Source organism: Streptomyces sp. NPDC058086 (assembly GCF_042885015.1).
Taxonomy (GTDB): Bacteria; Actinomycetota; Actinomycetes; order Streptomycetales; family Streptomycetaceae; genus Streptomyces.
This window is the reverse complement of record NZ_JBHVST010000015.1, coordinates 1-57,671: the sequence shown is the minus strand read 5'-3', so window position 1 is coordinate 57,671 and position 57,671 is coordinate 1. Positions and strand designations below refer to the sequence as shown.

At 68.0% G+C, this 57,671-nt stretch carries 52 protein-coding genes and 3 tRNA genes; 26 read left to right on the top strand and 29 right to left on the bottom strand.

Annotated features, from left to right (window positions below):
- Positions 1-309: 309 nt before the first annotated feature.
- The 8 genes from ACFVWD_RS14545 to rpmH all read right to left on the bottom strand — a co-directional run bounded on the left by ACFVWD_RS14545 (position 310) and on the right by rpmH (position 6,390).
- Positions 310-1,404 (bottom strand): ParB/RepB/Spo0J family partition protein, encoded by a 1,095-nt coding sequence (locus ACFVWD_RS14545; protein ID WP_389596182.1) that lies wholly within the window; start codon positions 1,402-1,404, stop codon positions 310-312.
- Positions 1,401-2,474 (bottom strand): ParA family protein, encoded by a 1,074-nt coding sequence (locus ACFVWD_RS14540; RefSeq protein WP_389596304.1) that lies wholly within the window; start codon positions 2,472-2,474, stop codon positions 1,401-1,403. Before ACFVWD_RS14540 ends, ACFVWD_RS14545 begins: the two co-directional genes overlap by 4 nt.
- A gap of 339 nt (positions 2,475-2,813) precedes the next feature.
- Positions 2,814-3,530, bottom strand: coding sequence for a 16S rRNA (guanine(527)-N(7))-methyltransferase RsmG (gene rsmG, locus ACFVWD_RS14535; RefSeq protein WP_168493562.1), 717 nt, complete (start codon positions 3,528-3,530; stop codon positions 2,814-2,816).
- Between the two features lie 147 nt (positions 3,531-3,677).
- Positions 3,678-4,187: a R3H domain-containing nucleic acid-binding protein gene (locus tag ACFVWD_RS14530; protein ID WP_060901646.1), complete on the bottom strand. Its 510-nt coding sequence runs from the start codon at positions 4,185-4,187 to the stop codon at positions 3,678-3,680.
- A gap of 15 nt (positions 4,188-4,202) precedes the next feature.
- Entirely contained in the window at positions 4,203-5,495 is a 1,293-nt protein-coding gene (yidC, locus tag ACFVWD_RS14525) for a membrane protein insertase YidC (RefSeq protein ID WP_389596181.1), read from the bottom strand.
- A gap of 3 nt (positions 5,496-5,498) precedes the next feature.
- Positions 5,499-5,864: a membrane protein insertion efficiency factor YidD gene (gene yidD, locus ACFVWD_RS14520; protein WP_054236429.1), complete on the bottom strand. Its 366-nt coding sequence runs from the start codon at positions 5,862-5,864 to the stop codon at positions 5,499-5,501.
- Entirely contained in the window at positions 5,861-6,232 is a 372-nt protein-coding gene (rnpA, locus tag ACFVWD_RS14515; protein WP_075031495.1) for a ribonuclease P protein component, read from the bottom strand. The genes yidD and rnpA overlap by 4 nt, the downstream gene beginning before the upstream one ends.
- Positions 6,233-6,252: 20 nt before the next feature.
- A complete protein-coding gene (gene rpmH / locus ACFVWD_RS14510) occupies positions 6,253-6,390 on the bottom strand; it encodes a 50S ribosomal protein L34 (RefSeq protein ID WP_006381191.1) in 138 nt (45 codons plus the stop codon).
- A 399-nt stretch (positions 6,391-6,789) separates the two neighbouring features.
- Here rpmH and dnaA point away from each other — a divergent pair, with 399 nt between their 5' ends.
- From dnaA to ACFVWD_RS14465, 9 genes are all read left to right on the top strand, one after another.
- Positions 6,790-8,916, top strand: coding sequence for a chromosomal replication initiator protein DnaA (dnaA, locus tag ACFVWD_RS14505; protein WP_389596179.1), 2,127 nt, complete (start codon positions 6,790-6,792; stop codon positions 8,914-8,916).
- A gap of 1,090 nt (positions 8,917-10,006) precedes the next feature.
- The gene (dnaN, locus tag ACFVWD_RS14500) at positions 10,007-11,137 is read left to right on the top strand and encodes a DNA polymerase III subunit beta (RefSeq protein WP_389596177.1); all 1,131 of its coding nucleotides are present in this window, start codon (positions 10,007-10,009) and stop codon (positions 11,135-11,137) included.
- 188 nt (positions 11,138-11,325) lie between these two features.
- A complete protein-coding gene (gnd, locus tag ACFVWD_RS14495) occupies positions 11,326-12,201 on the top strand; it encodes a phosphogluconate dehydrogenase (NAD(+)-dependent, decarboxylating) (RefSeq protein ID WP_389596175.1) in 876 nt (291 codons plus the stop codon).
- 63 nt (positions 12,202-12,264) lie between these two features.
- A complete protein-coding gene (gene recF / locus ACFVWD_RS14490; protein WP_389596173.1) occupies positions 12,265-13,386 on the top strand; it encodes a DNA replication/repair protein RecF in 1,122 nt (373 codons plus the stop codon).
- On the top strand, positions 13,383-13,970 hold the full coding sequence (locus ACFVWD_RS14485) for a DUF721 domain-containing protein (protein ID WP_389596171.1): 588 nt from the start codon (positions 13,383-13,385) through the stop codon (positions 13,968-13,970). The genes recF and ACFVWD_RS14485 overlap by 4 nt, the downstream gene beginning before the upstream one ends.
- Positions 13,971-14,335: 365 nt before the next feature.
- Entirely contained in the window at positions 14,336-16,396 is a 2,061-nt protein-coding gene (gene gyrB, locus ACFVWD_RS14480; protein WP_389596169.1) for a DNA topoisomerase (ATP-hydrolyzing) subunit B, read from the top strand.
- Positions 16,397-16,438: 42 nt separating this feature from the next.
- On the top strand, positions 16,439-19,033 hold the full coding sequence (gene gyrA / locus ACFVWD_RS14475; protein WP_389596168.1) for a DNA gyrase subunit A: 2,595 nt from the start codon (positions 16,439-16,441) through the stop codon (positions 19,031-19,033).
- 18 nt (positions 19,034-19,051) lie between these two features.
- A complete protein-coding gene (locus tag ACFVWD_RS14470) occupies positions 19,052-19,834 on the top strand; it encodes a DUF3566 domain-containing protein (protein ID WP_389596166.1) in 783 nt (260 codons plus the stop codon).
- Between the two features lie 112 nt (positions 19,835-19,946).
- Positions 19,947-20,023, top strand: a tRNA-Ile gene (locus ACFVWD_RS14465).
- 350 nt (positions 20,024-20,373) lie between these two features.
- Here the strand turns inward: ACFVWD_RS14465 and ACFVWD_RS14460 are convergent.
- Positions 20,374-20,727 (bottom strand): DUF6344 domain-containing protein, encoded by a 354-nt coding sequence (locus ACFVWD_RS14460; protein WP_389596164.1) that lies wholly within the window; start codon positions 20,725-20,727, stop codon positions 20,374-20,376.
- 348 nt (positions 20,728-21,075) lie between these two features.
- Here ACFVWD_RS14460 and ACFVWD_RS14455 point away from each other — a divergent pair, with 348 nt between their 5' ends.
- Together ACFVWD_RS14455 and ACFVWD_RS14450 are read left to right on the top strand one after the other, a co-directional pair.
- Positions 21,076-21,204, top strand: a complete 129-nt coding sequence (locus ACFVWD_RS14455) for a DLW-39 family protein (protein WP_003999697.1) — start codon at positions 21,076-21,078, stop codon at positions 21,202-21,204.
- Positions 21,205-21,374: 170 nt separating this feature from the next.
- Positions 21,375-22,775 carry a hypothetical protein gene (locus ACFVWD_RS14450; protein WP_389596162.1) on the top strand — a complete coding sequence of 467 codons (1,401 nt, stop codon included), beginning with the start codon at positions 21,375-21,377 and terminating at the stop codon, positions 22,773-22,775.
- Positions 22,776-22,813: 38 nt separating this feature from the next.
- Here ACFVWD_RS14450 and ACFVWD_RS14445 read toward each other — a convergent pair whose 3' ends face one another.
- A complete protein-coding gene (locus ACFVWD_RS14445) occupies positions 22,814-24,364 on the bottom strand; it encodes a protein kinase (RefSeq protein ID WP_389596161.1) in 1,551 nt (516 codons plus the stop codon).
- Between the two features lie 109 nt (positions 24,365-24,473).
- Positions 24,474-25,022 (bottom strand): DNA-binding protein, encoded by a 549-nt coding sequence (locus tag ACFVWD_RS14440; RefSeq protein ID WP_067376635.1) that lies wholly within the window; start codon positions 25,020-25,022, stop codon positions 24,474-24,476.
- 182 nt (positions 25,023-25,204) lie between these two features.
- On the opposite strand from ACFVWD_RS14440, the gene ACFVWD_RS14435 reads away from it, so the two are divergent.
- Positions 25,205-25,277 (top strand) — tRNA-Ala (locus ACFVWD_RS14435).
- Positions 25,278-25,730: 453 nt separating this feature from the next.
- Here the strand turns inward: ACFVWD_RS14435 and ACFVWD_RS14430 are convergent.
- Positions 25,731-26,417 (bottom strand): DUF5324 family protein, encoded by a 687-nt coding sequence (locus tag ACFVWD_RS14430; protein WP_389596159.1) that lies wholly within the window; start codon positions 26,415-26,417, stop codon positions 25,731-25,733.
- Between the two features lie 311 nt (positions 26,418-26,728).
- Here ACFVWD_RS14430 and ACFVWD_RS14425 point away from each other — a divergent pair, with 311 nt between their 5' ends.
- Both ACFVWD_RS14425 and ACFVWD_RS14420 read left to right on the top strand, forming a co-directional pair.
- Positions 26,729-27,262, top strand: coding sequence for a peptidylprolyl isomerase (locus tag ACFVWD_RS14425; protein ID WP_168509662.1), 534 nt, complete (start codon positions 26,729-26,731; stop codon positions 27,260-27,262).
- Between the two features lie 158 nt (positions 27,263-27,420).
- A complete protein-coding gene (locus ACFVWD_RS14420) occupies positions 27,421-28,332 on the top strand; it encodes a rhomboid family intramembrane serine protease (RefSeq protein WP_389596157.1) in 912 nt (303 codons plus the stop codon).
- A 265-nt stretch (positions 28,333-28,597) separates the two neighbouring features.
- On the opposite strand, the gene crgA is transcribed toward ACFVWD_RS14420, so the two are convergent.
- A complete protein-coding gene (gene crgA / locus ACFVWD_RS14415) occupies positions 28,598-28,852 on the bottom strand; it encodes a cell division protein CrgA (protein ID WP_054236413.1) in 255 nt (84 codons plus the stop codon).
- 143 nt (positions 28,853-28,995) lie between these two features.
- Here crgA and ACFVWD_RS14410 point away from each other — a divergent pair, with 143 nt between their 5' ends.
- The 6 genes from ACFVWD_RS14410 to ACFVWD_RS14385 all read left to right on the top strand — a co-directional run bounded on the left by ACFVWD_RS14410 (position 28,996) and on the right by ACFVWD_RS14385 (position 33,576).
- Complete coding sequence (locus ACFVWD_RS14410) at positions 28,996-29,775, top strand: DUF881 domain-containing protein (protein ID WP_101399120.1); 780 nt, start codon at positions 28,996-28,998, stop codon at positions 29,773-29,775.
- Positions 29,776-29,810: 35 nt separating this feature from the next.
- Positions 29,811-30,533 (top strand): class E sortase, encoded by a 723-nt coding sequence (locus ACFVWD_RS14405; RefSeq protein WP_389596302.1) that lies wholly within the window; start codon positions 29,811-29,813, stop codon positions 30,531-30,533.
- Positions 30,534-30,606: 73 nt separating this feature from the next.
- Complete coding sequence (locus ACFVWD_RS14400; protein ID WP_165854063.1) at positions 30,607-30,768, top strand: hypothetical protein; 162 nt, start codon at positions 30,607-30,609, stop codon at positions 30,766-30,768.
- Positions 30,765-31,403 (top strand): aminodeoxychorismate/anthranilate synthase component II, encoded by a 639-nt coding sequence (locus tag ACFVWD_RS14395; RefSeq protein ID WP_389596155.1) that lies wholly within the window; start codon positions 30,765-30,767, stop codon positions 31,401-31,403. Before ACFVWD_RS14400 ends, ACFVWD_RS14395 begins: the two co-directional genes overlap by 4 nt.
- Positions 31,400-32,761 carry a class E sortase gene (locus tag ACFVWD_RS14390; protein ID WP_389596154.1) on the top strand — a complete coding sequence of 454 codons (1,362 nt, stop codon included), beginning with the start codon at positions 31,400-31,402 and terminating at the stop codon, positions 32,759-32,761. The genes ACFVWD_RS14395 and ACFVWD_RS14390 overlap by 4 nt, the downstream gene beginning before the upstream one ends.
- A 62-nt stretch (positions 32,762-32,823) precedes the next feature.
- Positions 32,824-33,576 carry a class E sortase gene (locus tag ACFVWD_RS14385; protein WP_389596152.1) on the top strand — a complete coding sequence of 251 codons (753 nt, stop codon included), beginning with the start codon at positions 32,824-32,826 and terminating at the stop codon, positions 33,574-33,576.
- Positions 33,577-34,263: 687 nt separating this feature from the next.
- Here the strand turns inward: ACFVWD_RS14385 and pknB are convergent.
- From pknB to ACFVWD_RS14350, 7 genes are all read right to left on the bottom strand, one after another.
- A complete protein-coding gene (pknB, locus tag ACFVWD_RS14380) occupies positions 34,264-36,264 on the bottom strand; it encodes a Stk1 family PASTA domain-containing Ser/Thr kinase (protein ID WP_389596150.1) in 2,001 nt (666 codons plus the stop codon).
- Positions 36,265-36,434: 170 nt separating this feature from the next.
- On the bottom strand, positions 36,435-37,916 hold the full coding sequence (locus tag ACFVWD_RS14375) for a peptidoglycan D,D-transpeptidase FtsI family protein (RefSeq protein WP_389596148.1): 1,482 nt from the start codon (positions 37,914-37,916) through the stop codon (positions 36,435-36,437).
- A complete protein-coding gene (locus ACFVWD_RS14370; RefSeq protein ID WP_389596146.1) occupies positions 37,913-39,361 on the bottom strand; it encodes an FtsW/RodA/SpoVE family cell cycle protein in 1,449 nt (482 codons plus the stop codon). Before ACFVWD_RS14370 ends, ACFVWD_RS14375 begins: the two co-directional genes overlap by 4 nt.
- A gap of 26 nt (positions 39,362-39,387) precedes the next feature.
- Positions 39,388-40,971 (bottom strand): Stp1/IreP family PP2C-type Ser/Thr phosphatase, encoded by a 1,584-nt coding sequence (locus ACFVWD_RS14365; RefSeq protein ID WP_389596300.1) that lies wholly within the window; start codon positions 40,969-40,971, stop codon positions 39,388-39,390.
- 90 nt (positions 40,972-41,061) lie between these two features.
- Complete coding sequence (locus tag ACFVWD_RS14360) at positions 41,062-41,592, bottom strand: FHA domain-containing protein (protein WP_385387565.1); 531 nt, start codon at positions 41,590-41,592, stop codon at positions 41,062-41,064.
- 10 nt (positions 41,593-41,602) lie between these two features.
- Positions 41,603-42,463, bottom strand: coding sequence for an FhaA domain-containing protein (locus ACFVWD_RS14355; RefSeq protein WP_389596144.1), 861 nt, complete (start codon positions 42,461-42,463; stop codon positions 41,603-41,605).
- Entirely contained in the window at positions 42,451-42,594 is a 144-nt protein-coding gene (locus ACFVWD_RS14350) for a hypothetical protein (protein ID WP_389596142.1), read from the bottom strand. The genes ACFVWD_RS14355 and ACFVWD_RS14350 overlap by 13 nt, the downstream gene beginning before the upstream one ends.
- Positions 42,595-42,961: 367 nt before the next feature.
- Between ACFVWD_RS14350 and ACFVWD_RS14345 the strand changes: the two genes are divergently transcribed.
- Positions 42,962-43,048: transfer RNA gene (locus ACFVWD_RS14345), tRNA-Leu, on the top strand.
- 188 nt (positions 43,049-43,236) lie between these two features.
- Here the strand turns inward: ACFVWD_RS14345 and ACFVWD_RS14340 are convergent.
- Positions 43,237-43,980: a hypothetical protein gene (locus ACFVWD_RS14340; protein ID WP_389596308.1), complete on the bottom strand. Its 744-nt coding sequence runs from the start codon at positions 43,978-43,980 to the stop codon at positions 43,237-43,239.
- On the opposite strand from ACFVWD_RS14340, the gene ACFVWD_RS14335 reads away from it, so the two are divergent.
- Positions 43,927-44,208: a GNAT family N-acetyltransferase gene (locus tag ACFVWD_RS14335; protein WP_389596299.1), complete on the top strand. Its 282-nt coding sequence runs from the start codon at positions 43,927-43,929 to the stop codon at positions 44,206-44,208. The genes ACFVWD_RS14340 and ACFVWD_RS14335 overlap by 54 nt on opposite strands.
- 70 nt (positions 44,209-44,278) lie before the next feature.
- Here the strand turns inward: ACFVWD_RS14335 and ACFVWD_RS14330 are convergent, their stop codons facing one another.
- The 6 genes from ACFVWD_RS14330 to ACFVWD_RS14305 all read right to left on the bottom strand — a co-directional run bounded on the left by ACFVWD_RS14330 (position 44,279) and on the right by ACFVWD_RS14305 (position 51,026).
- Positions 44,279-45,235, bottom strand: coding sequence for a hypothetical protein (locus ACFVWD_RS14330; RefSeq protein ID WP_389596141.1), 957 nt, complete (start codon positions 45,233-45,235; stop codon positions 44,279-44,281).
- Positions 45,232-47,070 (bottom strand): alpha/beta hydrolase, encoded by a 1,839-nt coding sequence (locus ACFVWD_RS14325; protein ID WP_389596139.1) that lies wholly within the window; start codon positions 47,068-47,070, stop codon positions 45,232-45,234. The genes ACFVWD_RS14330 and ACFVWD_RS14325 overlap by 4 nt, the downstream gene beginning before the upstream one ends.
- A gap of 9 nt (positions 47,071-47,079) precedes the next feature.
- Complete coding sequence (locus tag ACFVWD_RS14320; protein WP_389596137.1) at positions 47,080-47,532, bottom strand: hypothetical protein; 453 nt, start codon at positions 47,530-47,532, stop codon at positions 47,080-47,082.
- Positions 47,533-47,757: 225 nt separating this feature from the next.
- Positions 47,758-48,609 carry a S8 family serine peptidase gene (locus tag ACFVWD_RS14315; RefSeq protein ID WP_389596297.1) on the bottom strand — a complete coding sequence of 284 codons (852 nt, stop codon included), beginning with the start codon at positions 48,607-48,609 and terminating at the stop codon, positions 47,758-47,760.
- Positions 48,610-48,772: 163 nt separating this feature from the next.
- Positions 48,773-49,633, bottom strand: a complete 861-nt coding sequence (locus tag ACFVWD_RS14310) for an ADP-ribosylglycohydrolase family protein (protein WP_389596135.1) — start codon at positions 49,631-49,633, stop codon at positions 48,773-48,775.
- Positions 49,634-49,823: 190 nt separating this feature from the next.
- On the bottom strand, positions 49,824-51,026 hold the full coding sequence (locus tag ACFVWD_RS14305; protein WP_389596133.1) for a sensor histidine kinase: 1,203 nt from the start codon (positions 51,024-51,026) through the stop codon (positions 49,824-49,826).
- Between the two features lie 312 nt (positions 51,027-51,338).
- Here ACFVWD_RS14305 and ACFVWD_RS14300 point away from each other — a divergent pair, with 312 nt between their 5' ends.
- Positions 51,339-51,944, top strand: coding sequence for a TetR family transcriptional regulator (locus tag ACFVWD_RS14300; protein ID WP_389596131.1), 606 nt, complete (start codon positions 51,339-51,341; stop codon positions 51,942-51,944).
- Positions 51,945-52,770: 826 nt separating this feature from the next.
- Here the strand turns inward: ACFVWD_RS14300 and ACFVWD_RS14295 are convergent.
- Entirely contained in the window at positions 52,771-53,391 is a 621-nt protein-coding gene (locus tag ACFVWD_RS14295) for a ScbR family autoregulator-binding transcription factor (protein WP_389596130.1), read from the bottom strand.
- Positions 53,392-53,634: 243 nt separating this feature from the next.
- The gene (locus ACFVWD_RS14290) at positions 53,635-54,429 is read right to left on the bottom strand and encodes a response regulator transcription factor (protein ID WP_389596128.1); all 795 of its coding nucleotides are present in this window, start codon (positions 54,427-54,429) and stop codon (positions 53,635-53,637) included.
- A gap of 474 nt (positions 54,430-54,903) precedes the next feature.
- Here ACFVWD_RS14290 and ACFVWD_RS14285 point away from each other — a divergent pair, with 474 nt between their 5' ends.
- From ACFVWD_RS14285 to ACFVWD_RS14275, 3 genes are all read left to right on the top strand, one after another.
- The gene (locus ACFVWD_RS14285; protein ID WP_389596126.1) at positions 54,904-56,103 is read left to right on the top strand and encodes a ScbA/BarX family gamma-butyrolactone biosynthesis protein; all 1,200 of its coding nucleotides are present in this window, start codon (positions 54,904-54,906) and stop codon (positions 56,101-56,103) included.
- 56 nt (positions 56,104-56,159) lie between these two features.
- On the top strand, positions 56,160-57,191 hold the full coding sequence (locus tag ACFVWD_RS14280) for an NAD-dependent epimerase/dehydratase family protein (protein WP_389596124.1): 1,032 nt from the start codon (positions 56,160-56,162) through the stop codon (positions 57,189-57,191).
- 389 nt (positions 57,192-57,580) lie between these two features.
- The coding region (locus tag ACFVWD_RS14275; RefSeq protein ID WP_308427085.1) for a biotin carboxylase N-terminal domain-containing protein at positions 57,581-57,671 on the top strand (91 nt) is incomplete at its 3' end.

The window sequence follows — 57,671 nt, the reverse complement described above, 5'->3', positions numbered from 1 at the left end:
GATTCCTGCGCCCGCAGCGTCGCGAGCGGCTGTCAGAGCGCTTCGCTCCCTGAGCAGGCTGCCGATGAAGCCACCGACCGCCCCCAGTCCCAGGCCTGCGGTCACCAGTCCGGTACGGCTCACGGTTTGCATGGCCCCCGCCTCCCCAATGAAGGTGCCGCCAGGTGGATGCGCCATACCCGATCGCATCGTATCCACGATGCTGCATCGATACTGCCTGAAAGCAAAGAGCAGGCCGTGTTCCGGTACACACCGGACACGGCCCGCTCTTGTGGTCGGCCGACGGGGACCGCCCCGTCGCTGGGCGACTCAGGCCTCTGTGTCCTCGGAGTCGTCGTCCAGGAGGCTCCTCTGGAGAACTCCTCCCTCACCCGGGGCGAGAGAGCTGAGGATCCGCTCGAGGTCGTCCATCGAGGCGAACTCGACCGTGATCTTTCCCTTCTTCTGCCCCAGGTCGACCTTCACACGGGTCTCGAAGCGGTCCGAGAGGCGGGTGGCGAGGTCGCTCAGCGCCGGGGAGAGCCGGGCGCCGGCCCGCGGTCCCTTGGACCGCTGAGCGGTCTGGGGGCGCGATCCCATGAGGGTGACGATCTCCTCGACGGCCCGCACCGACAGTCCCTCGGCCACGATGCGGTGAGCCAGCCGGTCCTGCTCCTCCGAGTCCGCGACGGAGAGCAGGGCGCGGGCATGACCCGCGGAGAGCACTCCGGCTGCGACACGACGCTGAACCGACGGCGAGAGCTTCAGCAGCCGCAGGGTGTTGGAGACCTGCGGGCGCGAGCGGCCGATACGGTCCGCCAGCTGGTCGTGCGTGCAGTTGAAGTCCTGGAGCAGCTGGTCGTAGGCGGCCGCCTCTTCCAGCGGGTTCAGCTGGGCCCGATGCAGGTTCTCCAGCAGAGCGTCCAGAAGAAGCTTCTCGTCCTCCGTGGCCCGCACGATCGCAGGAATGGCCTCAAGCCCCGCCTCACGGCAGGCACGGAAGCGCCGCTCACCCATGATGAGCTCGTAGCGTGCCGGACCCACCTGCCGCACGACGACCGGCTGGAGAAGCCCGACCTCCTGGATGGAGGTAACCAGCTCGGCAAGAGCGTCCTCGTCGAACACCTCACGGGGCTGACGTGGGTTGGGGGTGATGTAGTCGAGGGGCAGTTCAGCGAAGTGAGCACCGACAGGCGCGGAGGGCACCTCCGGGGTTCCGATCGCCGACGACTCCTCTGTTTCATGTGAAACAGGCGGCAGTGTGGTCACCTTCGCCGCAGCAACTCCGCGCTCCGCCGTGAGCACGGGTACAGCGGCCGACGAAGCGGCGGATCCACCTGCCGGCGAGGGAACCGTCTTCTCTGTCGGAGCCGCGGGGATCAGTGCGCCGAGGCCCCGCCCCAGCCCTCGTCGTCGCTCACTCACTGGATCCCCTCCACCATGTTCTGACTGTTCTGTACGCCCACATGGGCGTTCTGCGCGTCGTACGCCACTCCGACTCCGCGGAGGGCGATTTCTCGTGCAGCCTCAAGATACGAGAGAGCGCCGCTAGACCCTGGATCGTAGGTCAGCACCGTCTGGCCGTAGCTCGGGGCCTCGGAGATACGGACCGAGCGAGGAATGCTCGTCCGCAGCACCTCGTCACCGAAGTGGCTGCGCACCTCGTCCGCGACCTGGGACGCGAGGCGCGTCCGGCCGTCGTACATGGTGAGCAGGATCGTCGAGACATGGAGGTTGGGGTTGAGATGCGCCCGCACCAGGTCGACGTTACGCAGGAGCTGGCCCAGGCCTTCCAGCGCGTAGTACTCGCACTGGATAGGAATGAGGACCTCCGCACCGGCGACCAGCGCGTTGACCGTGAGGAGGCCGAGCGACGGTGGGCAGTCGATGAGGATGTAGTCCAGCGGCTGCTCGTACGCCTGAATCGCCCGCTCCAGCCGGCTCTCCCGTGCCACCAGGGACACCAGCTCGATCTCCGCACCGGCGAGATCGATCGTGGCAGGCGCACAGAAGAGGCCCTCGACATCGGGGACCGGCTGGACGACTTCGGAGAGCGGTTTACTGTCGATCAGCACGTCGTAGATGGAAGGCACTTCGGCGTGATGGTCGATACCCAGCGCGGTGGAGGCGTTGCCCTGAGGGTCGAGGTCGATCACCAGGACACGGCCGCCATGCAGGGCAAGCGAGGCGGCAAGGTTGACCGTGGTCGTGGTCTTACCCACCCCACCCTTCTGGTTGGCGACCACCATGACGCGGGTCTGTTCGGGCCGTGGCAGGCCCTCATTGGCGCGACCCAGCGCCTCCACCGCCAGTTGGGCAGCACGACCAATAGGAGTGTCGTCCATTGGGGGCGGTGTTTCACGTGAAACATCCTCCCCCATCGACTCGGTACGGGGACCGGGGACCGGATCGGTCATCGGTCCCGCGATGTTGGCGTCGGACCGCAAGGATTCACTCTCCTCGACTTCAGGCTCGCAATGAACAGAGCCTCCCATGTCTTCGGGGTCGTGAACCAGCGAGGCCCGTTCTTCTGTGGAGAAATCCACCTCTGTGGACAACTCCGCACCCTCCGCGAGTGAACCGAGAGGCTTCCGGTCGCGGGGTTCGGCCGCGGCGCGGCCGCGACTGATGATGCCGTGCAGCAGTGAGCGACGTTTCACGTGAAACACGATGCCTAGGGGCCAGGGCCATCGCGGCGCGACACTCCGAGATGCGTAGGTTTGGCAGCTTGTGTGGAGTACGGCTCGTCGTCAGGACGGATCAGTCAGAGTGACAAAGAACTCCCGGCTCCGCCCTGCGGAACCGGGAGTCCACGATCCATTTCGCGCTCGTGATCAGCGCCGTCGGCGCGTCCGCCCCGTCCGGGCCGCCTTCGCCCTCTTCGCGGCGAAGCGCACGCCGCCTGGGCTCTCCCCGACCTCCACCCGCACCACGGTCGACAGCGGGTCCACAATGCCCTCACCGACGTGCAGGATGGACGTCTCCACGGCGCCGAGCTTGCTGAGGGCCGTCGCGGCGCTCTTCAGCTCCTCCTCAGCGGTGTCGCCCTTGAGAGCCAGCATCTCGCCGTACGGGCGGAGAAGGGGGATGCCCCACGTCGCCAGCCGGTCCAGTGGAGCGACAGCCCGGGCCGTCACCACGTGGACCGCCGGCAGCTTGCCCATGACCTCTTCGGCGCGGCCACGCACGACGGTCACATGGTGGAGGCCGAGGAGCTCGACGACCTCGGTGAGAAAGTTGGTCCGCCGCAGCAGCGGTTCCAGCAGAGTGATCTTGATGTCTTCCCGGACCAGGGCCAGCGGAATGCCGGGCAGCCCCGCGCCGGAGCCGACGTCGCACACGGTCACTCCCTCGGGCACGACCTCGGAGAGCACCGCGCAGTTCAGCAGGTGCCGCTCCCACAGCCGGGGCACCTCGCGGGGGCCGATCAGCCCTCTCTGTACCCCCGTCTCGGCCAACAGCTCCGCGTACCGGACCGCGTCTGCGAAGCGATCGCCGAATACCTCGCGTGCCTGCTCGGGCGCAGGGGGAAGCTCCGCTGCCTCCGTCACGGGGACCGTCCTTCCGTACCGCATAAGCGCGCTGAGCGCTGACCACCAGGGCTATCAGGGATTACCAGGAACTACGAGGGACTATCAGGCTGACAAAGTTCGGCCCCGCCTGCTCAACAGACGGGGCCGAAGGAACTTTCGTACTGATCAGGCGGGAAGCACGACGACGAAGCGCTGCGGCTCCTCGCCCTCGGACTCACTGCGCAGACCCGCGGCCTTGACCGCGTCGTGAACGACCTTGCGCTCGAAGGGCGTCATCGGCTTCATCTTCACCGGCTCGCCGGAGCTCTTCACCTCGGCCGCGGCCTTGGCGCCCAGCTCGGAGAGCTCCTCGCGCTTCTTGGCCCGGTAGCCCGCGATGTCCAGCATCAGCCGGCTGCGGTCCCCGGTCTCCCGGTGAACGGCCAGGCGCGTGAGCTCCTGGAGGGCCTCGAGCACCTCGCCGTCGCGACCGACCAGCTTCTGCAGGTCACGGCTGCTGGCGTCGCTGATGATCGAGACAGCGGCGCGGTCGGCCTCGACGTCCATGTCGATGTCGCCGTCGAGATCGGCGATGTCCAGCAGACCCTCGAGGTAGTCCGCCGCGATCTCGCCTTCCTGCTCAAGGCGGGTCAGGGTGTCGCCCTCAGCGGCGGCGGAGGTGGTGCCTTCCGTCACGGGATGGACTCCTTCTTACTTCTTGGACGGGGACTTGGGCCGCTGCGGACCCTTGCGCTGTCCGGACTGGGCTTTGCTGCGGGTACCGGTGCCGGGCTTGTTGCCGCCGCCTGCCGGTTTGGGGGCGGGCTTGGCATCCTGCGGCTCGTCGGACTTGGTCAGCGAGGTCTTCGGCTCGGGCTCATCTGCCGCCTTCGCCCCACTGGCCGCCGTGCCCGACTGGCGCTGGGACTTGGACTGGCGCTTAGGCTGCTGACGCTTGGGAGCGCCGCCGGTGGTGGTCGTGGTGCCGTCCTCGGCCTCGACAGCCGCCTCGGCCTGCCCCTTCACCACGGTGCCGTCAGCCTGGGCCACCAGGCCCACCTTGGTCAGGCTGTTGATGAACTTGCGCTCGAACTCGTTGCGGTCGCGGCCCTTGGAGACGATCGCCTTGACGATGGCCTTCTCGCCACGGCTGCGCGTCTTCTCGTGGTGCGTGACGTGCTTCTGCAGGCGCTCGAGGTACGCGGCCTGAGCCTTGGAACCCGGGGTCGGGTTGTTGCGGATGACGTACATCTGCTGGCCCATGGTCCACACGTTGGTGGTCAGCCAGTAGACGAGGACACCGACCGGGAAGTTGATGCCGAAGAAGGCGAACATCACCGGGAAGACGTACATCAGCATCTTCTGCTGCTGCATGAAGGGCGTCTTCACCGTGGTGTCGACGTTCTTCGTCATCAGCTGACGCTGGGTGTAGAACTGCGAACCCGACATCAGCACGATCATGATCGCGGTGACGACCCGGACATCGGTCAGCGTGGCACCGAGCTGGGCGACCTTGTCGGCGCTGTCGGTGAACTTCGCCGCGAGCGGTGCGCCGAAGATGTGCGCTTTACGGGCGCTGGCGAGCAGCTGATCGTCGATGACGCCGATCGTCTTGCCCGTCGCGATGCCGTTGAGCACGTGGTACAGAGCAAAGAAGAACGGCGACTGCGCCAGGATGGGAAGGCACGAGGAGAGAGGGTTGGTACCCGTCTCCTTGTACAGCTTCATCATCTCTTCGGACTGGCGCTGCTTGTCGTTCTTGTAGCGCTCCTGGATCTTCTTCATCTCGGGCTGCAGCGTCTGCATCGCCCGAGTCGACTTGATCTGCTTCACGAAGAGCGGGATGAGGCAGATACGGATCAGGATCACCAGGGACACGATGGACAGGCCCCAGGCCCAGCCCGTATCGGGACCGAAGATCTTCCCGTACACGGCGTGGAACTGGACGATGACCCAGGAAACGGGTGTCGTGATGAAGCTGAAAAGACTGGCAATCGTGTCCACTAATCAGGCTCCTTGAGCATGGGACGGGGTCTCGGCGGCCGGGCTCGAGGGATGGTCGGACATTCCATGACCCTCAATGGCCGGTTCGGCGGCGGAGTTCCCGCCCTTGCGTGCGCGCCAGGCGTTACGCAGCATTTCGTGCCACCGCGGACGCTTGCGCGGCGGAACATGGTCCACGCCGCCCAGCGACCACGGATTGCACCGGAGGATGCGCCAGGCGGTGAGTGCCGTTCCCTTGATCGCACCGTGCCGGTCGATGGCTTGGTAGCCGTAGTGGGAGCACGACGGGTAGTACTTGCACACCGGCCCGAGCAGCGGGCTGATCGTCCACTGGTACAGCTTGATAAGAGCCAACAGCGGGTACTTCATCGCGCGCCCCCTCCCAGCAGCCGCTGAAGGGCGGCATCCAGGTCTCGGGCCAGCTGTTCATGGTCGGCGTCGCCCGCACCGGGCAGCGCTCGTACGACTACCAGGCTACCGGGGGGCAACTGGGCGACTCGGTCACGCATCAGATGGCGAAGTCTGCGCTTCACCTTGTTGCGGACAACCGCTCCACCCACGGCCTTGCTCACGACGAAACCCGCACGCGTCGGGGGAGCGCTCTCCCCAGGCGCGTGCGGGTCCGTTGCACCGCTACGTAGATGAACGACGAGGAGCGGGCGTCCGGCCCGGCGTCCTCGGCGTACCGCGGTCGCGAAGTCCTCGCGCCGCCTCAGCCGATGCTCGGTAGGCAGCACGACATCATGACCTGTGGTTATCAGGCGGACAGGCTGGCGCGACCCTTGCCACGGCGGTTCGCGAGAATCGCGCGGCCGGCACGGGTGCGCATCCGCAGGCGGAAGCCGTGGGTCTTGGCGCGACGACGGTTGTTCGGCTGGAAGGTGCGCTTGCTCACTCGGGGGCTCCAGAAAGAATCGGTGGTGGCGGGGTGCCGCCTTGGCTGTCACCGTGCGCCCACGAGGTAGCTCGTAATTACGCCCGAGTGCACCGCTTCCCGATCACTCGACGTGACCTGTGCCCATCGGAGGCAGGCGGCAGCAGCCATCGACAACTCGACCTGGTCACGGTACGCGCGGCTACGCCATCCGGTCAAACCGGCTCCCGGCGGGAGACACTATCCACAGGCTGGGGACAACAACTTGAACCGCAGCGGTCGCCCTGACTACCGTGGCTGAACTCCGATTCGTTCCCTTCCCGCCGCCCCAGCGGATTTGTTCCCACCGCCCCACCCGACTGACTTCCCAACCTGTTCCCAGAACCACACGTTCGTGGGACCCGTGAGAGAGCGTGCCCTGTGGCTGACGTACCTGCCGATCTTGCCGCAGTGTGGCCACGAGTACTGGAACAGCTCCTCGGTGAGGGCCGCGGTCAGGGTGTGGAGGCGAAGGACGAGCACTGGATCAAGCGCTGCCAGCCGCTGGCGCTGGTCGCGGACACCGCGCTGCTCGCGGTTCCGAACGAATTCGCGAAGGGCGTCCTCGAAGGACGGCTCGCACCGATCGTCAGTGACACGCTGAGCCGCGAGTGCGGCCGCCCGATCCGCATCGCGATCACCGTCGACGACTCGGCCGGGGAGCCCCAGCCTCCGACGCCGCCCGCCCCCCAGCCCCGGTACGAGGAGCCCGAGCTCCCCTCCGGCTCGGGCCAGGGCCGTGACGCGTACGACGGTCAGGGCGGCGACGAGCGAAACCCCTACGGCGGCCAGGGCGGCGAGGACCGGAGCGGCTACGGCGGCGGCCAGGGCGGGGAGGAGCGCAACAGCTACGGCGGCCAGAGCCGCGACGAGCGCCACGGTTACGACTCCCAGAGCCGCGAAGACCGTGGCGGCTACGACTCCCCGGGCCGTGACGAGCGCAACCCCTATGACACACAGCGCCGCGACGGATACGAGGGGTACGGCCGCCACCGCGCCGACGACCACCGGGGTGATCACCGAGGCGGTCGCTCCGACCAGCTCCCGGGCGCCCCCGGCGACCAGCTGCCGTCCGGCCGCTCCGACCAGCTGCCCTCGTCCCGCGCGGACCACCTGCCGACCGCCCGCCCCGCCTACCCGGACTACCAGCGCCCCGAGCCCGGCGCCTGGCCGCGGCACGCCCAGGACGACTACGGCTGGCAGCAGCAGCGCCTCGGCTTCCCCGACCGCGACCCGTATGCCTCGCCCTCGCAGGACTACCGGCCGCAGTCGATGGAGCGCCCGCCCTACGAGCAGCAGCGCCAGGACTACGACCAGCCCCGCTCCGAATACGAGCGCCCTGACCGCCGCGACCTCCAGGAGCCGTCCTCGGGCGGTGCGCCGCCGCATCGCGGCGGCTCCTCGCTGCCGTCCTCCAGCGGCGCGCCCGGCCCGCTGGGCGCGAAGCCCGCGCCGGCGTCCGGTCCGAGCGAGCCCACCGCGCGCCTCAACCCGAAGTACCTCTTCGACACGTTCGTCATCGGCGCCTCCAACCGCTTCGCGCACGCCGCCGCGGTCGCCGTCGCGGAGGCGCCGGCGAAGGCGTACAACCCCCTCTTCATCTATGGGGAGTCGGGTCTCGGCAAGACGCACTTGCTGCACGCGATCGGGCACTACGCGCGCAGCCTCTACCCGGGCACGCGTGTGCGGTACGTGAGCTCCGAGGAGTTCACCAACGAGTTCATCAACTCCATCCGCGACGGCAAGGGCGACAGCTTCCGCAAGCGGTACCGAGAGATGGACATCCTGCTGGTCGACGACATCCAGTTCCTGGCGGACAAGGAGTCGACGCAGGAGGAGTTCTTCCACACCTTCAACACGCTCCACAACGCGAACAAGCAGATCGTGCTCTCCAGCGACCGGCCGCCCAAGCAGCTGGTGACCCTGGAGGACCGGCTGCGGAACCGTTTCGAGTGGGGTCTGATCACCGACGTCCAGCCGCCCGAGCTGGAGACGCGTATCGCGATCCTTCGTAAGAAGGCGGTGCAGGAGCAGCTCAACGCTCCGCCGGAGGTACTCGAGTTCATCGCGTCCCGGATCTCGCGCAACATCCGCGAGCTGGAGGGCGCGCTGATCCGGGTGACGGCGTTCGCGTCGCTCAACCGGCAGCCGGTGGATCTCGGGCTGACGGAGATCGTCCTGAAGGACCTGATCCCGGGCGGCGAGGACTCCGCCCCGGAGATCACCGCGACCGCGATCATGGCGGCCACCGCGGACTACTTCGGCCTCACGGTGGACGACCTGTGCGGGTCCTCACGCAGTCGCGTCCTGGTGACCGCGCGGCAGATCGCCATGTACCTGTGCCGCGAGCTCACCGATCTCTCGCTGCCGAAGATCGGCGCGCAGTTCGGCGGCCGCGACCACACGACCGTCATGCACGCCGACCGCAAGATCCGCGCGCTGATGGCCGAGCGCCGCTCCATCTACAACCAGGTCACCGAGCTCACCAACCGCATCAAGAACGGCTGACAGGCGCGGCGGACGCCGCCGAGGGCGCCCCGGGACACGTTCCCGAGGGCGCCCTTCGCTGTTCTGGCCCGCGGAGCTCGCATGGGCGCCGAGGGGGATTCCGGCAGCCGTCCCAGAGCTTCCGGCACGCGCTCCGAGAGGGCCCCGGAAGGTCCTGGACCTCGCTCCGAGGGGCCTCCGAGAGCTTCTGAGACCCGTCCCGAGGGGCCTCCAAGAGCTTCTGAGACCCGTCCCCAGGCGGCTACGAGAGCTTCTGAGACCCGTTCCGAGGCCGTCGGCTCTCGTTTCACCGCTACCGGAACGACATCAGCTGTTCGAATACGGGCCTGGTTACGGCCACTCTCCACAGATTCGGTGACTTTCTGGCGTCCACATCCTGGGGACCGCGAAGTTTTCCCGATCGTGTCCACAGGGGCCGCTGTTGAAAGACCATCAGACCAGGTCAGCCCCCTGTGGATTCGTGGACGAAGACTCTCCACAGACTGTGGACGAAGAAAAGATCCACAGGGTGTGCACGAAGTTGTCCACCGACGACCCACAGGCTGGAGCCGGTTGTCCCCAGCCGTCCCCAGCTTCTCCACACCCCTGTCCACTGTTCGGCAACGTGACGCGCCCGATCACCGTGTCGAGTGAAAGGCGTCACATCAAGGTGCCGGATTGGCCTGTGGGGAACGTGGGTAAAGCTGGGGACGGATCTGGGGAGAAGTGGCCCGAGGCTGTGCATCGAGTGTGCAGAACTTTTCGTCGTCCACAGAGACCCCCGGTTGTCCACCGCCTCCGCCCACAGGGTCAGTGGACAAAAAATCCCGGCTGACCTGCGAAAACGCGGTTATCCACGGTTTCCACAGGCCCTACTACTAAGACCAACTAGATAGAGGCTGGGAATCGTTTCGAAGACGGGGCTGTGCACAACTCGCTCTCGGAGGCTCAGGTGCCGCTCGGCACGACTTGACCCCGAGGGGCACCGACTGTCAGCGCGGTGCGTCAGACTGGTCCCCGGTGTCCTTCCCGCCACAGGGCTGAACGACACCGAGTCAGACGACGAAGGCCAGCAGGGCGAGAGCGCCGGCAACAGACGGAGGCGGCAACGGTGAAGATCCGGGTGGAACGCGACGTACTCGCGGAGGCAGTGGCCTGGGCGGCACGCAGCCTCCCGGCCCGTCCGCCGGCGCCTGTGCTCGCCGGCCTCCTTCTGAAGGCCGAGGACGGCTCCCTGAGCCTCTCCAGCTTCGACTACGAGGTCTCGGCACGCGTCTCCGTGGACGCGGAGGTCGACGAGGAGGGCACGGTCCTCGTCTCCGGCCGCCTGCTCGCGGACATCTGCCGCGCCCTCCCCAACAGGCCGGTGGAGATTTCCACAGACGGTGTACGGGCGACCGTGGTCTGCGGCTCCTCGCGATTCACACTCCACACCCTGCCTGTGGAGGAGTACCCGGCGCTGCCGCAGATGCCGTCGGCGACCGGCACCGTCCCCGGTGAGGTCTTCGCCTCGGCGGCCGCCCAGGTGGCCATCGCGGCGGGCCGTGACGACACGCTGCCCGTGCTCACCGGTGTGCGCATCGAGATCGAGGGCGACACGGTCACCCTGGCCTCCACCGACCGCTACCGCTTCGCGGTCCGCGAGTTCCTGTGGAAGCCGGAGAACCCCGAGGCGTCCGCGGTGGCCCTGGTGCCCGCCAAGACGCTCCTGGACACCGCCAAGGCCCTCACGAGCGGCGACAGCGTGATCCTGGCGCTGTCCGGCTCGGGCGCCGGCGAAGGCCTGATCGGCTTCGAGGGCGCGGGTCGGCGTACGACCACCCGCCTCCTGGAGGGCGACCTGCCGAAGTACCGCTCGCTGTTCCCGACGGAGTTCAACTCCATCGCCGTGATCGAGACCGCCCCCTTCGTGGAGGCCGTCAAGCGTGTGGCCCTGGTCGCCGAGCGCAACACCCCGGTGCGTCTGAGCTTCGAGCAGGGCGTGCTGATCCTGGAGGCGGGCTCCAGCGACGACGCACAGGCTGTGGAAAGGGTCGACGCACAGTTGGAGGGCGACGACGTCTCGATCGCCTTCAACCCGACGTTCCTGCTCGATGGCCTGAGCGCCATCGACTCGCCGGTGGCGCAGCTCTCCTTCACGACGTCCACGAAGCCGGCGCTGCTGAGCGGCAAGCCCGCCGTGGACGCCGAGGCGGACGAGGCCTACAAGTACCTGATCATGCCGGTGCGTCTGAGCGGCTGAGCGATGTGAGCCCACCGGGCCCGCCGGACGGTCGGTCTGATCGGCCCGGTCGTCCGGTGGGCGCATCCACAGGTGGGGTGTACGCCTGAGCGGCTATGCCCACAGGTGTGCGTGAGCGTCCGGGTTTAGGCTCAGACACAGGTACGAAAGTGCCCTCACGCCACGTCGCAAACCTAAGGAACAACCTGATGGAGCTCGGTCTCGTCGGCCTCGGCAAGATGGGCGGCAACATGCGCGAGCGGATCCGCCGCGCAGGCCACACCGTCATCGGATACGACCGCAACCCGGACCTCGCCGATGTCCACAGCCTGGAAGAGCTTGTGGGCAAGCTCAAGGGTCCGCGCGTGGTGTGGGTGATGGTCCCGGCCGGTGCCGCCACGCAGTCCACCGTCGACCAGCTCGGCGAGCTCCTGGAGCCTGGTGACGTCGTCGTGGACGGCGGCAACTCCCGCTGGACGGACGACGAGAAGCACGCGGAGGAGCTGGCCGCCAAGGGCATCGGTTTCGTCGACTGCGGCGTCTCCGGCGGCGTCTGGGGCCTGGAGAACGGCTATGCGCTGATGTACGGCGGCGACGCCGAGAACATCGCCAAGGTGCAGCCGATCTTCGAGGCACTCAAGCCGGAGGGCGACTTCGGCGCGGTGCACGCCGGCAAGGTCGGCGCGGGCCACTTCTCCAAGATGGTCCACAACGGCATCGAGTACGCCATGATGCAGGCTTACGCCGAGGGCTGGGAGCTCCTGGAGAAGGTCCACTCCGTCACCGACGTGCGTGAGGTCTTCCGCTCCTGGCAGGAAGGCACGGTCATCCGTTCCTGGCTGCTGGACCTGGCGGTGAACGCCCTGGACGAGGACGAGCACCTGGAGAAGCTGCGCGGTTACGCACCGGACTCCGGCGAGGGCCGCTGGACTGTGGAAGCCGCCATCGACCACGCGGTGCCGCTGCCCGCGATCACCGCGTCGCTGTTCGCGCGGTTCGCCTCGCGGCAGGAGGACTCGCCGCAGATGAAGATGGTCGCGGCGCTGCGCAACCAGTTCGGCGGCCACGCGGTCGAGACGAAGTAATCCACAGATCCACAGGCCGTGCGGCGGTGGATCCACAACCCTGGGGGAGGTCGGCGAACGATCATGCACGTCACGCATCTGTCGCTGGCCGACTTCCGCTCGTACGCCCGGGTCGAGGTCCCGCTCGACCCGGGCGTCACCGCGTTCGTGGGTCCCAACGGACAGGGCAAGACGAATCTGGTCGAGGCGGTCGGCTATCTCGCGACCCTCGGCAGCCACCGTGTCTCCTCCGACGCGCCGCTGGTGCGCATGGGCGCCGACCGGGCGATCATCCGGGCCAATGTCCGCCAGGGTGAACGCCAGCAGCTCGTCGAGCTCGAGCTGAACCCCGGCAAGGCCAACCGTGCCCGCATCAACAGGTCCTCGCAGGTCAGACCCCGTGACGTGCTCGGCATCGTGCGGACCGTGCTGTTCGCGCCCGAGGATCTCGCGCTGATCAAGGGCGACCCCGGTGAGCGGCGCCGCTTCCTCGACGAACTGATCACCGCCCGCTCCCCGCGGATGGCGGGCGTCCGCTCCGACTACGAGCGGGTCCTCAAGCAGCGCAACACTCTCCTGAAGTCGGCCGCGCTGGCCCGCCGTCACGGCGGCCGCACCATGGACCTCTCCACGCTCGACGTGTGGGACCAGCACCTCGCGCGCGTGGGCGCCGAGTTGCTCGCCCAGCGGCTCGACCTGGTCGCCGCGATCCAGCCGCTGGCCGACAAGGCGTACGAGCAGCTGGCCCCCGGCGGCGGACCCGTCGCCCTGGAGTACAAGCCGTCCGCGCCCGGCGAGGCGCACACCCGCGAGGACCTGTACGAGCAGGTGATGGCGGCGCTCGCCGAGGTCCGCAAGCAGGAGATCGAACGGGGCGTGACTCTCGTAGGACCCCATCGGGACGATGTGGTCCTCAAACTCGGTCAGCTGCCCGCCAAGGGATACGCCTCCCACGGCGAGTCCTGGTCGTACGCGCTGGCGCTGCGCCTGGCCTCGTACGACCTCCTGAGGGCCGAGGGCAATGAACCGGTGCTGGTCCTCGACGACGTCTTCGCCGAACTGGACAGCCGCAGAAGAGAGCGCCTCGCGGAACTCGTCGCTCCCGGCGAGCAGGTCCTCGTGACGGCCGCGGTCGGCGACGACGTACCGGACGTACTGACGGGGACGCGGTACGCCGTCTCCGAGGGCACGGTGGAGCGGGTATGACGGAGAACACATCCGGCGAATCGGCTGCCTCCGAGGGAGCCCCGGAGAAGGGCCCGGAGACGGTCTCCAAGAAGGCCCCCGAGCACTCCGGCGTCGACCTCGCGCGCGTGGCGTTGCGCGCCGCGAAGGAGCAGGCACGCGCGCGGGGGGACGCGGCACAGCAGAAGAAGCAGGCGCGGCGCGGCGGCCTGCGCTCCGGCGCGCGCGCCGACGGGCGTGATCCGATGGCGCTCGGCGCCGCGATCAACCGGCTGCTCACCGAGCGCGGCTGGGAGACCCCGGCCGCGGTGGGCGGTGTGATGGGCCGCTGGCCGCAGATCGTCGGCGAGGATCTGGCCAAGCACTGCGTCCCGCTGAAGTATGACGACGACCCTGCCGAGCGGGTGTTGACCGTGCAGTGCGACTCGACCGCCTGGGCCACCCAGTTGCGGCTGCTCGCTCCGCAGGTGGTCGCGCGGCTGAACCAGGACCTCGGACACGGCACGGTGCGGCTGATCAAGGTGCAGGGCCCCGGTGGTCCCGCGCGCCGCTTCGGCCCCCTGCGCGCCCCTGGAAGCACGGGTCCCGGCGACACCTACGGGTGACGGAGGCCACATCGAGTGGCCCCTGCGCTGGAGTGCACGCGGTTGCGAACACCGACCTGACTCCGCGGTAGCCAAGGGTTGACACCCGGAAGCGCTGAGTGCCGCTGTAAGCCTCTTTGAGCCCGGGTCCACATATGGGGAGTCGGGAGAGACCGGTTCAGGGCGGCACATGCGGACTCAGGTACCGGCAAACCCCCATCACTGTCGGCGCTACCGGTAGACTGGAAGCTAATCCCGCCCCGCTTGCGGGGACCGTCCGGGAAAAGCTGAGCAACGCTGATCAAGGCTTACCAACGCAACGTGCCGCAGCCGCTCCGGCAACCCGCCGACGAGCTTGGCTTGTGCTGTGCCAGAAAGGGCGCTTCGTGGCCGATTCCGGCAACCCCAACGAGAACACCCCGTCCACCGACGCCGGCGACAACGCCGAGGCCACGACCTCGAACGGCGAGGTCACAGCCTCGTACGACGCCAGCGCCATCACCGTCCTCGAGGGTCTGGACGCGGTTCGCAAGCGACCCGGTATGTACATCGGCTCGACCGGCGAGCGCGGACTGCACCACCTCGTGTACGAGGTCGTCGACAACTCCGTCGACGAGGCGCTGGCCGGCCACGCGGACACGATCGACATCACGATCCTCGCCGACGGCGGCGTGCGTGTCGTGGACAACGGCCGCGGTATCCCCGTGGGCATCGTCCCCTCCGAAGGGAAGCCGGCCCTCGAGGTCGTGCTGACGGTCCTGCACGCGGGCGGCAAGTTCGGTGGCGGCGGCTACGCGGTCTCCGGTGGTCTGCACGGCGTCGGCGTCTCCGTCGTGAACGCCCTGTCGAGCAAGGTCTCCGTCGAGGTCAAGACCGACGGACGCCGCTGGACGCAGGACTACAAGATGGGCGTCCCGACCGCCCCTCTCGTCGAACACGAGGCCACCGACGAGACCGGTACCTCGGTCACCTTCTGGGCCGACAGTGACATCTTCGAGACGACCGAGTACTCCTTCGAGACGCTCTCGCGGCGCTTCCAGGAGATGGCGTTCCTCAACAAGGGTTTGACGATCAAACTCACTGATGAGCGCGAGTCGGCGAAGGCCACGGCCGGTGCGGACGAGGCGGGTGCGGACGAGAAGGCCGAGGTCAAGACCGTCACGTACCACTACGAGGGCGGCATCGTCGACTTCGTGAAGTACCTGAACTCCCGCAAGGGAGACGCGGTCCACCCCACCGTGATCGACCTGGAGGCCGAGGACAAGGACAAGAGCCTGTCCCTCGAGGTCGCGATGCAGTGGAACAGCGGCTACAGCGAGGGCGTGTACTCCTTCGCCAACATCATCCACACCCACGAGGGCGGTACGCACGAGGAGGGCTTCCGTGCGGCGCTGACCTCGCTGATCAACAAGTACGCGCGCGACAAGAAGCTGCTGCGTGAGAAGGACGACAACCTCACCGGTGACGACATCCGCGAGGGTCTGACCGCGATCATCTCCGTCAAGCTGAGCGAGCCCCAGTTCGAGGGCCAGACCAAGACCAAGCTCGGCAACACGGAGGCGAAGACCTTCGTCCAGAAGGCCGTCTACGAGCACCTCAACGACTGGCTGGACCGCAACCCGAACGAGGCCGCGGACATCGTCCGCAAGTCCATCCAGGCGGCCACCGCGCGCGTGGCGGCCCGCAAGGCCCGTGACCTCACCCGCCGCAAGGGTCTCCTGGAGACGGCGTCCCTGCCGGGCAAGCTGTCCGACTGCCAGTCGAACGACCCCATCAAGTGCGAGATCTTCATCGTCGAGGGTGACTCCGCCGGCGGCTCGGCCAAGTCCGGCCGCAACCCGCAGTACCAGGCGATCCTCCCGATCCGAGGCAAGATCCTCAACGTCGAGAAGGCGCGGATCGACAAGATCCTGCAGAACCAGGAGATCCAGGCGCTGATCTCGGCCTTCGGCACCGGGGTCCACGAGGACTTCGACATCGAGAAGCTCCGCTATCACAAGATCATCCTGATGGCGGACGCCGACGTCGACGGCCAGCACATCAACACCCTGCTGCTGACCTTCCTCTTCCGCTTCATGCGGCCGCTGGTCGAGGCCGGGCACGTGTTCCTGTCACGCCCCCCGCTGTACAAGATCAAGTGGGGCCGGGACGACTTCGAGTACGCGTACTCGGACCGTGAGCGCGACGCGCTGATCGAGCTGGGCAAGCAGGCCGGCAAGCGCATCCGCGACGACTCGGTCCAGCGCTTCAAGGGCCTCGGCGAGATGAACGCCGAGGAGCTGCGCATCACGACCATGGACCAGGAGCACCGGGTCCTCGGCCAGGTCACGCTCGACGACGCCGCCCAGGCCGACGACCTGTTCTCGGTCCTCATGGGCGAGGACGTCGAGGCCCGCCGCGCGTTCATCCAGCGCAATGCCAAGGACGTCCGCTTCCTCGACATCTGAGTCGGTCTCAGCTGACCGCAGCAGAAAGGATCTTCACCAGCAATGGCCGACGAGAACACTCCGAGTACGCCTGAAGAAGGCGGCGAGATCATCCTGCGCGTCGAGCCCGTCGGGCTCGAGACGGAGATGCAGCGCTCGTATCTCGACTACGCGATGTCCGTCATCGTGTCGCGCGCGCTGCCCGACGTCCGGGACGGCCTCAAGCCCGTCCACCGCCGCGTCCTGTACGCCATGTACGACGGCGGCTACCGGCCCGAGAAGGGCTTCTACAAGTGCGCCCGTGTCGTCGGCGACGTGATGGGCACCTACCACCCGCACGGCGACTCCTCGATCTACGACGCGCTGGTCCGCCTCGCGCAGCCGTGGTCGATGCGGATGCCGCTGGTGGACTCCAACGGCAACTTCGGCTCTCCGGGCAACGACCCCGCGGCCGCCATGCGCTACACCGAGTGCAAGATGGCGCCGCTGTCCATGGAGATGGTCCGTGACATCGACGAGGAGACCGTCGACTTCACGGACAACTACGACGGCCGCAACCAGGAACCGACGGTTCTGCCGGCCCGGTTCCCGAACCTGCTGATCAACGGTTCGGCGGGCATCGCGGTCGGCATGGCCACCAACATCCCGCCGCACAACCTCCGTGAGGTCGCGGCCGGCGCCCAGTGGTACCTCGAGAACCCCGAGGCCAGCCACGAGGAGCTGCTCGACGCCCTGATCGAGCGCATCAAGGGCCCCGATTTCCCGACCGGCGCCCTTGTAGTGGGCCGAAAGGGCATCGAGGAGGCGTACCGCACGGGCCGTGGCTCCATCACGATGCGCGCGGTCGTCGAGGTCGAGGAGATCCAGAACCGCCAGTGCCTGGTGGTCACCGAGCTCCCCTACCAGACCAACCCCGACAACCTCGCGCAGAAGATCGCCGACCTGGTGAAGGACGGCAAGGTCGGGGGCATCGCCGACGTCCGCGACGAGACCTCGTCCCGTACGGGCCAGCGGCTGGTCATCGTCCTGAAGCGCGACGCGGTCGCCAAGGTCGTCCTGAACAACCTCTACAAGCACACCGATCTGCAGTCGAACTTCGGCGCCAACATGCTGGCGCTGGTGGACGGCGTTCCGCGCACGCTGTCGCTCGACGCGTTCATCCGCCACTGGGTGACGCACCAGATCGAGGTCATCGTCCGGCGTACGCGCTTCAGGCTGCGCAAGGCCGAGGAGCGCGCGCACATCCTGCGTGGCCTCCTGAAGGCCCTGGACGCCATCGACGAGGTCATCGCGCTGATCCGGCGCAGTGACACCGTCGAGATCGCGCGTGAGGGCCTGATGGGCCTCCTGGAGATCGACGAGATCCAGGCGAACGCCATCCTCGAGATGCAGCTGCGCCGACTGGCCGCCCTGGAGCGTCAGAAGATCATCCAGGAGCACGACGAGCTCCAGGCGAAGATCACCGAGTACAACGCGATCCTCGCCTCGCCGGAGCGCCAGCGCTCCATCATCAGCGAGGAACTCGCGGCGATCGTCGAGAAGTTCGGCGAGGACCGTCGCTCCAAGCTGGTGCCCTTCGACGGTGACATGTCCATCGAGGACCTGATCGCCGAAGAGGACATCGTCGTCACCATCACGCGTGGCGGGTACATCAAGCGGACCAAGACCGAGGACTACCGCTCGCAGAAGCGGGGCGGCAAGGGCGTACGCGGCGCGAAGCTGAAGCAGGACGACATCGTCGACCACTTCTTCGTGTCGACGACGCACCATTGGCTGCTGTTCTTCACCAACAAGGGCCGCGTCTACCGCGCGAAGGCGTACGAGCTCCCGGACGCCGGGCGTGACGCGCGTGGACAGCACGTCGCGAACCTGCTGGCCTTCCAGCCGGACGAGGCGATCGCCGAGATCCTCGCGATCCGTGACTACGAGGCGGTGCCTTATCTGGTGCTGGCCACCAAGGGCGGCCTCGTGAAGAAGACGCCTCTGAAGGATTACGATTCCCCGCGCTCCGGCGGTGTCATCGCGATCAATCTCCGCGAGACGGAGGACGGTTCCGATGACGAACTGATCGGAGCCGAACTCGTCTCGGCCGAGGACGATCTGCTGCTGATCAGTAAGAAGGCGCAGTCGATCAGGTTCACGGCGACGGACGACGCCCTGCGGCCGATGGGCCGTGCGACCTCGGGCGTCAAGGGGATGAGTTTCCGCGAGGGCGACGAGCTGCTCTCGATGAATGTTGTTCGACCCGGTACGTTCGTGTTCACTGCTACGGACGGCGGGTACGCGAAGCGGACCGCCGTTGACGAGTACCGCGTTCAGGGTCGTGGTGGCCTCGGTATCAAGGCCGCCAAGATCGTCGAGGACCGCGGGTCCCTCGTCGGCGCGCTGGTGGTCGAGGAGACGGACGAGATCCTCGCCATCAGCCTGTCCGGCGGTGTGATTCGCACGCGAGTCAACGAGGTCAGGGAGACGGGCCGTGACACCATGGGTGTCCAACTGATCAACCTGGGCAAGCGCGATGCCGTGGTCGGCATCGCTCGTAACGCCGAGGCCGGTCGCGAGGCGGAGGAAGTCGACGGCGAGATCGCCGAGGACGAGACCGCCGAGGACGTCGAGGCCGTCGGTACGGACGAGGGCGAGCAGTCCTCGCCCGAGTAGCGCGAGGAGTGAGTCATCGTGAGCGGAGCCACGGGCGCCGGATCGACCGGTACGGATACGGACGGCGGCCGTGGCTCCGCCGCGGAGGCGGCTGACTCCCATGACTCTCATGGATCCCAGGGGGGAACTGTGACGGACACCCGAGGCCCGCAGGCCCAGCAGTACGCGGCCGGAGCGGGCCCGGCGGCGGCCGGTTCGGCGAAGACCAAGCCGGCGCCCGGGGCGGCGCCCGCTTCGACGCCCCCACCGGGGGCGCCTTCGGCCGCTTCGGCGGCCCCTGCCGGGGCCGCTCCCGAGGCCGGCTCCGCGTTGCCGGGGGAACGGCAGCCGCAGCAGCCCGCGCAGCCGTACCACCCGCCGCAGGCGTACCCGGCTCAGACGCCGTCCGGCGCCGTACGCCGGCCGCGGACCGGAGCGCGCACCGCGCCCCGCACCCGCAAGGCGCGGCTGCGGGTGGCCAAGACCGACCCCTGGTCGGTGATGAAGGTCAGCTTCCTGCTTTCCATCGCGCTCGGCATCTGCACGATCGTGGCGGCGGCGGTGCTGTGGATGGTCCTGGACGCGATGGGCGTCTTTTCGACGGTCGGCGGCACGATTTCCGAGGCGACGGGTTCGAACGAGTCGAACGGCTTCGATCTGCAGTCGTTCCTCTCCCTGCCGCACGTCCTGATGTTCACGTCGATCATCGCGGTCATCGACGTCGTGCTCGCCACGGCGCTCGCGACGCTCGGCTCGTTCATCTACAACCTCTCCGCGGGCTTCGTCGGCGGTATCGAGCTCACCCTCGCCGAGGACGAGTAACAGCAGCTCGTCGGGCCCGGCCAGGAGGCCTGGGATACCGATTTTGGGACTGGCCGCGTCGTGCGCTAATCTTCAGAGGTCAGCGCGCGGGACACACACCGCAAAGCGCGGCGGGGCTATAGCTCAGTTGGTTAGAGCGCATCCCTGATAAGGATGAGGCCACAGGTTCAAATCCTGTTAGCCCCACCAACCAAAAGACCCCCGGGTGATCACACCCGGGGGTCTTTGGCATTTACGGCCGACATCAGTCGCCGGTGCCGCCTCAGTGTCACTACTCCGCGCTCTTGGCTGGGAATCACGGGAGTTGTCACAGGTCTCTCCACTTCGTCCAGGCGTCAACGCCGCGAACTCCTCGGTGCGTGCCGGGACGACGAGGTGCCGGACATGGCCAGATGCCGGACTTGGCCAGGTGCCGGACATGGCGAAGGCCCGGCAGCTCTTTCGAGGTGCCGGGCCTTCGGATCTGTGGGTGGCGGTGTACGCAAGTTCGCCGCTACGTCAGGGGAGAGGGGCTGGGGGATGGGGCGGAGCCGCGCCGGTCAGCGCTGGAGGCGGGTCTCGGGCTCGGTGTGGGCCTCAGGGGCGTAGAGCGACGCGAGGTCGGCCAGGTCGGCCTCGGTGGCCTCGGTCGGCGGGCGGTGCCGGCAGCTCGGTGAGGATCCGTGGGCCTCGGCGCGGATGCGTTGCTTCATCGTGGGGGGCAGGGCCCGGCCGTATGGACCGACCCAGGGAGAGATCGTCGGCACTGTCGTGGCGACCGTGCTGTTGCGCGTCACTTCGGCCTGCGGTACAGCCGCGGCCGCGGTGGTCGTGATGAAGCCGAGCGCCGTGAACAGCGCGACGAAGGCGGTGACGATGGCGGTCCACAGCTTCATGACCTTGTTCTGGGTCATGGCCCCTCACTTTCGGGTCAGGCGATTTGCGTACTTTCCTCATGATGTGTATGTGGGCCGTGAAGTGGTGGACCGACGCCCGTGGCGCGTCGATGTTCAGATCAACACCACTCGGATGGACGCAAGAGGTCGCAAAAGTGCCTGGAAGGTGCGAGAGGGTGCCGAAAGTCACTGTGTGCGAGGTGTGATCACCCTGCGATACGACCGTGGCCGGAGCGGCCGGATCCGCTCCTACTGCTCTCCGGCGGGCGGCAGTTGGGGGTCGATGCAGGTCACCGATCGATATCGGTCGGTGTGTATAGTCGGGCGCCAGAGGTCCCCTACGTCAACGAAAGACGAGGTCGCGCGGTGAAGAAGCTTCTCCTGGTCGCACTGGCCGCCATCGGCGGGCTCCTCGTGTACCGCCAGATCCAGGCGGATCGCGCCGAGCAGGATCTGTGGACGGAGGCGACTGACTCCGTGCCCACGGGTTCGTGAGAATCGACATCAGTCTCAGATCAGACCCCGGCCGCCCTCGCGGTCGGGGTTTTGTATTGCCTCGACCCCCCTTGGATTCACTTCAGCAAATGAATTGATTGCGTAAGTGAAGACATCGGTTCTCTGGGCAGGCGGTTTCGGCCGCTTGTGCGGATAGCGGGGGTGGCTCCGTGACCGGCGGGGCAGGATGGGCCACGGTCCGGGGCGACGACGAGGGGTGGCGCGTGATGGGGCGGCGCACGGCATGGCGGCACGGCGGTCGGCCGCTCGCGATCGTGGCAACGGTCCTGTGCGCGACGGCGGCCCTGCCCGGGCGGCCCGCCGCGGCAGCCGAGACCGGTACACCGAAGCCGTACGCCTTCGCCCAGGACGCCACCAAGGTCCAGGGCGCCACGGGCACCACGGACGCCGTACGGCTTGAGCCCGGCCGGACGTACCGCAGTTCCCTCGGCAAGGACGGCAAGCTCTACTACCGCCTGGACCTCGACGCCACCTCCAACGCGTACATCGCCGCCACCGCCGTCCCCAGGCCCGGTGCCACGGTCGCCTACTCCGACGGCGTCAAGGTCTCCATACAGGACGGCAACAGCGGCAGTTGCTCCTCCTCCACGACCGCCCACTTCGGCCCCTCCCAGAGCCCCCACCCCATCGCCGCCTGGGCGTCGCGCGAGATCGGCCCCGGCAAGTACGCCTGCCAGGCGGCCGGAACGTACTACGTGGTCGTCGAACGCACCGCGGCACCCGCCTCCTCGGCCTCCCCGCCCTCCTCCCCCGACGCCTGGGACCTCGAACTGAACTATGTGTCCGAACCCCGCTTGAAGAAGGCGGGGTCGACCAGTGCCCCTGAGACCTGGAACTCCGCCTCGCCCGAGGCCCTCCAGGGCGACGCGCGGCCACGCCGGGGCGGCGCGGGGTTCACCACGGCCGGCGCCCTCGAACAGGGAGTCTGGAAGGACGGGATCAGCCCCGGGCAGACGCTCTTCTACAAGGTGCCGGTCGACTGGGGACAGCAGTTGTCCGCCACCGCCGAACTCGGCAGTTCGAGCGGCGGCGAGGGATTCATGGGCACGGCTCTCGTCATGTCCCTCTACAACCCCGTGCGCGGACTCGTCACCGACGCGGGCGCGGGATACGACGGCAGCCAGCGGTCCGCCGCTCTGGATCCGCTGCCGCCCGTCGAGTACGACAACCGCTACGCCTTCAACGACCGGACCAGCGGCATGCGGTTCGCCGGTTCGTACTACCTCGTCGTCCATCTCGCGGCGCAGGTCGCCGACAAGTTCGGCGACGGGCCGTTCGGACTGACCCTGCGCGTACGGGTGGACGGCGCCGCGCGGAGCGGCCCGGCGTACGCGGGGCTGGCCGTACCGCGTGGCGTGTTCGACTCCGCGACCGGTGACTCCGTGCCGTCCACCGGTGGGATGGTGCCTGCCGGAAGCGGCGGGAGCGACGACGGCACCACGATGAAGCTGGTCGCCGTGGGCGGTATCGGCACCGGGACCGTCCTGGTGCTGGCGCTCGGGGTGTGGACGGTGGCCGCACGACGGCGGGCGACGCCGCGCGGCTGGTAGGCCAACCAAGGAGGGACGGGGCTTACGGGCACCGGCGGTCAGATCTGGGTCAGCGCCCAGAAGCCCACCGCGAAACAGGCCAGTGCGAGGAGCAGCACCGGGACGGCCACCTTCGCGGGCGGTCCGGGGCGGGGCTGCGCGTGCTGACGCGTCGCGGCGCTCGGATCCGTGGGCCGCACGGGGAACGGCGGCTGCACGGGCGTGTGGTCGAACGGCAGGACAGGAGTGGGGGTCGGCACCGGCAGCACGACCGAGGTGGGGGGAGTGGGGGGCTGATCGTGCTGCCACAAGGACTGGGGCCGTGGCCGCGGTGGCGGCAGATGGAAGCTGCCGGTGTCCGACATCGTGGACGGCTGCGGGGGTGTGGCTTCGGGCGCGAGGTGCGGTGGTACGGCGCCGGCGGCGGGCTCGTGTCGTACGGCACCGGGGGCGGGCTCCGGTCGTACGCCACCCGAGTCGGACGCAGGCCATACGCCCCCGGAGGAACGATCCGCCCACGCGGCCCTGGAGACGGGCTCCCGGGACAGCGCCCCGGAATCGTGACGCCACGGCCCCGAGTCGTGCGGGCCGGAACCGGTGCCGGAGGCGGTGCCAGAAGTGGTGCTGGAGCCGGTCGCGGACGCGGATCCGGTGCCGGTGCCGGAGTCGGTGTCGAGGGCAGAACCGGGCCACGAGGCCGGGTTCTCCGCGGCGCGTGGCATGGTCGCCCTGAGTGGCCCTTCCGGCCCGAACCCCGGGGGAAGCGGACCGAGTTGGTCGAACACCTCGACCAACTCGTCGTCGGGGCCGGGCTCGGGCAGCAGCTCGGTGGCCGAGGCCAGCGCCTTGCGTGCCCCGGTCGCGGTGCGGAACCGTGCCCGGGGGTCCGGCTGCAGCAGCGTGGCCACGACCTGCCACAGCGGCTCGGGGATGCTCTGGGGCGCGGCCGGTGTGCCGTTCTCCGCGAAGTACTCGATCAGGGCCTTGGCATCGGGTCTGGCCCCTTCGAGCAGGTAGAGGGCGACCAGCCCGACGGCGAACAGATCGGCGGGGAAGTCCGGCTCGGCGCCCATCATCTGCTCGGGAGCGAAGTATCCGGGCGTTCCGACCACGTAGTTGGTCTCGGTCAGCCGCGGTTCGCCCAGCCGCATCGCGATGCCGAAGTCGGACAGCCGCAGCCGTGGCCGGGCCGTACCGGTCGCTTCGAGGAGGATGTTGGCGGGCTTGATGTCACGGTGCACGACCCCCTCCGCGTGCACCGCGGCGACTCCCGAGAGGAGCTGGTCGAGCAGGGTGCAGACGAACGCGGGCGGCAGCGGGCCGTAGTCGTTGACCAGGTGGACCAGGGAGCCCCCGGCCACCAGGTCCATGGTGAACAGCACCTTGTCGTCGTCGGCGGCCCAGCTGGCGGGCGCGAGGACATGGGGGTGATCGATCCGCAGCGCCTGCTCCCGCACGAAGCGCAGCAGCGCGTGCGCGTCGCTCTGCTGGAGCACCTTGGCGGCCACATAACGGCGCCGCCGCTGGTCCCAGGCGCGCCAGACCGCACCGACTCCCCCGTGGCCGATCGGGTCGACCAGTTCGTAGCGTCCGGCGAAGACCTCACCCATGGTCGTGCGTCGCTCCCCTTCGGCGGTCGGTCCGGCGGAGGCCCCCCGTTGAGACGCCCGGCGGCCCGAGGTGCGGAGCCGGACGGCGTCCTGAGCCCCCGGCGCCGGCTCAGCTCTGGTGCGACTGGTAGTGCGCGACCGCGTCGGAGGTGCGGCCGGCGCCGTACACCCGGAGGAACTCTGCCAGTTCCGGGTGGGTCGGGGCGAGGGTGTCGGCCGCGTCGATGATGTCTCCCGCGGCTGCCACGGAGCGCAGCAGCGACTGGATCTCGCGGACCACCCGCTTGACCGTGGGCGCACCTGAACTGCTCGTCGACTGCGTGGTGTTGCTGAGCACCGAGCCCCCTTGCGACTTCTTGATCTCGTCCATGCGCTCGGTCGCCTCGGCGGCGCTGACGCTGCCGTCCGCGACCTGCCCCGCCAGGTCCTGCAACAGCTGCACGCGCTGGACCACCGCGGGATTGCCGATCTTGGCACGCTGACCGCTCATCAGCTGCGACAGCATGGGCGCGGAAAGTCCCAGCACCCCGGCAAGACGCGCCTGGTTGAGGCCCAGATCCTCGATGAGCCTACGGAAGAGCGCCCCCAACGGCTCTCCGTACCAGTTCCGCTGCAGCTCTTGAGCTCTTGCGGTTGCTTCCTGCTGTGCGGCGTCCATTGCGTCTCCCCATCGCTTCCCCAAATACCGCGGTTCGCTGTAGCGAACCACGTCGAGCATCTTACGGAGAGTGGTCGCCCACGGGGACCCCCAATCTTTTTGCGAGATCCCGGGGGTGACCCGGTACTCTGGTCCCCGGCGCCCTCCGGTACCCGATTCCACCGGCCGGACGCCTGTCTTCCGGGGCCTTAGCTCAGTTGGTAGAGCGCTGTCTTTGCATGGCAGATGTCAGGGGTTCGACTCCCCTAGGCTCCACATCACGGACCGGTCAGACGCCCTTCGCGGCGGCTGGCCGGTTCTTGTTTTTCGGTGACCTGGGTCACGTATCATGCTTCGCAGTCGTTGCAGTTGTTTGCGCAAATGGTCGGCTTGCGGGTGGGTGTCGATGTCGCCCCACCAGTGGCAGGCGTGGCGCGGGGGCGGTCCGAGCCGACGCCGGAGCCTCGTGTGAGCTGCTGTAAGCAGATATGCGTAATCATTGCAATGCACACGGTGAAGAGGGTCTGTGCGGATGTTGTGAGCATCGGTCGTTGCAAACGTCATCGTGGCGGAAGGCGTAAATCGGCTTGATTCCGTGCCGCGCGCACGGCCCGTCGTTCGGTTCCGCCGGTTCCACGTGAAACATCGCCGTGGGGCAGGAGACTTGAGGGTCTCCTGCCCCACGGCGATGTTGTTGCCCTTGCTCAGGGCTGTTTCCCTGGTTCGGGGTCAGCGGCGGTCGTCGCCGTCCGCCTCCTCCTCGGCCTGCTTGGCCTGGACCTCGGGGTCCAGATCGGACAGGCCAGTGCCGTCGACCGAGGAAAGACGGCCCGTCTCGGGCACCTCCGTCGCGGCGGGCGGCTCGACCAGCCAGTCGGGGTTGGCCTGCTTGTCCCACCACTTCCAGGCCGCGAAGGCACCAGCCGCGAGAATCCCCAGCACGAGCAGACCCTTGGCGGCGCGGCCGGCCTTCGCGCGCCGCTCGTGCTTGCGGACCAGTTTCTGGATCTCCTGGGGCGAGACCTGTCCGCGCAGCGCGGCGATCGCCGCCACACCGCGTGCCGCGGCCTCCTCACGCACAGGCTGAGCCGCGGCCACCGCCTGCTCGATCCTCGGCAAGGTGTACTCGGCGGCCTGCACGGCCGCCTGGCGGGTACGGACGGCGGCCTGGTCGACCTTCGGCGGCACATGCGTACGGGCCTGCTCCAGGCGCGGCGCGAGATGGGCGCCGTACTGGACGCGGGCCTGCTCGGCGGCCAGCGACACCTTGGGCGCGAGCCGTACGAGTGCCTCGTTCGCGTAGTACGAGGCCCGGTCCTTGGCCGTGTCGGCGTAAGGCGCCACCACTTCCGCGGCGTGCAGCACGCTGTCCTTCGCCGAGCCGGTCGCGGCGCGCACGCTGTCAATGCGGGTCACGGGTCTTCCTCCTCCTCGGTGGCGTACGTGAGCGTTCGGGTACCCCAAAAAGGCACAGTTCACCTTTCCACCCTGTTCGAGATCATGCCCCCCGAGGGGCCGCGAGGCATGCGAGATAGGGCATACGGGGCAACAGGAGCTTGTCGCCGACAATGCCACGGATCGCCGCGTCGCGCCCTGTGCACGCAAGGACTCGAGGGGATTTCTGCAAGCGCGCCCGCGGATATTCGCTCGGAGGTGGTGGCCGGGCGACTCGTGGCCCTGTCCGTGCGAGGATCGGGGGGTCAAAAGAAGGCAACGGAAGGCAGATCGTGGCCGAGCAGCTTTACGCCACCCTGAAGACCAACCAAGGCGACATCGAAGTCCGGCTCCTGCCGAACCACGCGCCCAAGACGGTCCGGAACTTTGTCGAGCTTGCCACGGGCGAGCGTGAGTGGATCAACCCGGAGACGGGTGAGAAGTCCACCGACAAGCTCTACGACGGCACGGTCTTCCACCGGGTGATCAGCGGATTCATGATCCAGGGCGGTGACCCGCTGGGCAACGGCACCGGCGGCCCCGGTTACCAGTTCGAGGACGAATTCCACCCGGAGCTCGCCTTCGACAAGCCGTACCTGCTGGCCATGGCCAACGCCGGCCCTGGTACCAACGGCTCGCAGTTCTTCATCACCGTCTCCCCGACGGCCTGGCTGACCCGCAAGCACACCATCTTCGGCGAGGTCACCAACGCGGCCAGCCAGAAGGTCGTGGACGCCATCGCGAGCACCCAGACGAACCCGCGCACCGACCGCCCGGTCAACGACGTCGTCATCGAGTCGGTCGTCGTCGAGACCCGCAAGAGCTGAGTCCCGCAAGAGTTGAGACCCGCCAGGGCTGAGACCCGCGAGGGCTGAGACCCGAGGACCCGAAGGTCCCGAAGACTCCCGCAGGGAACCAAACGCCCCGCTCATCCGTAAGGATGGGCGGGGCGGTGCAGTGCGTACGACCGGATTGAGGGGACCCCATGGACCAGGCGCCAGGCAACCCGCAGGGCCCGCAGGACCAGGGACATCAGGACGCCCAGGCCCTGCCCACCTGCTACCGGCATCCGGATCGTGAAACCGGTGTGCGCTGCACCCGCTGCGAGCGCCCCATCTGCCCCGAGTGCATGATCAGTGCCTCCGTGGGCTTCCAGTGCCCCGAGTGCGTCCGCGCCGGCTCCGGTACGGGCCACGCGCCCTCGGCCTCGCAGCCCCGCACCCTCGCGGGCGGCACTGTCACCGCGGACTCCCGGCTCCTCACCAAGGTCCTGATCGGGCTCAACCTCGCCGTCTTCCTGGTCCAGCTGTCGGTGGGCGACCGCTTCACCGACAGCTTCGACCTCATCGGCCGCGCGTACGTCCCGCTGCTCGGCTCGGTCGAGGGCGTCGCCGAGGGCCAGTGGTACCGAATGCTGACGGCGATGTTCCTGCACGGCAGCTATGTCCACATCCTGTTCAACATGCTCAGCCTGTGGTGGATCGGCGGCCCCCTGGAAGCGGCCCTCGGCCGGGCCCGCTATCTCACCCTCTACTTCGTCTCGGGTCTCGCGGGCAGCGCGCTCACCTACCTCGTCGCCGCGCCGAACCAGCCTTCGCTGGGCGCCTCCGGCGCGATCTTCGGCCTCTTCGGCGCGACGGCCGTCCTGATGCGCCGGCTCAACTACGACATGCGCCCCGTGATCGCCCTGCTGGTGATCAACCTGATCTTCACCTTCGGGTGGAGCAACATCGCCTGGCAGGCCCACATCGGCGGACTCGTCGCCGGTGTCGTGGTCGGCTACGCCATGGTCCACGCCCCGCGTGACCGGCGGACCCTGATCCAGTACGGGGTGAGCGGCGTGGTCCTGGCCCTGGTGGTCGTCGCGACGCTGGTCAGGACGGCTCAGCTCACCTGAGGTACCGCTCGGCTCACCTGAGAAGCCCTGGGGAGCGGTGTTGTCCACAGATCGTGGCGGATCTTGTGCACGCTGTGTGGGAACAGCTGTGCCCCCTGTCACTGACCCGAGTTTTCGCAGGTCGGACAGGGGGCGAACAGGTTTGCGGATCCCGGTAGGTCAGTCACACCGGCGTCAACCCCGGATGAGTTATCCACAGATCGTCGTTCTTTTTCCACCTGTGGAAAACTCTTGTGGATAACTCAGTGGATAACCCTGGGCAGAGCTACTTCCACTGCGTGGAGACGCCGAATCCCGCCGCGATGAAGCCGAAGCCGACCACGATGTTCCAGTTGCCGAGGGCGTCGATGGGCAGCGACCCGTCCGTCACGTAGAAGATGACGATCCAGGCGAGGCCGATGAGGAACATGGCCAGCATGACCGGTGCGACCCAGCCGCGGCTGGTCAGCTTGATGTTGGTCGCCTGCTTCGCCGGGGGCGGCGTGTAGTCGGCCTTCTTGCGGATACGTGACTTCGGCACGAGGGTCTCTCCTGTCGATGCGCTGCGTGGCCGCGCAGGGAACTGGGGGCGGGCTCCGGGGCAGCGTACAAGGGGACACTGAGTGCTCCCCCGGGCGTCCGTTAGCGTAGTGCTTCCGCGGCGCCGAAGGAGATAAGGGTACGTTGAGCAATTCTGCCGACTCCCCCGGGACGGGTTCCAGTCCTGCCGTTACGCGTCGTTTCCGGCCCGTACGTGTACTCACCGTCGCCGTCTTCGCGCTCGCCGGGCTGATCTTCTTCACCAGCTTCAACACGGCCAAGGGCACCAATATCCGCACGGACGCGTCCATGCTGAAGCTCTCCGACCTCATTCAGGAGCGCAGCCACAAGAACGCGTCGCTGGACGAGTCCAACGGCGTCCTGCGCGACGAGGTCGACACGCTCGCCGGGCGGGAGAACGGCGGCAGCAAGGCCGACACCGCCAAGCTCGCCGCGCTGGAGAAGAACACCGGCACCCAGAAGCTCAAGGGCAAGGCCGTCACGGTCACCCTCAACGACGCCCCGCCGAACGCCACGGCCAAGCTGCCCGGCTACCCCGAGCCGCAGCCCGATTACCTGGTCATCCACCAGCAGGACCTGCAGGCCGTGGTGAACGCCCTGTGGCTGGGTGGCGCCCAGGGCATCAAGGTGATGGACCAGCGGTTGATCTCCACGAGCGCCGTGCGCTGTGTCGGCAACACCCTGATCCTCCAGGGCCGGGTCTACTCGCCCCCGTACAAGATCACCGCGATCGGTGACCCCCAGAAGCTCCAGAAGGCCCTCGCCGACTCTGCGGCGATCCAGAACTACATGGTGTACGTCAACGTCTACGGGCTCGGCTGGAAAGTCGAGGAGAACGGAACGGTGACTCTTCCCGGCTACTCGGGCACAGTGGATCTCCACTACGCAAAACCTGTGGAGTAGTGGCTGAAGCAGCTGCCGCTGGGGGTCCCGTGTCGCTGCGAGTGCTCGTCCGGACAGTGAGCGAACTGTGCATGACCGTCGGCACGCTCATCGTGCTCTTCGTGGTCTACGTCCTGTTCTGGACGGGCGTGAAGGCCGACAGCGAGATGAACCACCAGATCGACCAGCTCCAGAAGCAGTGGTCGAAGGGATCGGTCGCGCAGCAGTCGAAGGCGCCCCCGACCACCGGGAACCCGAAGACGCCGACGGCGCAAGCGACCGAGAGCCCGAAGGCTCCGGGCCCCTACGCCTACGGCAAGCCCTTCGCGGTGATGTACATCCCGCGTCTTGGTTTCACGTGGAACAAGCCCGTGCTCGAAGGCACCGGCACGAGCGTCCTGCAGAAGGGGCTCGGGCACTACCGGGGGACGGCCCAGCTCGGGCAGGTGGGGAACTTCGCCGTCGCGGGGCACCGGCGCACGTACGGCGACCCGTTCAAGGACTTTCCCCAGCTGCGCAGGGGGGACGCGGTGGTGCTGACCGACGGGACGACCTGGTTCACGTATCGGATCGACAAAGGCCCTTACAAAACAGTGCCTACGGACGTTGAGGTGATCGACCCTGTGCCACGTAAGTCCGGGTACACGGCTCCGGGCCGCTATCTCACGCTGACCACGTGCGATCCGGAGTGGGGACACAGCCATCGGCTGATCGTCTGGGCACACCTGGATTCCACGCAGCCCGTGGAGGCCGGGAAACCTCAGGCGCTACGCCGTTAGTCTGGTCCCGTACGGCGTGGGTCCGATGGTGTAGGGCGTGGCTCTGGTGCCGTGATGCGACGGAAGGGACAGCATGTACGGCTTCATCTGGCGGCATCTGCCGGGAAACGCATGGGTGAAGGCGCTGATCTCACTCGTGCTCGTTCTCGCGGTGGTCTACGTACTCTTCCAGTACGTCTTTCCGTGGGCCGAACCGCTGCTCCCCTTCAACGATGTGACGGTGAACAACCAGTGAGCGCGCGGATTCTCGTCGTCGACAACTACGACAGCTTCGTCTTCAACCTGGTCCAGTACCTGTACCAGCTCGGCGCCGAGTGCGAGGTGCTGCGCAACGACGAGGTCTCGACCGCGCACGCCCAGGACGGATTCGACGGCGTACTGCTGTCACCCGGCCCCGGCGCCCCTGAGCAGGCCGGCGTCTGCGTCGACATGGTCCGGCACTGCGCGGCCACGGGTGTCCCCGTCTTCGGCGTCTGCCTCGGCATGCAGTCGATGCAGGTGGCGTACGGCGGTGTCGTGGACCGGGCGCCCGAGCTGCTGCACGGCAAGACGTCGTTGGTGGAGCACGAGGGCAGAGGCGTCTTCGCCGGACTGCCGTCCCCCTTCACCGCTACCCGCTACCACTCGCTGGCCGCCGAGCCGGAGACCGTGCCGGCCGAGCTGGAGGTCACCGCCCGTACCCACGACGGGATCATCATGGGGCTGCGCCACCGTGAACTCCCGGTCGAGGGTGTGCAGTTCCATCCCGAGTCGGTGCTGACCGAGCACGGTCACCGGATGCTCGCCAACTGGCTGGTGGAGTGCGGCGACCAGGGTGCCGTGGCGAGGTCGGTGGGGCTCGCCCCGGTGGTGGGCAGGGCCACGGCGTGACCGCCCTGCGCCCCGAGCGCGAGTCCGGCGCCGCCTACGGCGACATCGGAGACAACGGGCCCTCGTACGGGCAGCAGCCGTACGGGGGACCCGGCGCGTTCGAGGCCGCGGTCGAGCAGCTCGCGGATCCGCTCACCGATCCGCTGCCGGGCTCAGGGGCCGCCGCGCGGCCCGGCGGGCGGCACGCCGCCCCGCCGCCGGCCGACGTACCGCGCGCCGCCGTGTCGGAGGGCGGGCTCGGGCAGGAGTGGTCCGGGCAGGGACAGCACCAGTACGCCGTGGACGGCCCCGAGGCGTACGCGCGGGACTGGCAGGGTTCGCCGAGGGGTGCGCAGGATCCTGCTCCTGGCTACGGCGAACCGCTCACCAGACCCATGCCCATGTACGCCGAACCGGTCGGCGCGGCTCCCAAACTGGACGACGCGACCGTGGCGCTGCGGGCCTCGGAGGTCTCCGAGGCGCGGCGCAGGGCCGAGCAGTTGGCGGGCAGGGCCACGAACGAGGGGATACCCGCGTCCGGGGGCCGTGCGGCGCGGCGCAAGGCGGCGCGGCGCCACGGGCGCCACGGAGGGACTCAGGAGCCCCAGGAGTCCCAGGATGCCCAGGGATCGGTGGAGTCGGCGGAGAAGGCCGCTGAGGCGCCGCTGAGCCGTATGGAGGCCCGACGGGCGGCGCGTGCGCAGAAGCCCGGTGCGGCCGTCCTCGTCAGCCGGCTGATCGGCGAGGTGTTCATCACCACCGGCGTCCTGATGCTGCTGTTCGTGACCTACCAGTTGTGGTGGTCGAACGTGCGGGCGCACCAGCAGGCGGGCAGTGCCGCGCACCACCTCCAGGAGGACTGGGCGAGCGGCAAGCGGAGTCCGGGGACGTTCGAGCCGGGGCAGGGTTTCGCCATCCTGCACATCCCGAAGCTGGACGTGGTCGCTCCGATCGCCGAGGGCACCAGCAAGACGAAGGTGCTCGACCGCGGGATGGTGGGTCACTACGGCGAGGGAGCCCTGAAGACGGCGATGCCGGACGCCAAGACGGGCAACTTCGGGCTCGCGGGGCACCGCAACACGCACGGAGAACCGTTCCGGTACATCAACCGGCTCAAGCCCGGCGATTCCATCGTGGTCGAGACCCAGGACGACTACTTCGTCTACAAGATGACGTCGATCCTGCCGGTGACATCCCCGTCGAACACGAAGGTGCTGGACCCGATCCCCCAGGGGTCCGGTTTCACGGCGCCGGGCCGCTACATCACACTGACCACCTGCACGCCGGAATTCACCAGCACCTACCGCATGATCGTGTGGGGCAAGATGGTCGAGGAACGCCCGCGCAGCAAGGGCAAGCCGGACGCGCTCCTCGGGTAGGAGCCCCGTCGGGCACCAGCACGTGAGACAACCTGAGACAGACCAGACGGGGCAGATGCACAGTGGCAGCGAGGACCGACCACGACGAGCGCGCCGAGGCCGAGGCCGACGCCGAAGCGGCCGCTCCGAAGCGTCGTGGAGCGAGCCGGATCGCGATGGCGTTCAGCATCCTGGGTGAACTCCTCATCACCGCGGGCCTGGTGCTCGGCCTGTTCGTCGTCTACTCGCTGTGGTGGACGAACGTCGTCGCGGACCGCAAGGCCGACAAGCAGGGCGACAAGGTCCGCGACAACTGGGCCCAGGACAAGGGCGGCCCGGGTGCGCTGGACACCAAGGACGGCATCGGCTTCCTGCACGTCCCGTCGATGAAGAACGGCGAGGTGCTGGTCGAGAAGGGCACCTCCACGGAGGTCCTCAACGACGGCGTCGCCGGCTACTACGTGGACCCCGTCAAGGCGACCCTGCCGATGACCGACAAGACGGGCAACTTCACGCTCGCCGCCCACCGTGACGGCCACGGCGCCAAGTTCCACAACATCGACAAGATCAACAAGGGCGACCCGATCGTCTTCGAGACCAAGGACGACTGGTACGTCTACAAGGTCTTCTCGATCCTCCCGGAGACCTCGAAGTACAACGTCAAGGTCCTCCAGTCGGTCCCGAAGCAGTCGGGCAAGACGAAGCCGGGCCACTACATCACCCTGACGACCTGCACGCCGGTCTACACGTCGGAGTACCGCTACATCGTGTGGGGCGAGCTGGAGCGCGTGCAGAAGGTGGACAGCGCGCGCACGCCACCGGCGGAGCTGGGCTGAGGTGACTGAGTGACTGGCAGCAACTCGGTCACCCAGCATGGCGAAGGCCCGAAGCCGCAACTTGCTCCTGCGGCTTCGGGCCTTGCTGTTTCGCGTCACCCATCGCAGTGCCTTGAGGCGCACTCCGGCGGTCCACGCCTCCAGCTCGTCGCGGTTGGCGGTGATGATCCCGCTCAGATCGGCGATTGCTTGTGCTTCGCGGCTGAAGTGGGAGGTGGCGACGGACAGGGCTACTTCCCGCTGATCCTTCGGTGGTGCCAGCACAGCATTCGTTGAACATGGGGACGACGGTCCTGCCGAGGATGTGGGTGATGCGCTCGTCGATACGGTCGTCGAGCGAGGCTGTGGATAACTTCCTGGAAAGCGTGACAAGACGTCACGCTTAAATTTCGCGAGCTCAGCGCCCTGGGGTGTCACCATGCCGTTGCTCACCAGTTCCTCAGGATGCCGCGCTTTGAGTTGCCGGACCGCCTCGGTCGTCACGTCGAAGTACGTCGCGATCATCGCCGTCGTCACGTGCATGCCGTCCGGCAGCAGTGACAGCGCCTTGACTCGGTCGAGCACTTCCGTGCGATCCAGCACGCTGCTCGGCGCGACGGTACGGTCCGGACAACGAAGAACTGTGCCCAGCCCGGGAGTTTTCCCGGGCTGGGCACAGTTCGTTCGACCGCTGTTTCAAGCGCTGCGTCAGCCTCCGGTGAGACCGCCGACGAAGCCGTTGCCGCCGCCGTTGTTGTTGCCGCCGTTCTGCCCGGAATCGGCCGCGATGAGGTTGACCTTCTGGCCCGCCGTCACCTGCGCGCCCTGCTGCGGATCGCTGGTGAGCACGATGGCGTTGTCGTCCGTCGAGCCTGCGACGTTGCCGAGCTGGAGATTGTTCTGCGCCAGGACCTGCTTGGCCTGGCCAAGGGTCATCTGGGTCACCTGCGGCATCTGGAAGGTCTGGTTCTGCGCCTTGCCGACCTGGATGTTCACGCTGGAGTTCTTGTCGACCGAGCTGCCGATCGCCGGAACGGTCGAGACGACCTTGTCGGCCTGGTTCGGGTCGGTCACGTCGATCTCGGTGCAGTTGCCGACCAGGTTGTTGGCCGTCATCGCGGCCTTGGCATCGTCACACGACTTGCCGGCGACGTCCGGGACCGTGGCTTTCTCGGCTGGCTTGGCGATGGTGAGGGTGATCGTCGATCCCTTCTGCACCTCCGCGCCGAGCCTCGGGTTCTGGTCCAGCACGGTGTTCGGGCTCTCCGTGGACACCTGGGTCTGCGTCTTGACCGTGAAGTTGTAGTCGCTGCCCGTGAGCTTCGCCTTGGCGTCGTCGAGGCTCTGGCCCGTGACACCGGGCACGACGACCTTCGGCGCCCCCGTGGACACCACCAGGTTGATGGTGTCGCCCTTGGTGGCCTTCACGCCCGCCTTGGGGTCCTGGGAGCAGACGTTGCCCGTCTTCTCGGTCTCGCAGGGTTTCTTGGTGATCGAAACCTTCAGCTCGGCGTTGGTGGCCAGCTGGGTGGCCTCCTTCACCGTCTGGCTGACGAGGTTGGGAACGGAGACGGAGTTGTTGCTCACCCCGCCGCCCCCGAACATCCACTTGCCGATCAGGATCGCGCCGACCAGGACCAGCACACCCGCCACGACCAGCAAAATCGTCGAGGTGTTCGATTTCTTCTGCTGGCGGCGGCGGGCCGGGCGGTCGTCGTAGTTGTTGTAGCCGTAGCCGCCGTCGTCCGGGTTCATCGGGGGCAGCATGGACGTGGCCTGGGCGTCCGAGGAGCGCAGCGCCGTGGTGGCCTGGTCGTCCGGGTAGCCGCCGTAGCCCACGGAGCCCATGGCGGCCGTGGCGGCGACGGGCTGGCCGTCGAGGCAGGCCTCGATGTCCTGGCGCATCTCGTCGGCGGACTGATAGCGGTAGTCCGGGTCCTTGACCAGTGCCTTCAGGACGATCGCGTCCATCTCGGGCGTGATCTCGGGGTCGAAGACCGATGGCGGCTGCGGCTCCTCGCGTACGTGCTGGTACGCGACCGCGACCGGGGAGTCGCCCACGAAGGGCGGACGCACGGTCAGCAGCTCGTAGAGGAGGCAGCCGGTCGAGTAGAGGTCCGAGCGCGCGTCGACCTGCTCGCCCTTCGCCTGCTCCGGGGAGAGGTACTGGGCGGTGCCGATGACCGCGGCGGTCTGCGTCATCGTCATGCCGGAGTCACCCATGGCGCGGGCGATGCCGAAGTCCATGACCTTGACCTGGCCGTTACGCGTCAGCATGACGTTGGCCGGCTTGATGTCGCGGTGGACGATTCCGGCGCGGTGGGAGTACTCCAGGGCCTGGAGGATGCCGATGGTCATCTCCATGGACCGCTCGGGGAGCAGTCTGCGGCCCGAGTGCAGCAGCTCGCGCAGCGTGGACCCGTCGACGTACTCCATCACGATGTACGGGATGGAGATGCCCTCGATGTAGTCCTCACCCGTGTCGTACACGGCGACGATCGCGGGATGGTTGAGCGAGGCGGCCGACTGGGCCTCCCGGCGGAACCGGGCCTGGAACGACGGATCGCGTGCGAGGTCGGCTCGCAGCGTCTTCACCGCCACGGTGCGGCCGAGCCGGGTGTCATGGGCGAGATGTACCTCCGCCATGCCACCACGGCCGAGCACCTGGCCCAGCTCGTACCGGCCGCCGAGGCGACGCGGCTCTTCCATAGCTACCTACCAGCCCTCTCCGTCGGTCCCGACCGCACGCTTGTGTGGTCCGGCGGTGTGCCGTCCGGGCATACCGTACCCGGCTCGGCTCCTGTGACCTGGCCAAGCCCGTCACCCGATACAGGACCGGTATCGCAACGTGCACCGATGTGAAGGGGACGTGACAGGGGTCACTTCTTGCTGTTGATGACCGCCTCCATCACGCTCTTCGCGATGGGGGCGGCGAGACCACCGCCCGTGATGTCCTCACGGTTGGCGCTGCCGTCCTCGACCACGACGGCCACGGCGACCGGCGAGCTGCCGTCGGGGAGCTTGGCGTATGAGATGAACCACGCGTACGGCTTCTCGCTGTTCGCGACACCGTGCTGGGCGGTACCGGTCTTGCCACCCACGGTGACGCCGGAGATCTGAGCCTTGGTACCCGTGCCCTCCTTGACGACCGTCTCCATCATCGACTGCAGGATCTGGGCGTTCGACTGGGAGAGCGGCTGGCTCAACTTCTGCGGATCGGTCTGCGAGATGACGTCCAGGTTCGGGGCCTGCAGCTTGTCGACCATGTACGGCTTCATGAGCGTGCCGTTGTTGGCGACGGCGGAGGCGACCATGGCCATCTGCAGCGGGGTCGCGGCGGTCTCGAACTGGCCGATGGAGCTGAGCGCGGTCGACGGCTGGTCCATCGACTTGGGGAAGTTGGAGGCGTTCGACCGCACCGGCGTGAGCTGCTCGGAGTTGAAGCCGAACTTCTCGGCCTCCGCGAGCATCTTGTCCTTGCCGAGGTCGGCGCCGATCTTGCCGAAGACGGTGTTGCAGGAGTAGCGGAGCGCGATCCTCATGGTCGCGTTCTTGCAGGGGATGTTCCCCTCGTTCTTCAGCTCAGTCGTGGTGGTCGGCAGCGTGTACGGCAGCGGCGAGTTCGTGTTCTCGTCCGCGGACTTGTACAGGCCGTTCTCCAGCGCCGCCGCCGCGGTGACCACCTTGAAGGTGGAGCCCGGCGGGTAGGTCTCGCGCAGCGCCCGGTTGAGCATCGGCTCGTCGGGGTTGTTCTTCTTCTGGAGCTTGTTCCAGGCCTTCTCGTCGCTCCCGGAGATTCCGGCGAAGGTCGAGGGGTCGTACGACGGGGTCGAGGCCAGTGCCAGGATCGCGCCGGTCTGCGGGTTGATCGCGGCGACGGCGCCCTTGCCGCGGCTCAGCAGACCCTGGTACGCGGCCTTCTGCGCGGCGGCGTTGAGGGTGGTGACGACGTTGCCGCCCTGCTTCTTCTTGCCCGTGATCATGTCGAGGGTGTTGCGGAAGAAGAGCCGGTCGTCGTTGCCGGTGAGGATGCCGTCGTCCAGCTTCTCCAGCTGGGAGGCGTCGAAGGCCTGCGAGGCGTACCCGGTGACCGGCGCCCACATGGGGCCGTCCTTGTAGGTGCGCTTGTACTCGTAGTCGTTGATGCCGCTCTTGGTCGACTTGGTGGCCCCGGTGATCGGGTTGCCGTCGACGATGATGTCGCCGCGCGGAGTGGCGTACCGCTCGATGGCGACGCGGCGGTTGCTCGCGTCGGTCCGCAGACTGTCCGCCTGGACGTACTGGACGTAGTTGTCGCGGATGAGCAGGGCGAGGACGAGGAGCCCGCAGAAGAGCGCGATCCGGCGCAGGGGCTTGTTCACGGGCGGACCACCTGGGTCATCTCGGCGTCGGGGCTGGGGGCGGGCGCGGGGGCCGGGCGGCGGGCCGTGTCGCTGATTCTCATCAGAATGCCCATCAGCGCCCAGTTGGCGATGACGGAGGAGCCTCCGTAGGCCACGAACGGCATCGTCATACCGGTGAGCGGGATCAGGCCCATGACGCCGCCCGCGACGACGAAGACCTGGAGCGCGAAGCCGCCGGAGAGGCCGACCGCGAGGAGCTTGCCGAACGGGTCGCGGGCCGCGAGCGCCGTTCGGATGCCGCGCTCCACGATCAGGCCGTAGATGACCAGGATCGCCATGATCCCCGCCAGGCCCAGTTCCTCGCCGAAGCTGGCGAGGATGAAGTCGGAGTTGGCCGCGAACCGGATGAGTTCCGAGTGGCCCTGTCCCCATCCGGTGCCGAGCGTGCCGCCGGAGCCGAAGGCCCACAGGGCCTGCATGGCCTGCTCGGAGTGGAGGATGCCGTCGTGGGTTCCGGCCTGGCTGAGCTTGTACTCGCGCATCGGGTCGAGCCAGGCCTGGACACGCGTCTGGATGTGCGGTTCGAAGCTCGCTACGCCGACGGCGCCGACCGCCGACATCAGCAGGCCGAAGACGATCCAGCTGGTCCGTTCGGTGGCGACGTACAGCATGATCACGAACATGCCGAAGAACAGCAGCGAGGTACCGAGGTCGGTCTCGAAGACCAGGATCAGGATGGAGACGAACCAGACGACCAGGATCGGGCCGAGGTCACGGCCGCGCGGCAGGTAGAGGCCCATGAAACGGCGGCTGGCGAGGGCCAGCGCGTCACGCTTCACCATGAGGTAGCCGGCGAAGAAGACCGCGAGGATGATCTTCGCGAACTCACCGGGCTGGAGGGTGCCCAGACCGGGGATCGAGATCCAGATCTTGGCGCCGTAGATGTTGGCGCCGAGGCCCGGGACCAGCGGCAGCAGGAGCAGGAGCAGGGCGCCGAACATGGAGATGTAGGTGTAGCGCTGCAGGACGCGGTGGTCCTTCAGGAAGATCAGCACGGCGACGAACAGACCGATGCCCAGCGCGGTGTACATCAGCTGGCGGGGCGCTGCCTGGGTGAAGTTGGGCAGCGACTGGAGCAGCTTGGACTGGTCGAGACGCCAGATCATCACCAGCCCGAGGCCGTTGAGCAGCGTCGCCAGCGGCAGCAGCAGCGGGTCGGCGTACGGCGCGAACTTGCGGACGCCGAGATGGCCGACGCCCGCGATCAGGCCGAGGCCGAGGCCGTAGCTCAGCAGGCCGGACGGCACCTTCTCGTCGATGGCGAGGCCCACGTTGGCGTACGCGAAGACCGGGATGAGGACGGCGAACACCAGCAGCGCCAACTCGGTGTTGCGGCGGCTCGGTGTGCCGATCGAACCGATGGTCGACGTGTGGTGCGTCGGCGTGTTCGTACTACTGCTCATGGTGTGACAGGGCCCCTCACGGCTTCTTACTGCTTACCGCACAGCGAGACCAGCTTCTGCTCCTCGTCGGAGAGGCTGGGGCCGGGTGTGGGAGTGGGTGCGGCGGAGGTGGACGGTTTCGAAGACGGTGCCGAGCTCGATGCCTTCGGCGTCGGGGACGGGCTGGATGTGGCCTTGGACGTCAGAGAGGTGGTTGTGGTTCCCGTGGTTCCACCTGCCTGGCCCGTGCCGGTCTTCGCGCTGTTGCTGTCGGCGGTGCGGCGCTCGGCGTCCTTCTTGCACGCGGAGGCCTGCGTGGCGAGCTCGCTGATCTTCTTCTGGGCGTTCTGGAGGCCACCCTCCGCGATCGTCGCCTTGACCTGCTTCTGCTGGTACGGCGGCAGGTACTTGAGTTCGATCTCGGGGTGATCCTTCTCCACCTTCGAGAGCGAGACCCAGGCCAGGTCCTGGCTGATTCCGCGGTACAGCGCGACGTGCTGGTCCTGGGTGCCGACGTAGTACTGCGTCTGCGTCCACTGGTAGCCGCCGTACAGACCGCCGCCGATGACGGCGAGGGCCAGCGCGGTGTAGAGGGATCTCTTCAGCCACTTGCGCCCGGCGCTCGGCTTGACGAAGTCCTCGTCGGAGTAGTCGCCGTAGCCGCCCGTGGAGACGTAACCGGTGGTGTCGCCGCTGCCGGGCGGGCCGAACTCGCCGCCACCGCCCTGTCCGGGCACCGGACGGCCGAGGCTGGAGGCGCGGCCCGCGGGGGTCTGCATGGCGCCGTTGTCGTGCAACTGGTGCTGGTGCTGGTTCTCGGCGACCGCGCCGACCACGACCGGGGTGTCGGAGAGCTGGGCGGCGAGGGTGTCGCCGGAGTCGATGTCGAGGACGTCGGCGACGATGACGGTGATGTTGTCGGGGCCACCGCCGCGCAGCGCGAGCTCGATGAGGTTCTGGACGGTCTCCTGCGGGCCCTGGTAGCTGGCGAGCGTGTCTTCCATCGTCTGATGGGAGACGACGCCGGACAGGCCGTCGGAGCAGATCAAGTAGCGGTCGCCGGCGCGGACTTCGCGGATGGAGAGGTCCGGCTCGACGTGGTCGCCGCTGCCCAGCGCGCGCATCAGCAGGGAGCGCTGCGGGTGGGTGGTGGCTTCCTCTTCGGTGATGCGGCCCTCGTCGACGAGGCGCTGCACCCACGTGTGGTCCTGGGTGATCTGCGTGAGGACGCCGTCACGCAGGAGGTACGCGCGGGAGTCGCCGACGTGCACGAGGCCGAGGCGCTGACCGGTCCACAGGAGCGCGGTGAGGGTGGTCCCCATGCCCTCCAGCTGGGGGTCCTCCTCGACCATCATCCGCAGCTGGTCGTTGGCACGCTGTACGGCGGTGCCCAGCGAGGTGAGGATGTCGGAGCCCGGGACGTCGTCGTCGAGCGCGACGATGGTGGAGATCACCTCGGAGGAGGCGACCTCACCGGCGGCCTGGCCGCCCATTCCATCGGCGATCGCGAGCAGGCGGGGACCGGCGTAACCGGAGTCCTCGTTGCCCTCGCGGATCATGCCTTTGTGCGATCCGGCGGCGAAGCGCAGTGACAGACTCATGCGCACCTCGCCCGTCGGCTCCGGGTACATCCGCACGGTGCCCACCCTCCGGTCGGGAGCGCGCCGGGGTCCGTCGTGTGGACCGCTGCTGCGTGCTCGCTCCGCTCGCTCATTGTCGTACTACTTCCGCAGCTCGATGACGGTCTTGCCGATGCGGATCGGCGCGCCCAGCGGAACAGGCGTGGGAGTCGTCAGTCGGCTTCGGTCGAGATACGTGCCATTGGTGGAGCCGAGGTCCTCGACGATCCACTGGCCGTCCCGGTCCGGGTAGATCCTGGCATGGCGGCTGGACGCGTAGTCGTCGTCCAGCACGATGGTGCTGTCGTGCGCGCGGCCCAGGGTGATGGTCTGCCCCTGCAGCGCGACGGTCGTGCCCGTGAGAGTGCCTTCGGATACGACCAGCTTGGTGGGGGCGCCGCGGCGCTGTCGGCCACCGCCGCCGCCGCTCGGCGGCGCCGCCTGCTGGCGCTGCGGAGGTGGTGTGGTTTGGCGCGCGGCCTGCTGCGGCCTGGAGGCGTCCCTGCGCGAGCCGCGCTGTGTGACGCGCGTTCCGAACAGGTCGCTGCGGATGACCTGCACGGCCACGATCACGAACAGCCACAGTACGGCCAGGAAACCCAGCCGCATGACCGTGAGGGTCAGCTCTGACATTGCCCCCGCTTCACCCTTCGGCTTGCCGGTAAATGATGGTGGTGCTGCCCACGACGATCCGCGAGCCGTCGCGGAGCGTAGCGCGGGTGGTGTGCTGCCCGTCCACCACGATGCCGTTGGTGGACCCGAGATCCTGGATCGTCGAGGGCGTTCCGGTCCGGATCTCACAGTGCCGGCGGGATACGCCGGGGTCGTCGATCCGTACGTCGGCTTCGGTGCTACGGCCCATCACCAACGTCGGGCGGGAGATCTGATGGCGGGTGCCGTTGATCTCGATCCAGTGCCGCATGCGGCCGCCGGCCGCCGGGCCCGGAGCCGCGCCGGGCCGGGAGCCCATCGGCGAGGGACCGGGGCGCACGCCGGGCGGCGGCGCGGACGGCATCGGGGGAGCGCCTGCGGGACTCGCGCCCGGGGCGGCAGCCGGATAGCCGTAGCCACCGGGCCGGCCGGGGGGCGAGCCCGCGGGGGGGATGCGCTCTGGGGCCTGCTGGTCGGTGGAGGAGGCGAGCGTACGGCTGCGCACCCGGTAGAGACCGGTGTCGAGGTCGTCCGCCTTCTCCAGGTGGACCTTGATGGGGCCCATGAAGGTGTAGCGCTGCTGCTTGGCGTAGTCGCGCACCATCCCGGCGAGCTCGTCGCCGAGCTGGCCGGAGTAGGGGCTGAGGCGCTCGAAGTCCGGCGCGCTCAGCTCCACGATGAAGTCGTTGGGTACGACGGTCCGGTCGCGGTTCCAGATCGTGGCGTTGTTGTCGCACTCGCGCTGCAGCGCTCCGGCGATCTCCACGGGCTGGACCTCGGACTTGAACACCTTGGCGAAGGTGCCGTTGACCAGACCTTCGAGGCGCTGCTCGAACTTCTTCAGGACTCCCATGGGGCACCTCCTCCTTCGTAACCGTCCTGGTTCTGCCTGCTGTCCACGTCGTACTGCGTAAGGCCCACTGTGTCGTACGGCCTGCCGCGGTCGTCCCGGTCCTGCTGGTACTGCTTACTGATCGTATCCACGCGTCGGGAAATCGGCTGGTTCCCCCTGTCGGCCCTGTCGACGGGTGTCGACGCCTTCCGAAGTCCCTTCCCGGAGTTCCCTCCGGGGCACCTCTTCGAACACTTCCCGGCACTACTCCTGCCAAGGATCGTAGAGGCGCTCCGAGACCAGTGTCCCGCACCTGACTGTGCACCCTGCCCTGCTCCTGGAGAGATGGCCTGGACCGGTACGAGGTTGATACGTGAACCGGTTAGGCCTGAGACGTGCGGTGCCGGCGGGGCCCGTGGCCGTGGAAAGGCATGTGATTCCACCCCGGACAGCGTGCTAATCTTCTGCATGTCGACAGGCGCTCGCACCACTCGGTGAGAGACCAAAGACACACCCAATGCGCGGGTGGCGGAATAGGCAGACGCGCTGGATTCAGGTTCCAGTGCCCGCAAGGGCGTGGGGGTTCAACTCCCCCCTCGCGCACCAGGAGAAACCGACGAAACGGGTCTCCGCCAGTGACGAAAGTCCTGGTGGGGCCCGTTTCTCGTTGTTGCGGCGGGCTGGCCCGGACAGTGACGAGGCAGGGCCCCGGCGGTGAGGTATCTCACGGTCGGGGCCCTGCTTTTCGTGCTGGTTGTTCTCCGGTTGGTGCTGGGGTGGTGCTGACCCTCGGATCAGGCGGCCGGCGTCAGGTGGCCGGTGGGTGTCCAGGCTCCGCGATCTTTGGTCTTCCGCCGGTGGTGGGTGCGGCGGCGGGGGCGGTCGCCGCCGAGCGCCAGCGTCTCAAGCCATTTCTTGATCTTGCGGCGGTTGGCTTGGGCGAGTTGGAAGGCCAGGAGGGTCGTCTGGGCCGCGATGCCGCGGATGCGGCGTGAGCCCGCGGCATCGATGCCTTCGACCAGTGGGTTCTTCGCGCAGCCGTTGCAGCCCCTGACGCTGTTGCGGAGCCGGAAGTAGATCTTCTGCCATTCCGGGCCGCCGTACTCCAGGGCCTGCCAGTGTTTGGCGCTGCTTTCGGGGCTGACGGTGATCGTGCGCTGGCGGCAGACCTTGAGCGGGCCCGTTGGGCTGGGCTCAGGGTTGACGAGGGGGAGGCGGATGCTGCGGCCGAGGGTGTGTGGTTTGAGGGGGCACTGGGCCTTGCCTGCTTCGGCGGGGCACATCATCCGCTGGTAGCCGTCGGCGTCCGCGTTCTCCTTGGGCATGACGCGGTAGCCGCGGCGGGCCCCGATCAGCCTGACCCAGGTCTCCTGGTCGATGCGTTCGGCGTGCAGGTCGATGGTGGCGTTGATGAGGGGTTCGGGCATGGACGGGCAGTACCAGCGGCCCTCGACGAGGATCGCGCCGAGGACGAGGCCGGGGACATCGTCGGGCTCGCCGCATACTCGTTCCTCTGGCCGTCGGCGGGGTCCACCCACTCCCTCTTCCTCAAGGAGCTGTACGTCCGTGACACGCTCCGTCGGCAGGGCGTTGGCGAACGCCTCATGAACGAGCTCCGCGGCATCGCGGTGGCGCGCTCCGGGTGCAGCCGCGTCGAGTGGATGACCGACCGCGACAACCCGGGTGCCCGAGCCTTCTACAGGTCGCTCGGGTTCGCGGAGTTCGACGGGAAGATCGTCTACCGGGTCGGCACGGGAGCAGCCTGAACCGGACGGTCAGGGAAGAGCGCGCGATGATCTCCGTTCCCGTCGCGGCTGATCTCAGCCAGGGACGAACTCAGGCCACCGCGGTTTCCCCAGGCACAACGGGTGAGGTCACGGCGACACGCACAGCGCCAGTGTTCGACGGGGCGACCTGGGCCACGCTCTCGTCTTCGGCGTTGCGGGCGACGATCGCGGGCACGCCAGTGCCTGTCGAACCATGGCGCACGGTCCAGCCCGCGCTCTCGAAATAGGTCTGTGCACGCGCCATCGCCTGGACCACTTCCTCTTCCGTAAGAGGCTGGGTTGACCAGGCGTGGTGGACGTAGCTTCCCTCGGAGTCCTGGTAGACGCTGATCCCCTCCCCGGTCTGGGCTGGGGCGTGCCGTGCTTGGAGAGCTTCGTAGATTCGGCTGGAGTGGTCGAGAGCACGATGTTTGGCGCGCTCGTCGACCGGTGAGCGCCGGAAGGCCGTGGAGTCGGCCGTGGACTGGTCGCTGGCGCTGCGTGAGAAGCAGGGCGATGTCACGCCGACGGAGGCCAGCCCTTCACCCGTAGCCCGGTCCACCACGCCGGTGATGGCATCCATCCAGAAGTCATCAGGTTCGGTACGCATGTTCACGTGAGGGAAGGGCTTGGACCAGTCCGCGTCCGACGACTGGAACTTGTAGCCCAGCTTCACCCAGGCGTCCCTGGCCTGCCGCACAAGCGACTTGGCTTTGCTACCCGGCACTCCAGTCAGCTTGTAGGCGAGGCTGACCTGCAACCGATCATCTGGGCCACCGTCGTCCCGGGCGATACAGGCTCCCACCGGCGCGGCGCCCACCTGCTCGAGTTTCGGCTTCGGCGACATGCCGTCCACCGCCTGGTGAATGATTTCATTAGCACGCTTGATTGCTTGTTGCTCGTTCATCGTGGTCTGTTTCGGCGTTGCTGCGCCGTCTCCTTCCCCATCCTGCGATGCTCCGCAGGCCGTAACCACAGCCATCACGGTCAGCATTAGGCCAATCGACATAAGGTTGCGCAGTTTCACGGGGTTCCTCCGGTTACGATCTCCGCCATATGGTCCAGTGACTCACCCTCCCAGTACTGGGAGTGAGCGGGCATGGGTTTCCCATGCCAGCCCGGAAGATGCCCATCGGGAACCTTAAAGGTTTGCCCGCCGAATTCATCGGATGTCGGGTCGTTTCCGTACATAATTGAATGGTCGTTGAAGAGGCGCCAATAAGCCTTTGGGTTCAGCGGCGCCAGCTGCCCTGCCGGTGGTGGGGCCAGATTGACCATGTCGTTCTTCGCAGTGGCTGCCCAAACGTGATCCGCGGGGATATTCAGATCACGGGCGTGGTTGGCCCCCACGCCCGGGCTCCCTACCAGGACCGCGTTGTCCACCGGCAGATTCGGGTGATCACGCATCGTCTCGCCGGCCACAAGGGTGCCGTAGCTGTGGCCCACGAGCGTTGAATTTGCATGCCCTCCATGATGGGCCGTGTCAAGGCCGGTCAGAAAGTTACTCAGCGGCTCACGGGCGTTGTCGGCCCACTTGGCGTCAGTGGCGTCACCCACCAGGCTCTGCGGGGCGTCGTAACCGAGCCACAGGATTGATGCGGTCGAATGCGTTGGATCCGTTCGCTCTGCTCTGCCTTGAAGCTGCTCGGCCCGCCGAATGTCACCGTCGATGCCGTTCAGATTTGATCCCGTTCCTGGGACGTACGTCGCTACGTTGTCAGCGGTGTCGGGATTTCCGATGGACATGACGACGTGCCCGAGCTTCTTGTTGTCGAATCCGAGCAGATAAGGCCGGGTAGCCTCATCCCCGGTGTAGTTGTCGTAGCGGCTCTGGATTGAATCCAGGCCATCAATGTGATCCTGAATTTCCTGCCTCTTTGCCTCCCATTCCTTCCACTCTGTTTCAGGAAGTCTTTCTTTTACGTCCACTTCCTCGCCTGTATTTGGGTTGATTCTGTGAACCATCTGATATCGGTCGGGCTCCTTCGTCATCCAAGTGTCCAATTCAACCTGCGCGGCGCCACGCTCCTCGGCAAGGACGGTCCGATTCGCCTCATCGCGCACAGTGGCGGGAAGTCCGTCCATCCACCCGATCGAATCGGGATGGACAGCGATGTAGTCCGCCCGCTGCTCATCGGTCAGGCTCTTCCACCACTCGGCGTTCTCCTTCGGGGTGCCGTGCTTGGGTGGCTCCTTGACCGAGTCCAGGTAGTTCTCGGCTGCGTTGAGGACACCGCCGGTGTCCTTCTTCACGTCCACCCAGTCCCGGCCGGAGACCGTGAGATCGTCATCGGCCTTCAGCGTCCGCAGCTTCGGCGCCCACTTCTCGTCGGCCTCCGTGGCCTCCTTGAGGGCATCTGCGATCTGACCGGCATATTCCTGCGCACGGCGGTGGTTGGGGTTGGGATCGAAGTTGGCCGCTTGGCGGCCGACCGCCGAAGCCGTCGAGTCGGTCAGACCGGTCACCGTGCCACCACCAGGAATTTTGCCGTCAACCTCCTGACCGCCGGACGGATAGCTGATCGAACCGTCGGAGTGCACGGTGAACTTCTCTGCCTGCGCGTTGTCGACCGCCGCGTCCAGCTTCTTCTTCGCCGCCTCCAGGTCGTACGCGAACCCGTCGAGTGCCGCACCGACCAGACCGCATTCCGCCTGGGTGTAATGGAAGTTCTGCGCCAACTCGTGCAGCTGCTTCAGGGCCGCAGTTGCAGCCTCGCCCTGGTTGGCGTTGCGCATGGCAACAGTGATCTGTTGCTCGATACGGTCCTTGGCCGCACTGGCCATGTCGCTCGTGCTGCGATATCCGTCCGCCGAGTCCGAGAACTCCGACGGCTTCAGAGCCCTGAGGGTCGCGAAATCCATGGCTCCTCGTCACCGGCCCCCGGCCTGGCCGCCGACGGCGGGTGTGTCCTCGTACCGGACCTTCAGCTTGGCGATTTCGGTCTTGATCGCCTCATCGGTCCTCATCTGGTCGTTGCCCACCTTCTCGAACAACCCCGCCAGCGCATCGCAGCGCCCGCTCACATCCTTGACGTAGCGCTCCCAGGAGTCGTAGACGTCCCGCTGCGCGGCAGCAGTCAGACATCCGGAATCCTTACCGAGGCCCTTCTGTCCGTCCTCCAGTTGGGCCAGGGCCTTGCTGATGTTCTTGGGCAGCGAGCCCACGCCTTCCCCCGCCTTGGACCAAGCCGCCTTGTCCGACCTCAACTTGCCGGATGGAGTGCCGGCGCCTCCCTGATCGGCCGGAAGCTGGTTGAGCTGCATCCGCGCGGAATGTCGCTCGGCCGCAGTGGTTTTGAGCTCCTCCCACTCCTCCCACGCCATGCGTGGCCCCTCCCCGTGTCTCGTCGTACGTCCGGAATGGACGTGACCGTGACCGTACGACCGGAACGTTGCAAATATTCACAGCAGTCAATTGCAATGACCGAGACGTACGGTAGCGACCCTTCACCGTGCGTCCCATCCGCTCCCACAACCAGGACGGCTGAGTATCCGTACTCATGCATGGTGAGCTTCCTGTGGCGTGCTGCCGTCAGTGAGTCGTGTGGATCAGGTCCGCTCTCCTTGACTGGGCGGGCCGCCATTGCCTGATGCGCTGGTAGGCGGCATGAACGGCGAGTGAAAGTAAGGCAGTTGATCTGCGGGGGCCGTAGACACCGACGGCGAAGCGAAGGGCCGCTGACGCTTGCGGGCGACGGCGAGGGCCGCGATCGCTCCTCCGAGGAGTACGGCGGCGCCGATGCCCTGCTCGATCCAGAGGGTGCTGTTGCCGCCACCCTCCTTGGACGCTGAGGCTGCCGCGACAGAGCTGTCATCCTTTGCCGGCTCACCCGTGCCCTTCGCGTCGGAGGCCTCTGGAGGGGGCGAGTTGGTGCCCGCCGCTGCGAGGTCCGGGAGGGGGTACTTGTCTGCGGGCTCGGGGTCGCCCGGATCCGTCAGTGCGATGCGGGGGCGTACGGCGCCGTAGCCGAGGTAGTCGGTGCGCTCCTTGCCGCTCTTGGGTTTGCGTGCGGTGTTGAGCATGACCCGCAGGACCTGGTTGTTGGTCCAGTTGGGGTGCTTGGACCAGATCAGGGCGGCGGAGGCGGAAGCGATGGCCGTGACGTCGCTGGTGCCGTGCGTCTCGCACACTCCTGTTTTGCTTTCGAGGCAGGCTGCAACCATGTTCTCGCCCGGTGCGACGAGGTCGACCTGGGGGCCGTGCTGGGACTCCTTCGTTGCCTGGATGTTTCTGTCGATCGCCCCGACGCCCACGACACCTGGAGTCGCCGCCGGATACTCAAGTTCGTCGAGGGCGTTGCCGGTATTGGCCACGACCGCGAAGATCAGCTTGCCCTTGGACAGCGCATAAGCGACGGACTCGGTCAGCCCCCGGGAATGCGCGGTGCTCCCCTGCGAGATGTTGATGACCTGGGCGTCCGAATCGGCGGCTGTGCTCGGGGAAACGGAGTGACGGCAACGTCGTCATCGCGCCCCTGAGCCGACCGCACAAGGTCACTTCTCCAGCCCCGGCCGACCCCCATCGGCTGATCCCAGCAACTTCGTCGAGGCAGGAGCCGGTGGGTCACCCGCCGGGGTAGCGGTCCCACCAGTGCGGGTCCCAGCCGCTGTTGTACCTGTCGCCGCTGGGGGAGTCGGTGAGCTGGGCGATGAGGTCGCGGGCCAGGGTGTCGAGGACCCAGGCCAGTTCGTGGCGGCTCAGCAGATTGACGGGCAGCGCCTCGACTCCGTGTGCTGCTCCGAGCAGGGCGCCGGTCACGCAGCCGACCGAGTCGCCGTCCGGCGCCCCGGCGGCGAAGCGCAGTGCGACGTTCACCTGAGCTCGGTCGGGGAAGGAGGCGGCGACATACAGGCCGCCGAGCAGTGCTGATGACGCGGTGGCGTCCGGTGCGAGCTTCGCGAGCCGTCCCGCGTCCGCGGGCTGGTCCTTGGCCTGCCGCAGCGCTGTGGTGAGCCGGTCGTGCTCGTCGGCGGTCAGGCCGGGGTCGGCATCGGGAAGGGCCCGTATGCCGTTCATCAGGGCTTGCCGCACCTGAGACTGCTTGCCGAACAGAGAATCCTGCATCTCGGGAGTGCTGGTCAGGCAGTGGTTGACCAGCACGGCAGCATGGGCTGCCGCGGACTGCGCGGCCGGGTCGCCGTGGGTGAGGGCGGCGATCTCCCGGGCCAAATGGGCGGACTGAGCCGAGCCTTGTGCGGCGCCGACAACAGCGACAGGAAGGGTGCGGGTGAGCGCGTGGCAGCCGCGGCTGGTCGTCGGCACCCCCATGTTTCCCTGCTCGGTCTTGGACAGGGCCGTCACGGTCGCCGGTGCTGAACCGCGCCGCTCGGCCAGCACGGACACCTGGGCGAGCCAGCCGTTGGGCCACACCTCGTCGCCGTGGGCCCAGCGCCGGCGCATCCGCTCGACTTCGATCCCCTGCATGGCCGCCCACCGGGAGTAGGCGTGCCACACCAGTGCAAAGGGCTCATCGTCAAGACGATGGGCCCTTTTCCGTGTCTCCGGTACGGGGCCGGGGTCGGGCGCGTCGGGCTGGGTCCGGGTGGGTTGACGTGGGGTTGGCCGGGGTGCTGGTCGGAGTGTGTTCTGTCTCTCAGTTTTTGCCGGGCGGGGCTCAGGGGTGTCTGCGCAGGGGCAGATGGATCTCCAGCAGGGTGCCGGTGGGGGTGCCCGGGGTGATGCCGGTCCGGCCGCCGAGGTCCTCGACGCGATCGGTGAGGGAGCGCAGGGCCCGCGCGGAATCGGCGGAGCCGGCGGAACCCCCCGCGGGGCCGTGGCCGTCGTCGGTCACCTTCGCGTACAGCCAGCGCCTGGTGATGCGTACGACGGTCTCCACGTGGCGCGCGCCCGAGCGGGCCAGGCGGTCGCGCAGGGCCTCGCGCAGGGCGAGGAAGGTCTCCTCCCGGTGCCGCTCGGAGAGGGTCCACTCGTCGCCGATGACCTCGACGGAGGTCTGGATACGGCGGCCGTCGCGGGGACGTGGGCCCGCGAGGAAGGCCTCCAGGGCCTCGCGCAGGGGCGGCAGGTCGGCGCGGTGGCGCACGCCGTCGATGAGCGCCTGGTTCTCTCTGGCCGCCGCGGCCAGTGTCCTTTGGGCGGTGGCGAGGTGGGCGGCGACGGTGCCGGGAGCGCCAGGGGTGGGTGAGCCGGTCCTGCCGGGGGCGCAGGTCGCCGCGGCGTCGAGGCTGAGTCGGGCCAGGGACAGGGCGCCGCCCAGCTCGTCGTGCAGCTGCCGGGCCAGCCGGCGGCGCTCGCCGCGGCCGTCGTCGCCGGACCACATGCCCTCCCCGGCCTCCCGGACGACCTCGCCGAGGCGCCGGACGACCGCGACCGCGCGGGGCAGCGCGCTCTCGTGGTGCGCGATGCCGTTCTCCAGGACGTGCAGCAGGGCGCACTCGAGGAGCAGGGCGACCGCGGCGGCCACCTGGTGCGGGGAGGCGGCGGGCGGGGCGATGGGCGCGGGGGCGGGCGCGGGGGTGGTGTCCGCGGCACGGGCCAGGGCGGCGCGGGCGAACTCCGTCAGCGTGGTGCGCAGGGTGGGCACTTCTGCCTCGGCGGGGGCGAGTGCGGTGGGGAGGCGGGCGGTGAAGCGGTCCAGGACGGCGCCGGTCTCCCAGGATCCCAGGGTGGCGGCGGACGGCATTAAGGGGGAGTGGCCCGGGCGGGGCGACATCCGGGCCGCCGCGCGGACCAGGCCCTCGTGCAGGGCTTCGCCGAATCCACTGCCGACCAGGGGGATGGTCGCGGTGACAGGGGGGATCGGGCCGGTCGGTGCGGTCGTGGAGGTGGGCGCGGTGGGGGCGGTCGTGCTGCTCATCGGACTCCTCGACGCTCGGGTGACGCTTGGGTGCCGGGGGCAACGTGGCCATCGCCAACGTAACAAACAGACTTGTCTGATTGTCAAGAGTGGGAGGGGGTTCCGGATGGGGTGTGCTCACGGGATCGTCTGGCCGTCAAGAGGTCGTCCATGGGCAAGAGCTGCAGGATTTATGGGGATTGGATGGAGGTCTGGGTTCACGGGGCTGTCGACTAAAACATGCATGGTTGTATGATTCCGGTTGTTGCTGGCGCCTTCAGGGCACCCGCGCGCTCCTACATGCCAAGAGCAGGAATAGGCAGGTGCAGCCTGATGCAGACCCGGTCCGAACAGACCCGTCAGGCTCTCGTCCGTGCCGCGGCGGAACTGATAGCGAACGGCCGGCTCTCCGATGCGGGACTGGTCAACATCTGCCGCCGGGCCGGGGTGAGCCGAGGGGCTCTCTATCACCACTTCTCCTCCACCGCGGAGTTGACGGCCGCGGTGTACGAGCAGGCGCACGAGCGGGTTGTCGCGCTGATGGACGAGGCCTTCGAGGGGTCCGTGGAGGATGCCCCGGAGCGCCTCCTGGTCGCCCTGTGCGAGGCGTTGCGTACGGAGGAACTGGTCCGGGCCGGCATACAGCTGGCGGTGGACGGGTCGGCGGGGCCCCCGCGGTTGCGTGACGACGTACTGGCGTTGGTGCGCAGGCGGGTGGTCGACGCGCACCGGGACGTGGTGCCGGCGCCGGAGGATCTGGCCGAGCTGGCGGTGGTGGTGGCCGCGGGGCTGGAGTCGCTCGGGCACACGGACGCGGAGTGGTGGGACCCCAAGACGTCCAAGCGGTTGTGGGTGTTGTTGCGCCCGTTGTTCTCGTTGGCCGGGGAGGGGCGGGCGGAGGAGGAACGGCGGGTGGGCAGCGGGTCTGAGGGGGTCTGAGGGGCCTGACGTCTTGAAGCGGGGGCGGGGCGTGGGGAGTTCAGCCCAAGAGGGGCCGCCTGCGTCGCTTGACGGGGACGGAGCTCGGGGCCTGTCTTCGGGGCCCGTGCGGGGGTGAGCGTGGGCCTCTGGGACTTCCTCAAGGTCTCGCCTTCTGGGCCGAGTTGGCCTGAGGTTCGGCGAGCGTGACTCGGCACGGGCTGGGGGCAGGGGCCGTCTCTCGACCTGGGTGAGGCAGCGGTGGGGAGTCGCGAACGCCGGGCGGCTTCATGGTCCTGGGCTTGGGTACGCGGCCCAGAGCCCGGGGGACATCGGCCCCGTCCCGGAGTTGGAAGGCGGCTGGAGCCCGGCTGGGCTGCGCGCGGGGCAACGAGGCCCGAGCTCGGTGACGTGTCGGGGCCCGGGTGCGGGTGGGGCCCTCGGTGTTCGGAGGTCGGTTGCGGGGTGTACCCGTGTTCGGGGCGGCGCGAGAGGGCGCCTGCGGTGACGGGTTTGGTCCGGAGCGGGTGTTGTCCGGGGGCCGGGGTCGGGACAGGCCCTCGGCCTTCGGAGGTCCGTCGCGGGGCGTGCCCGTGAACGGGACGGCATGCGAAGGGCACCCGTGGTGGGGGGCTTGGCCCGGGGTGAGGTGTCGGGCTGGGGTCCCTCACGGGTGAGGCGGCCTGCCCGAAGTTCGCGTTCGGGGCGCCGTGTTCTGTTCGGCGGGCGGGCGGGCGGTCCCGGGGCGCTGGGCGCGGGGCGCGGGCTTGGTTCTTGGTTCTTGGTTCTTGGTTCTTGGTTGTGAGGTTGTCGGGCTCAGGGTGCGGCCGGGCGGGCCGGACGGGGGTCAGGCGGGCTCGTGGGCCGGCGGCGGGACGGTGCGGAGGCGGCCGAGCATGCCGGGCGTGGCCAGACCGGGCAGCATGAAGCGCCAGAACGCACCGATGCGTTCCGGCAGATCCTCGCGGTTGCTGTAGACCTGGGACATCAACTGCAGGCCGGTGAAGGCGCCGACGATGGTCGACGTGGCTTCCTGGATGTCCACGCCGGGCAGGATCTCGCCCTGCTCCTCGGCCTGCCGCAGCAGGGCGAGTATGGCGGCGCCGGATTGCTCGTACGCCGTCTGCGGCGGCCGCGAGAACGACGTCTGCTCGACGGCGAGCCGCACACTGGCCCGTAGCACCGGATCGCGCTGGAGACGCTGGGCGAACTCCAGGGTGAGGTCGATGACCGCCTGGAGTTTCACCGCCTGGTCCGGCACCACCAGCGCCTCGCTGTGCGCGGTCACGAGGGCCACGGCGATCGCTTCCTTGGAAGGGAAGTGGTGGTACAGCGCGCCTCGAGTGAGGCCCGTCCGGGCCAGGATGTCGTTGGTGCTCGCCGCGTCGTAGCCGCGCTCGTCGAACACGCGGGCCGCGGACTCCAGGATCGAGTGCCTCGACCTCGTCCCGCGCTCTTGTGTGGCCATACCAGGTCCTTGCTCTCGCCCACTGGAATTTTACCGACTGGTCTGTATTGTATCGGCAAGGCGGCACGCCGCCAGTAGGCGGGAGTATTTGCTTCCGGTTTGGCTCGATTTTCGGTCGGTCCTCGGCCGTTCCTCGAGTGCTTCTCCAGCAGTCGTCAAGCGGTCATCAGGTGGTCATCAGGTGGTCCTCATGGGGTCGTCGAGCGGTCCTCACGTGGTTCTCGTACGGCCTGCGGGTGCCGCTCAGGGGTGGCCGAGCCGAAAACCGACACCGCGTACGGTGATGATCCAACTGCTCGAACCGAGCTTGCCGCGCAGGCTGCTGACGTGGGTGTCGATGGTGCGCCCGCGGTGGGACCAGGTGTCGTCCCAGACCTGCGCCATGAGCTGGCGTCGCGGCATGACGGTGCCGGGCTGCGAGGCCAGCAGATGCAGCAGGTCGAACTCCTTGCGGGTCAGGTCCACCGGCTTCCCGTTCAGCGTGGCCACCCGGGTGCCGACGTCGATGCGCAGCGGCCCATGGGTGATGACCTGGGCGGCGGCGGGCTGTTGACGCACCCGGCGCATCACCGCCTCCATCCGGGCCAGTAACTCGCGGAAGCCGTACGGCTTGACCAGGTAGTCGTCCGAGCCGGCCTGGAGTCCGAGCACCCGGTCGAGTTCGGAGCCGCGCGCGGTGACGGCGATGACCGGGGTGTCGCAGACCGCCCGGATGCCCCGGCACACCTCGAGCCCGTCCAGGTCGGGCAGGTCCAGGTCGAGCAGTAGGAGATCGGCATCGCGGTGCGCCTGGAGCGCCTTGGTGCCGGTGGCCACGCTCTGCGCGGCGTACCCCTGCCGCAGCAGGCCCTGGACGAGGGAGTCGGCGGCCCTGACATCGTTTTCTACGACCAGGACGCGCAGTGCTCCGGCCGGGGGGCCGGGGTAGTCGGCGGCCGTCTGTGGGGCAACGGCCCGCCCGGGCTGGGGAATCGTGGGGCGGTGCGGAAGATTGCGCTGCGATCGGGCGTCGAGTAGATCCACGGCTTGCCGATTCATCTGCTCCTCCTGAGGCACAGTCTCGTCATCACGGAACGGACTGCTGAACTCTCACAATGAGGACGATAGCAAACAGACTTGTCTGATTGTCAACGTGTTCGAAATCCCCCGCGCGTCGGTCCGTACCATTTCCAATCTACCCACGCTGACCTGCGTGTATGTAGAGGGATTCGGCGCTTCAAGGTCATGTTTCCGGCAGGTTGCGGTCGGGGTGGACCTGCTTGTCCGGCGTGTGTCTCTGGCGCTAACCATGCAGGTCTGCACGGTTAGAAAGATCAGGCGTCCGGGGTGGCGCAATCGTGCTGTACCGGCCCGTAGTGGCGGCTCATCGCTCGAAGGATGCTAAAGCTTTACTTGAAAAACCGAACAGACATGTCTGTATCTTGTGTGAGCGAGAGAACGTCGGCCACGGGGGGTGGCTGCCGGCGGTACGGATTGCTGCCCCCTGCTCGGAACCAGACAGGAGTGCCGTACATGTCGTACACCACCTCCACCCGTGTGTCCGTCGAAGACGACGTCGCGACGGTGGGCACCAGCGCCTCACTAACCGCCTCACGGCCCGCTGCTCGAAACGCTGTTCAACCCGCCGTTCAGGCCTCTGCCCAGGCTTCTGCCCAGGCCCCTGCCCAGGCCTCTGTCAAAGCCTCCGTCCAGACCGCCGCGCGAAGTCTGACGCCGCGGCTGACCACGACGGTTCCGCGTGAGTACGTCCATCGCGCCGCCGTCTCGGAGGTCCTGCTGACCGGCTGGGAAGCCGCCGCCGAACCAGCCGGACCCGAGCGGCCGGACGAGTTCGCGGTCAGCGCCCAATGGCCGCGCAGCCACTCCTTCTTCACCCAGTCCGGCGGCTACCAGGACCCCATGCTCCTGATCGAGTCCGTCCGCCAGATAGGTTCCCTGCTCGCGCACGCCGAGTTCGGCGTCCCCTTCGGGCACCAGTTCCTGATGTGGGACATGTTCTTCAGCACCTCCCCCGAACTCCTCGTCGCGGACGCCGTCCCCACGGAAGTCGAACTGCGCACCGTCTGCCGCGACATCGTCCGCAGGGGCCGGGTGCTCGGCGGTATGCGCTACGACGTCACCGTGCTGCGCGACGGAAGGGCGCTGGCCACCGCGGGCGCCGCGTTCAGCTGTACCAGTCCCGCCGTCCACCGCAGGCTGCGAGCCGGCCGGCCCACCACCACCGACCGCATCGTGCCGCCCGCGATCGACCCGGCCGCGGTGGGACACTCCGACGACCGGCACGTGCTGCTGGCCGAGCCCAAGTCCAAGCCCAAGTCCAAGCCTGAGTCCGAGCTCAAGTCCGAGCTCAAGTCCGAGCCCGGATCGGCCTCCGGTACCGGATCGGCCTCCGGTACCGGCGACCGCTGGGAACTGCGCGTCGACACCGCCCACCCCACCTTCTTCGACCATCCCGTCGATCACATACCGGGCATGGTCCTGCTGGAAGCCGCCCGACAGGCCGCCCTCGTCTCGACCGGGATGCCGGACGCCCTCCTGGTGGGGCTCAAGAGCAACTTCGCGCGCTACGCCGAGTTCGACGCGCCCTGCTGGATCGAGCCGGAGACCGAACCGCACGGTACGGAGGGCGGCGTACTGGTGCGGGTGCGCGGTACGCAGCACGCTGAGACCGTCTTCACCGCCGAGCTCGTCCTGAGCCCGCGCGGCTGTTGAGCCCGCGCATCCTCCGTACGCCTGGGAGAGCGTCCCCATCCCGAGGAGACAGACCCGTGCCCACCATCCTGATCACCGGTGCCGCCGGATTCGTCGGCGGACACGTCGCCCGTGAAGCGGCCCGGTACCGGGCCGACTTGAGGCTCATGTCCCATCGCAGTCCCCTGCTCGGCTCCGGTCCCCCGCTCCACAACGGCTCTCCCATCCAGGAGGGTCTTGCGACTCAGGAGGGTCTTGCGACTCAGGAGGGTCCTCCGGCCCCGGAGGGTCCTGCGGCCCATGACGGTGCTCGCGTCGTACGGGCCGATCTGACCGACCCCGCGTCCTTGCGCGGGGTGTGCGACGGAGTCGACGTCCTGATCCACTGCGCCTCGCAGATCGGCGGAGGCGTCGAGGCCAACGAGGCCGTCAACGCCCGTGGCACGGCGGCGCTCATCGAGGAAGCGCGCCGCGCGGGGGTTGCGCGCATCGTCCAGTTGAGCACCGCGTCCGTCTACGGTCGTGGCACCTTCCGCGGCGACCGGCCCGAAGAACTGTCCCGCAACCCGGGCTCGCCCACGTCCCTCACCCGGGCCACGGCCGAGGACACCGTCCTCGCGGCCGGCGGTGTCGTCCTGCGCCCGCACCTCGTGTACGGGGAGGGCGACAGGTGGGTGGTGCCCGGCCTGACCCGGATGCTGCGCGTGCTGCCCGGCACGGTGGAGGGCTGGCCCGCCCGGACCTCCGTGATCGCCGCACCCGAACTGGCCGCGCTGCTGGTGGCCACCGCGCTCGCTCCCGCCGCCGACCTGACCGCCTCCGTCTACCACGCCACCCACCCGGAGCCCCTCCCCGTGGACACCCTCCTGCGCGCGGTCGCCGACTGCACGGGGACCGACTGGCCGGACCGGGAACTGACCGCCGACCGAGCCCGGGTGGTCCTGGCCGAGAAGGGCGTGCCTCCGTCCGGGCTCGACATGTTCACCACCGACCACGTCTTCGACAGCACACCGCTCTGGTCCGACCTGCGTCGCGCACCCGGCGCCGGCTTCGACACCGATTTCGCCCACGCGGCGCCCTGGTACCGCAAGGCCCTGCTGGACGGTTGACCGAGTACGGACCCGCGAGCCCGACCGGCCAAGCGGTCAACCCGCCAAGTGGTCGACCGGCCCGCGAAACCCTGTGGGGCGGCGGGAAGTGCCTCCCGAACGCAGCCCCTGAACGCCTCCTGAACGTCTCCCGAACGCCACCCCGGAACGCCTCCCGAACGCCCCTCGAAATTCTCCCCGGAATGGCGCATTCCTTTTCTTTCCGGACCCGGCGGATCCGCCCGCCGGGTCCGGCAATTTGACGGAGGCCTGACCTTCTTCTTTCCTCTTCCGGTAAATGCTGCCCCGGGTCTGCGGATTCTGACCCAGTTCTGCAACGGACCGTATTGAAGGGGAAGTGCGCACTCGAACAGTCTTGTGGCTCCGAGCGGAGTCTGGGGAGGTTCATCGTGCGCAAGGTGCTCATCGCCAACCGTGGCGAAATCGCTGTCCGCGTGGCCCGGGCGTGCCGGGATGCCGGGATCGCGAGCGTTGCCGTGT

Excerpts from the sequence above, each read along its gene's own strand:
- recF (WP_389596173.1), top strand. The coding sequence starts at position 12,265 with ATGCACGTCACGCATCTGTCGCTGGCCGACTTCCGCTCGTACGCCCGG.
- ACFVWD_RS14325 (WP_389596139.1), bottom strand. The coding sequence starts at position 47,070 with ATGGATTTCGCGACCCTCAGGGCTCTGAAGCCGTCGGAGTTCTCGGAC.
- ACFVWD_RS14365 (WP_389596300.1), bottom strand. The coding sequence starts at position 40,971 with ATGTACCCGGAGCCGACGGGCGAGGTGCGCATGAGTCTGTCACTGCGC.
- ACFVWD_RS14445 (WP_389596161.1), bottom strand. The coding sequence starts at position 24,364 with ATGGGTGAGGTCTTCGCCGGACGCTACGAACTGGTCGACCCGATCGGC.
- ACFVWD_RS14370 (WP_389596146.1), bottom strand. The coding sequence starts at position 39,361 with ATGAGCAGTAGTACGAACACGCCGACGCACCACACGTCGACCATCGGT.
- ACFVWD_RS14360 (WP_385387565.1), bottom strand. The coding sequence starts at position 41,592 with ATGTCAGAGCTGACCCTCACGGTCATGCGGCTGGGTTTCCTGGCCGTA.
- ACFVWD_RS14320 (WP_389596137.1), bottom strand. The coding sequence starts at position 47,532 with ATGGCGTGGGAGGAGTGGGAGGAGCTCAAAACCACTGCGGCCGAGCGA.
- ACFVWD_RS14355 (WP_389596144.1), bottom strand. The coding sequence starts at position 42,463 with ATGGGAGTCCTGAAGAAGTTCGAGCAGCGCCTCGAAGGTCTGGTCAAC.
- ACFVWD_RS14540 (WP_389596304.1), bottom strand. The coding sequence starts at position 2,474 with ATGGGAGGCTCTGTTCATTGCGAGCCTGAAGTCGAGGAGAGTGAATCC.
- gnd (WP_389596175.1), top strand. The coding sequence starts at position 11,326 with ATGGAGCTCGGTCTCGTCGGCCTCGGCAAGATGGGCGGCAACATGCGC.
- ACFVWD_RS14290 (WP_389596128.1), bottom strand. The coding sequence starts at position 54,429 with ATGAATCGGCAAGCCGTGGATCTACTCGACGCCCGATCGCAGCGCAAT.
- yidD (WP_054236429.1), bottom strand. The coding sequence starts at position 5,864 with ATGAAGTACCCGCTGTTGGCTCTTATCAAGCTGTACCAGTGGACGATC.
- ACFVWD_RS14400 (WP_165854063.1), top strand. The coding sequence starts at position 30,607 with ATGTACGGCTTCATCTGGCGGCATCTGCCGGGAAACGCATGGGTGAAG.
- ACFVWD_RS14300 (WP_389596131.1), top strand. The coding sequence starts at position 51,339 with ATGCAGACCCGGTCCGAACAGACCCGTCAGGCTCTCGTCCGTGCCGCG.
- gyrA (WP_389596168.1), top strand. The coding sequence starts at position 16,439 with ATGGCCGACGAGAACACTCCGAGTACGCCTGAAGAAGGCGGCGAGATC.
- ACFVWD_RS14285 (WP_389596126.1), top strand. The coding sequence starts at position 54,904 with ATGTCGTACACCACCTCCACCCGTGTGTCCGTCGAAGACGACGTCGCG.
- ACFVWD_RS14420 (WP_389596157.1), top strand. The coding sequence starts at position 27,421 with ATGGACCAGGCGCCAGGCAACCCGCAGGGCCCGCAGGACCAGGGACAT.
- ACFVWD_RS14305 (WP_389596133.1), bottom strand. The coding sequence starts at position 51,026 with ATGAGCAGCACGACCGCCCCCACCGCGCCCACCTCCACGACCGCACCG.
- ACFVWD_RS14485 (WP_389596171.1), top strand. The coding sequence starts at position 13,383 with ATGACGGAGAACACATCCGGCGAATCGGCTGCCTCCGAGGGAGCCCCG.
- pknB (WP_389596150.1), bottom strand. The coding sequence starts at position 36,264 with ATGGAAGAGCCGCGTCGCCTCGGCGGCCGGTACGAGCTGGGCCAGGTG.
- ACFVWD_RS14310 (WP_389596135.1), bottom strand. The coding sequence starts at position 49,633 with ATGCAGGGGATCGAAGTCGAGCGGATGCGCCGGCGCTGGGCCCACGGC.
- ACFVWD_RS14295 (WP_389596130.1), bottom strand. The coding sequence starts at position 53,391 with ATGGCCACACAAGAGCGCGGGACGAGGTCGAGGCACTCGATCCTGGAG.
- ACFVWD_RS14440 (WP_067376635.1), bottom strand. The coding sequence starts at position 25,022 with ATGGACGCCGCACAGCAGGAAGCAACCGCAAGAGCTCAAGAGCTGCAG.
- ACFVWD_RS14460 (WP_389596164.1), bottom strand. The coding sequence starts at position 20,727 with ATGACCCAGAACAAGGTCATGAAGCTGTGGACCGCCATCGTCACCGCC.